The organism is Sphingomonas aerolata (assembly GCF_023935825.1).
GTDB lineage: Bacteria > Pseudomonadota > Alphaproteobacteria > Sphingomonadales > Sphingomonadaceae > Sphingomonas > Sphingomonas aerolata.
Window position 1 is genome coordinate 1592501 of sequence record NZ_CP098762.1, and the last position, 57671, is coordinate 1650171.

The window sequence follows — 57671 nt, forward strand, 5'->3', positions numbered from 1 at the left end:
AGGTTAAGTGGAGGGGTGCAAGCTCTGAAATGAAGCCCAGGTAAACGGCGGCCGTAACTATAACGGTCCTAAGGTAGCGAAATTCCTTGTCGGGTAAGTTCCGACCTGCACGAATGGCGTAACGACTTCCCCACTGTCTCCAGGACATGCTCAGCGAAATTGAATTCTCCGTGAAGATGCGGAGTACCCGCGGTTAGACGGAAAGACCCCGTGCACCTTTACTGCAGCTTCAGAGTGGCATTAGGAAGAAACTGTGTAGCATAGGTGGGAGGCTTTGAAGCATCGGCGCCAGCTGATGTGGAGCCATAGGTGAAATACCACCCTGTTTGTTTCTGATGTCTAACCTCGTTCCGTAAGCCGGAACAGGGACCCTCTGTGGCGGGTAGTTTGACTGGGGCGGTCGCCTCCTAAAGAGTAACGGAGGCGCGCAATGGTGGGCTCAGGACGGTCGGAAACCGTCTGTTAGAGTGCAATGGCATAAGCCCGCCTGACTGCGAGACTGACAAGTCGAGCAGAGACGAAAGTCGGTCATAGTGATCCGGTGGTCCCTCGTGGAAGGGCCATCGCTCAACGGATAAAAGGTACGCCGGGGATAACAGGCTGATAACCCCCAAGAGCTCATATCGACGGGGTTGTTTGGCACCTCGATGTCGGCTCATCACATCCTGGGGCTGGAGCAGGTCCCAAGGGTTTGGCTGTTCGCCAATTAAAGTGGTACGTGAGCTGGGTTCAGAACGTCGCGAGACAGTTTGGTCCCTATCTGCCGTGGGCGTCGAAATTTGAGAGGAGTTGACCCTAGTACGAGAGGACCGGGTTGAACATACCTCTGGTGTACCAGTCGTTCTGCCAAGAGCGCAGCTGGGTAGCTATGTATGGACGGGATAACCGCTGAAAGCATCTAAGCGGGAAGCCTCCCTCGAGATAAGATTTCATAGAGCCGTCGGAGACCACGACGTTGATAGATCGGATGTAGAAGTGCGGTAACGCATGGAGCTAACCGATACTAATTGCTCTATTCGCGCTTGAGAGTCTCACACCATCAATGACAACACTGGGTTCGCCCAGCGTCAAAGATGCGTGCGGATGATTAAGACGACGCCAGATTGCCAATCCCCTCGCCGTCGAGGGATTGGTCATAAATACCACTAACCTTGCACGGTATCGATTTTAAAACCCTCAAGACCCGTCGCAAGGCAGGCCTCGAGGGACCCAGATATCACAGTGACGCATGTCGCACCGGCTCCATTGCCTGGTGGCTATAGCGTCGGTGTCCCACCCGATCCCATTCCGAACTCGGCCGTGAAACCCGCCTGCGCCAATGGTACTATCGCTCAAGCGATGGAAGAGTAGGTCGTCGCCAGGCATTGAAGCCCGTGCGACATGCATCACACGATATCTAAACCCATTCACAATCTCATCTACCCTTACGTCCCTAACCGGACCGTCGCGGGGTGGAGCAGCCCGGTAGCTCGTCAGGCTCATAACCTGAAGGTCACAGGTTCAAATCCTGTCCCCGCAACCAAATCCTACGACAGCCCCGGAGCGAAAGCTTCGAGGCTGTCGTCGTTATTATGCCAGCGCGTAGTGCGAACAGTAAGACCAACTCGCCCCATAGATAGATGGTGAAATCAGCTCTGGTCAAAGCCGGAGCGCTGGAGCGTGCCTGCCCAAATTTGGCATTCGTTCACCGTGGTCGATGCGACGCCGTAGCGATGCTCGACAGATCGATTGTCGGATCGATCGGCACGCCGGAATCCCTCCGATCCGAATACCTGTCGACGAGCTGGGCCGCGTGAGGGCGTAGCATGACCGTGAAGCGGACCATCTTCTCCATCTTCGCAGTGCCGATCTGCCGGTCAAGATTCGTGAGTCCGACTTCACGATCCGGGCGGATGCTGACCGTCTCGGTCTCCAGGCGCTGCGTCTCCGCCTCATACCCTGCAAGGAATGCCGCGACGATATCGTCGCATATGGGTCGAGCCCACAGAAGAGCTACAGGGCGGTCGGTGACTCAAATACAGGTGTGTCGCTACCAATTGGCTGACGTTTGCAAAGCTTTACTCGGCACACATCTTGACGCCAAGGCGCGCTGCCATTGCGGAGCGGCCAACGAATAGATCGTCGGCTGAATTGGATGGAGCGCTGTGCAATGAACCGATATTTTCAACGACGCCGGACAGTTGCCGGGCTGCTGGCCGTCGTGGCCGGGATCGCAGCGATCGCCGGTGCTGGCCTAGCCTCGGCGGTACCGCCCCTACACGGGCCGCCTGGCCATTCGGCAACAGCGGATCCTGCGATCAACGACGCGCACTTCAACAAAATGCTAACGCAACTTCTGCCTGACGGCACACCCAAGCAAAGGGCGCAGCTGAAGCTAATCGCCAATTCGGTCCATACCGATCTGAATGCCTTTCACGCACAGTTCCGGACCGCACACCAACGTGCATACGTCCTGGTGTTGCAGCCGTCGATCGACCGCGCCGGGTTGGAGGCATTGCGAGTCGAGCAGGTGCAGCAGGCGGACCGTGCCTCGCGGCGGATCGTCCAAGGGCTGGCCGACGCCGCCGAGGTGCTGACACCATCACAGCGCGTCCGATTGGCTGCTTATCTAAAGGCGGTCCATCACAAGGGAGCAGGACTGTGAGCCCCTTTTTGGTTGGCATATGCATACTGGCCGTCTCAGGCGACGCCAGCGCCGCGCCGCTGACGTTGCCGTCAAGCCAGACCCCGATAGAACGCGTCAGCGTTTCTGATCTCGATCTACGCGGCGAAGCCGGCCGGGCGACCCTTCAGAGGCGCATCCATGGAGCAGCGCGTCGGGTATGCGACACCCATGGTGTTTTGCCATTGGCGATGAACCTGAGCGCGATGCGCTGTACTCGAACTGCCATAGCCCGTGCTTCGGCTCAACTCGACCAGATCGCTGCCGCCCACGCGGCAGAAGCGGTCGAGATCGCAGCACTCGCCGTCGACACAGGTCGCTGACGGCACGCGATCGTCGGACCTGGCCTACAGGCTTTGCGGAGTGCGCGAAGCCTGTATGGTCTGATGGACATCCCTGCATCATCATCTGAAGGCCAAGGCCATTATTCAGCACATCCTGATGATCGAAGACGATTGCCGCCTGGCGGCGATGGTGAAGACCTATCTAGCCCAGCATGGCTATGTCGTTGCACACGCCCCGACCGGCGAGGAGGGCCTAGCCGCGTTGCGCGACCACGAGCGTGCGGGGTTCGCGGCCGTGCTGCTCGACCTAATGCTCCCCGACAGCGACGGGCTCGACATCTGCCGGCATGTCCGTGCATTGCCGTCGCCCGCAGGCGCGATGCCGATCGTGATGCTCACGGCAAAGGGTGACCCGTTCGACCGCGTAATCGGCTTAGAGTTGGGCGCTGACGACTATCTTCCCAAACCGTTCGAGCCCCGCGAGCTGCTGGCCAGGTTGCGTGCCGTGCTGCGTCGACCGGCCTTGGCCGCAGCGGACAGCCTGCCGCGGTTGCGGTTCGGGCGGCTGGAGATCGACCGCGATGCGCGTGTGGTGCAGCTGGACGGGCAGGGTTGCCCGCTGACCGCCTATCAGTTCGATCTGCTCGTGGTGCTCGCCGAGCGCGCCGGTCGCGTGCTGTCGCGCGACCAGCTGATCGACGCGTTGAATGGCGGAAGCCACGAGCCATTCGACCGATCGATTGACGTTCATATCGGACGCCTGCGTGCCGCAATCGAAGACGATCCCAGGCAGCCTCGGCGCATCATCACGGTGCGCGGATCGGGCTACGTGTTCGCACGGGTGCAGGATGGCTGAGCCTGACGTGCTGGACGGTGACAGCGGACGACCCCGCCTGATGCAGCGCCTGTATTGGCGGATCTATCTCGCATTGCTGGCGAGCCTAACGGCGGCGGCAACTCTCTTTGGACTGGCGCATCTGCGCTACGGCGCGGCTCCAGCGGCCATGCAGGGCTTCCATGGCCATCTCGCCATGCTGGCGCTGCTGCTGGCGATTGCGGTGGTTGTGGCGGTCGCTGCATTCCCCGTCGTTCGTCGGCTTACCCGCCGGCTCGAGCGGCTCCAGGCCAGCGTCGATGCCTGGGGAACGGGTGATCTGTCGAGGAGGGTTGCCGTCGAGGGGCGCGACGAAATTGCGCGGCTGGCAATGAGCTTCAACCAATCGGCCGGGCGGATCGAAGCGTTGATGGGCGCGCAGCGGATCCTGCTAGCCAATGCCTCCCACGAACTGCGATCGCCGCTCGCGCGTATCCGCATGGCGATCGAGTTGCTGTCCGAGGCACCGTCCGTCGCAGTACGCGCGGAGCTAGCGCGCAATGTGATGGAGCTCGACCAGCTGGTCGAGGAGGTATTGCTCGCAAGCCGGCTCGACGGAATGTCAAAGCGTGAGCACCGGCCAATGGTTTTGGACCTGACCGCGCTCGTCGCCGAAGAATGTGCGCGGGCTACCGCGCAGTTCACTGGAGAGCGAGTAGAGATCTGCGGCGATGCGATCCTCCTCCGGCGGATGCTCCGCAATCTCCTCAACAACGCGCAACGTTACGGCGGAGGGACGGCGATCCTCGTCACGCTGACAGCCTCTGCAGCGGAGATCGCGCTTGAGGTCCACGATGGTGGCGCAGGTGTCGCGCCAAGCGAGTGTGAGGCCATCTTTGCGCCGTTCTACAGAGCACGCGGCGCGAACGAGGGTGATGGCGGACATGGCCTCGGTCTCAGCCTCGTCCGTCAGATTGCACGGCAACACGGAGGTGAGGTGCGCTGCATCGCAGCCGAGGCGGGCGGTGGTCGGTTCAGGGTGGCATTGCCGAGATCACAGCTCTGCCGCAATGCCGCCCGGAAAGCGGCCGGGAATCTAAACGAACGGACGACCGAAGTTTGGGGAGCACATAGGGCGCGAACGCCCGCTTGTGGGTTAAATTTGCGAAAACGACGCCGGACTTAGGATCTGGTTGTCTATTCCTGTGGTGATTTCGCGGTCGGTAAGCCCCGGCGTCGAGATGAGCCGGCGCCAAGCGGGATCCGACCCGAAGGCACGCCAGTTTCGCTCACGGGTCGCAAGGTCGGGAAAGGTCAGCAGGTAGGTCAGGCTCGGCAGGCGGGCTCCGGTAAGGTCCTGGGCGAAAAAGACCGGCGTTAGGCCAGTCCGACGGAATATCTCGATCTCACCGCGCGTGTCGAACATCCCGATCTTGGTCATTCCTGCCGCGTCGCTATGGCTGAAATACGTCCGGAGCTCGAATACGCGCGGCGTGTTGCTGCTCGAGGCGTCGGTCAATTCGAGCCGAGGAAAGTGAGGGAACGCGCGCATCAACTTCACTTCAAGGGACGTGTATGGCGGCGCGTCTGGCGTCGCCTTCAAAAACGACCCGGCAGCCGTGGTGTAGCTCGGATCGGCGGTAAGCCTGCCGGGCAAAGCCACGAAATCCTCGATCGAGGGATAGGGGACGAGAACATGGACGGTTGGACTTTCGGACCCGATCGCCACCGTAAATACACCCACCGGCCCGCAACCTGCGCGTCGTGCTGCAGGGATAAAGGCGTTGCTCAGATAAGCGTCCAGACGGTCCTTCATGGGGCCGTTTACCAGCCGATAGGTCCGCAGCTCGTAGATCTCCAGGGTTGCTGCCGCGTCGCGGGGCTGAGCCTGAGCCTCGACAGTTGCGAGCGCCACGCCGCTCATAGCGGCACCTGCGAGTAAGGAACGTCGATCAATTGGATGTGCCATCATGCCCTCGCAAAGCCGTCCGGGCCAGTCGAGCGCAAGCCGCAACCGTCGTCAATCGGCGATGTCTGCCCGCTGATGATTGACCTACGCCGACCTCGCGGCATTCCTGCGTCAAATGTGCCAGCTGGGTGGCGTCAAATGGTTCAGCGCTATGATATAGAGATAATATGTTGAGAGCGCTTAATCATCGAAAGCGGCTGTCCAGCTAGCATGTAAGTGCGACCAAAGCTGGGGATCTGGGACGGGCAACCGAATGGCCGACCTCGGTCATCCCATGGCAGCGATTGGCCAGAGCCGCTGTCGAGCGTGCGGCGCAGCGGTCCCCCCTGTCGGCATAGGCGGCCAGCCGCTTATGTAGCTGGCAGCCGATACGGTGCACGGTAGCGGGGCGTGATTAGTCTGTTCGCCTCTGCGTCATCCCTGAACTGACCTGTCGCAGTATCCCAATTCACCTTGCGGCCTGTGCGCAAGGCGATGTTTCCCATCTGGCACACGATGGCGGTGTTGGACGCCGCCTCGATCGTACAAGCTGGCGTGCGCGCGCGATTTTTGACGCAGGCAATGAAGTCGGCTGTATGCCGGTCGAGCCCCTCGTCCTTGGCTTTCGTGACCGGGATCTCCCGAGTCATGGCTTTGCCATCGCTTGTTTCTGGCGTGACACGCCACTGGCCACGATCGACGACAAGGGTGCCGGTCTCGCCGACGAAGGCGACGCCGTGGTCGCGGCCGCCATAGGGGCCCTGACTGATGCCGACCGCATGCTCCCATTCCACGGAATAGTCGCCAAAGTCGTAGATGGCGGTCTGCGTGTCCGGAGTTTCCATCGCAGAGCCCGGATAGCCATAGGCACCGCCAAGCGAACTGACCGAACGAGGTGCCTCTGCCTTCATGCCCAACAGCGCGATGTCCATCAGATGGACGCCCCAGTCGGTCATCAGGCCACCCGCATAGTCCCAGTACCAGCGCCAGCTGAAGTGGAAGCGATTGGGATTGAAGGGGCGCAGCGGTGCGGGGCCCAGCCAGCTATCATAATCGACGCCGGCGGGTGGGGCCTGATCCGGTTGGGGAACGACGCGCTTCATCCATCCCATGTACGCCCAAGCCTTGACCTTTCGGACCCGACCGATGCCGCCGGACTGAACATGCGCGATCGCGTCTGCCCAGTGCTGGTTGCTGCGTTGCCACTGACCAACCTGAACCACACGATTGTGACGCTGTTTGGCGGCGACCATGGCACGGCATTCGGCAATGGAGTTTCCGAGCGGCTTTTCACAATATGCGTCCTTGCCCGCGGACATGGCATCGACCAGCTGAAGCGCGTGCCAATGGTCGGGCGTGGCGATGATCACCGCGTCTATCGACTTGTCGTCCAGCATCCGACGATAGTCGTCGTAGAGCTTCGGCGTGAGGCCTGAGACCTTCTTCAATTCGGCACCGCGTGCCGCAAGGACCGTAGCGTCGACGTCGCAAAGGGCTACGGGCGCCACGTCGGCCCGCTTGCACATGGCCGATAGATCCGACCAGCCCATGCCCTTGCAACCTATCAGACCCACCTGGACCTTGTCGTTCGCCGACACCCGGCCGCGGCGCTGGGCAAAGGCCTGGCCAAGTGGCACCACGGTAGCAGCCGAGGCTGCGAGGCCGCCAACCAAGAGGGCGCGGCGGTCGAAGCTAGTGGTCATGTTGGTCCTCCCCTATCTGTCCTGACGGCATTGGTAGCGCCCAACCGCCCCTTCGCAAGACTACAGACGCAAAGGGAGTGCGCCGCAAAACGCAGTTTCAGCTCCTGGTCAGGGGCATCCAGACGAAAAGCAGCGTCCGGTCGGCCATGACCAAGAGCGTCACGCATCGTCGAAATAGTTGATCCGAACGATAGATGGGCGTCCGAAGTCGGGAAGGGGGCGATGTCTCTGAGTGTTCAGATGGTGGTCTTCAAAGGGAAAAGTCGTGGCGGGGGCCCGTCTACACTAACCTGCTAACGCAACGGCGTTCGTAGATACCGGACCCACGGGAACTAGTGCGTTAGGTATCGCCGCCCCAAATTGTAGCCTTTAATCGTCAGCGCCATGTTCCGATCCAACAGGAATGGATGATCGTCTGATGCACCTTGGGCTGGTCGATGAGAATGATACCCTTCCTGACGAAGCCGCGCCTGCATTGGCGCTCCTCGACCACGCCGGCACCGACCGTGCTGCCTGTGATGACGTGCTCGAAGCCATCTCCGTCCGGCTGGCGGCCGTTGCCGGCGGTTCGCAGGCAGCGCTGGGAGCAGGCCGCCGCGCCTGCGACGGCCCTTGCCGAGGAGTTCGGGTTCGTTGGTGACGCTCGCTTTCGCACCACGATTGCCCGTAAGGTGGTCAGTTCCGCGTCTTATCCTAAAACGCGACCTTGAACTGGCCGCCGATGATCCGCGGCTCGTTGATCATCCCCGTCAGGTTGTTGAAATCGATCGCGCTGATGCTGCGATACTGGTTGGTGATGTTGCGTACGAACGCGCCGACCTCATACCCCTGCGGCGATTTATAGCCGACCTTGAGCCCGCCTTCGAGCGAAGACTTGCCGGTGAACTCCACCGCTTCATACAGGAAGAAGTTTATGCGGCTGCGGTAGACCCAGTCGGTATAGGCATAGACCTCGCCACCATTGGCGAGCGGGATGCCGTAGCGCGCTGTCCAGTTGGCGATCCAGCGTGGCGCCTGGGGAAGATCGTTGCCGTCGATCATCGCAAACCCGTTCACGATCGGATCGAGCACGGTGCAGGTCGCGCAGACCCCCACGCCGATCGAGCGATCGCGGATCTCGGTGAAGTTGTAGCTGCCGCTTGCGGTCAGCGACAATTCGGGCACCGGCCGCGCCTCGAACTCACCCTCGACGCCATAGCCGATCGCCTTGTTCGCGCTGATCAGACGGGCCGAGTTGCTGCTGCCGCCGACCGCCGTGATCTGCAGGTCCCTGGTGCTGTACCAATAGGCGTCGAGCGAGAAGTTCACCTTCCGGTCGAGCAGCGTCCCCTTGAAGCCGCTCTCGCCAGAGAAGGTCGTCTGTTTCGGTGCGGTGCTCTGAACGCTGCCGAACGTCACGCGGTCCTGGATCGCCGGCCCCTGATAGCCGGTCGCAAGCCGCGAATACACGTTGATCGCGGGGGTCAGCTCATAGGTCGCGCTCGCGTCCCAGGTCACGTTCGAGCCACGGACGACCGCACGTGCGGGCAGTGTGTCGCTGATCCCGGTCCCGGGGATCGGTGCTGTCACGAGGTCGTTGCGATAGTCGTGCGAATAGCGGACGCCCGCGCGCAACGTCAGCAGGTCGGTCGGCTTCGCCTCGATCGATGCAAACGCACCGTAATTCTCGTTGCGATTGTCGTGGAAGATGTCCTGCGTCAGGTCGGTCGCACGCGATCCGGTACCGCCGAACGCATAGTCATATTGATGATAGCGCAGCGTCTGGTAGAAATAATACAGCCCGCCCTGCAAGCGGATGCCGTTCATGTCCTCGCTGGCGTAGCGCAGTTCCTGGCTGAACTCCTTGGGCTTGGTGAGGCCGCCGGTGTTCGACGGGAACAGCCCGACGCCGATCGCGCCGATCGTGCCGCCCGTGAACGGGTAGCTGTTGCCGCCATCGACGTCGCCAGTGCTCTCGACCTTGGCCTGTTCATAGCCGGTGACCGAATAGAAGGTGCCGATGCCGTCGAGGTGATAATCGAGCCGCAGGTTGGTGCCCCATTGCGTCAGGCTCTGGCTGGTATAGCCGTCGAGCGTGACGTGATTGGGGTCGAAGCCGGTGTTGAAGTCGTTGGTGCCGGGTTTGAACAGCCCGGCGCGGAAAATGCGCGGCGAGCCCGTGAGGTCACGGACGTGGACGTTCAGCAAGGCGTTGAAGTCGCCGTTGGTATAGCCGAGCTGGAAGCGGCCGGCGACATCGCGATACCCTTCGAGCTTGCGATCGGCATTGCCCGTCGCGGAATCGTTGGTGACCCAGTCGTCACGCGACTGAATGATACCTGAGGCGCGGAAGGCGAAGCCGTTGCCGATCGGCAGGTTCAGCGCCGCCTCGCCGTTGATCGTGTTGTAGGTCGCCCAGGATCCGGTCGCGTAGCCCGAGACCTTGTCCGGATCCGGCTTGGCGGAATTGATCTTCACGACGCCGGCTGGCGTGTTGCGCCCGAACAACGTGCCCTGCGGCCCGCGCAGCACTTCGACGCTTTGCAGGTCGAACACTGGGAAGGATTTCAGCATCGGATTTTCGAGCGCGACGTCGTCATACACCACCGACACCGGCTGTGCGGCGTTCGGATCGAAATCGGTATTGCCGAGCCCGCGGATGTAGAAGCGCGGGAAGGTGCGGCCGAACGAGGATTCCACCTGAAGGCTCGGCGTGCGACCAGCGAGGAACCGGATATCGAGCCCGCTTGAGTTAAGGACGTCGAGTTTCTCGCCGCTGATCGCGGTGACCGCGAGCGGCACGTCCTTCGCCGATTCGCGACGGCGGGTCGCCGTGACGACGATGTCGCCGACGCCCTGTTCGCCGGCCGGATCGCCGACGGCTTGCCCCGTCGGCGCCTGGTCCTGCGCGACGGCTGGTGTGGCACAGACGAATAACGGCGCGCTGGCGGCCAGCAGTCGGGCGATGGCAGACGTACGAACGGGCAAGCGAATCATGGATGGTCCCCCCTTGGGCTTCGAACATCCTCCTGCGTCGATCCGTGTGACCCGGATCCGTCCCCGATCGGTAACATCACTGCCACGTGCGGCAAGAGACACGATCGGCGGCGATGCATTTTTGCGTCGCACCGCGACATCTTTGCCCCAGTTGGCGCCGCAGTCATCCCCGCCGATTGGTTGCGGAGAGCGCAATGGTGAAGCTATTGCGGCCCGGCAGACGCGGCGATCGTGCCGGACCGGGGAATAGATATGCGCGTGCTTCTCATCGGGCTGGGTGACATCGCTCGCAAAGCATATCTTCCGGTTCTTTCCACGCGAGCTGATCTCGACATTCACCTGGCGACGCGCGATGCGGGCGTCCTTGACGAGGTCGGCCGCTCGTTTCGTATCGGGCATCGGCACACCAGCGCTGCAGATGCGCTTTCCACCACATTGTTCGACGCCGCCTTCGTCCACGCGTCGACGCAGGCACACGGCGAACTCGTCAGGCTGCTTATTGAGAGAGGCGTCCCGACCTTCGTCGACAAGCCGCTCGCCGATAATCTCGGCGACGTCGAAGCGCTTGTCGCCTTGGCCACGGACCGTGTCGCTCCGCTCATGGTCGGCTTCAACCGGCGGTTTGCGCCAGATTATGTCGCATTGCGAGGCATCGACGCGAACCTCATTATCCTCGAAAAGCACCGCTACCGGCAACCCGACGAGCCGCGGAAGGTCGTCTTCGATGACTTCATCCATGTCGTCGATACGCTGCTGTTCCTGGCCCCAGGACCGGTCTGCCGACGCAACATCGAAACCCATATCGTAGACGGCATGCTCCACACGATCACCCTCACGCTCGCAGGCGACGGGTTTACCGCCATCGGCACAATGCATCGTAACAGTGGGCTCGACGAGGAACGCCTGGACGTCATTGGCGGTGGGGCCCGTCATACCGTGCTGAACCTTGCTGATCGCGTCGAGACAAGCGGGACACAGCGCTTACATCGACGAGGCGACTGGATCTCGGTAGGAGAGCAGCGCGGCTTTGCGGCGATGTGCGACGACTTCCTGCTTGCGGCGCGTGAGCGAAGGCCGGTCGATTCAGCCGCTATTCTCGCAACGCATGAAGTTTGCGAGGCCATCGTCCGTCACACGGAGGCATGATCCCGGGACACGCCTCCCGTGATTTGATTGTGTAGGCGCGCAGCCCGCACCGCACCGACAAGGTCGCCCCCACTTCATGAACGCCAGTGCCGACAACCGCCTAAATGGCGGCATGCAGTGGCTTAGCCGGAAACCTCATTGAATGAGTGTCCGCAGCTCGGCGGGGGGAAGGCCCTGCAACGTTGGCTTGTGGGGCGTACGTGAAAGAAAGGTCGCGCGTGGCGGCAGCCCCTCGGACTGCCATGGGCCAGGTCTGTAGCGAATTGCGTTGCAGAACGACCCAAGGGTTATTGGCCGGCATTTGGACGACGCGAGTCAGCTGGTGGACCCGTCAGATGCTACGATCACCGTCACGCCGTCGCGTAAAACCTAGAGCGGGTTGCGTGCCTTCAGCGAAGCGTCGAACGTTTCGTTGGACGGCCCGGTCGACTGACCTGCACGGTAAAAGGGGGCGTGCAGGAACAATGGATCGCCCGCTCGAAACAGGCGGGCGGCCCCGGCGAGCGACCCGAGCATCGCCGACCACATGCTGAAATGGACCATGTTGATGCACGATATCGGCCCCGCGCTTGCGATCGGTCAGCCTATGACGGCAGTGTAGAGACCGAGTAGCGGTCGGACATTGTCTACCTCGGAGCATCACGCAACGATCGAGGTGCGGGCGCCGAGTTCTGGATCGATCGATTGCCATCGGCGTCACGATCCTGCAACAATACCATACTAATGTAATGGGATATGGAACCGAACAGCCCCGCGCATATGGCGCGAAGGATCCTCATTGGGAGGATCGAAACCCTGAGCATCGGCCAGCCCGGTGCAGCCCTCAGCTTCGAAGGGAGGCTGGCCGCAGAGAACGGATGGACCGGGTCGTTTGCAGACCGGGTCGCGACGGAATATCGTCGCTTCCTCGCGCTGGTCGCGATCAGCGATGAGCAGCTTACGCCGTCGGACGCGGTTGATCAGGCGTGGCATCTGCATCTGGCTTATACCCGCGATTATTGGCACGGCCTCTGCCGCGATATCGTCGCGCGCGATATTCATCACGAGCCGACATCGGGTGGCCCCGAGCAATGCGAGCACTATCGTGACCGGTATGTGCGTACGCTCAATTTATACCGGGACACCTTTGGTGCTGCGCCGCCCGCAGATGTTTGGCCCGATCCCTGCGAACGATTCTCGGGAAATTTCCAGCGGATCGACCGGACCAGAAAGATGCTTCTGGGCGCGGAAGAGGCGACGTTGGTCGGGTTCATTTGCGCCGGCCTGGTCGTCCTGATCGTTCAAGATATGGTGGCGCTGGTTGCCGTTTTCCTCCTTGCCGTCGCGATCGTCACATGGATCCAGGGTGCGCGACTAAAGGCCGGCAGAGCTGGTCGTCGTTTCGATCTGAACTTCGACGGTGGCGCTTGCGGGTTGGACGGATGCGGTAGCGGCGATGGCGGGTGCGGCGGGGGGTGCGGCGGGGGGTGCTCATGACCCACCCCGTCTTGCAACGGGCGACGAGGAGGGGCGCACCGCCGCCAAGCGAGACATGCGCGTCGACGGCGGTGCGCGCCAGCACCAACCCGAATACTGTAAAGCTGTTCGCACTACCTTTGCTCCGGAGTGGGGCCCACGGGATTTGCCGTCATGCGCACTGCGTCCTGATTCGCGCACGAGCGGCAGAGGTGAACGGACGTCCGCTTTCGGGCTGCTCAAAGACACTGCTCCAGGAGTGGCTCTGGGTCTTTGGGATGCCGTCTTTCGAGCGGGAGTGAGCTGCAAGTTTCCAGCTGTGCAAGCGCTGGGGGGCTCGAATGCGCGCAGGTGAGGCGACTGGCCTCCTTCCGAAATGTGATCTCTAGCTTTGGGTGTCGACGAAGCTACGCTGACCGTCATGGATCTGGTCTTTGGCTGGCGCACGGCTGTCCTCACGGTGGCAGCGGCAATTTTGCTGCCGCTGGCGGTCGGCTTGTCGACGTCGTTTCAGAACCGGCTGGCGGCGCGCGCGCTTGCTGCGCTGCTGATCGTCATGACCGGCGTCTTCGTGCCCTGGCTGATCGGGTTTGCCGGCTTTTATGATCGCTGGTGGTGGCTGACCTTCGCGCCCTTCTCGAACGCGCTGCTGGTCCCGCCGCTCCTCTATCTTCACGCTTATGCTCTAGTCACCGGTCGCTGGTCGCCCGCGGCATGGCGACACCTGCTACCTGGCGCCATCCAGTTCGCCTATCAGACTGCCGCGTTCCTCCTGCCGACGCCGCTGAAGCGTCACTGGGCGGATCTTGCTTTCACGACCGGCAATGCGATCGTCGCATCGCTGCTCGCGATCAGCTTCGTCGTCTATGGCGCGTGGACGATCCGGCTGTTGCACGACTACCGCGACGCTCTGTCGCAAAAGCGCAGCGACGACGCGCGGTTCGCGACTGCGTGGCTCAGCCGCACCGCCGTCGCCTATCCGTTGCTGGCGATCGTCTGGGCGGGCTGGCTGCTGGTCGATGCGGTGACGCCGCTCGGCTATAGGGGGCTGATGCCGCTCTACGCCGCGATCGCGGGGTTCGCATTGTATCTCGGGATCACAGGATGGCGGTATCTCGCGTTGCCGTTTCCGGCGCTCGACACACTGGAGCATCCGGAGGTGCGATCACCCGCCGTTCGAAACTGGCAGGCGCAAGGGGAGGAATGGGCGACGCGGATCCGCGATAACGGGTGGTATCGTGACGACTCGCTGACGCTGCGGCGGCTGGCGAGCCTGCTTGGGACCAACGAGACCTATGTGTCGCGCGCACTCAATGAGGGGCTGGGCGTCGGCTTTTCGGACTTCGTCAACGGTCTTCGCTGCGAGGATGTCGCGGCGGCCCTGGCGGCGGACGATTCCCGGCCAGTTCTGGCGATCGCACTCGACGCCGGGTTCGCGTCGAAGGCGAGCTTCAACCGCGCCTTCCAGCGGCGCTATGGTCGCTCACCGAGTGCGTATCGGGCGTCTCACAAACGAGAAACCGCATGGCACGGGCGATGATGAGGCGACGCGTACGCGCTCGGCCATGCTTGAAGAGGGTATCCATAACGTCGGAGCTGACATGATCACATCGCCACCGTCCCGCCGCGCCGTGCTCGGCGGCCTCGGCGCCACCTTTGCAGCCTCGCCGCTGCTCGCCCGGACCTCATCCAGTCCGACGCTGCTCCGCGCCGCGGCGATGCGCGAGGACGTCGCGTTACTGCGCAGGGCATATGCCGAGCTCCACCCCGGCATCCACCGTTACAATACGCCCCGGGAGATCGATGCCCGCTTCGCAGCGCTGGACCAGGCGGCGGCCATCCCCATGACGCTACGGGCGTTCTACCTCACGCTGTCGCGCTTTCTCGCGACCGTGCGCTGCGGCCATAGCTATGCGAATTTCTACAATCAGCGACGCGAGGTCGCCGCCGCGTTATTTGAAGCACCGGATCGGTTGCCGTTCGACTTCCTCTGGATCGGCGACGCGATGGTCGTCACGGCTGATCCATTCGCCACGGGGATCTCGCCGGGAAGCCGCATCCTGGCGGTCAACGGCCGATCCGCGAGCGCGATCCTCGCCGCGCTCATGCCGCTCGCGCGTGCGGATGGGCACAACGATGCCAAGCGTCGCCGGCTTCTCTCGGTCCAGGGCGACGACCGCTACGAGACCTTCGACATCTTCTTCTCAATGCTGTTCGGGCAGGACCGCTATCAGCTGACGGTGGAGGACCCCTCCGGACGGCGACGTGCCGCGACCGTTGCTGGCGTCTCGCTGGCGCAGCGCCGTACCACCGCGCACGCCGGCGTCGATGCGAGCGGCGACACGCCGATCTGGACGATCGAGCGGCGCGGTGACGCCGCGCTTCTGTCGATGCCGAGCTGGGGTCTCTACGATAGCAAGTGGGATTGGCGCGGCTGGCTCGATCAGGCGGTCGACCGGCTGGTCGCCGAGCGGGTGCCGCGATTGGTCGTCGATCTGCGCGCGAACGAGGGGGGGCTCGACTGCGGTAACGCGCTCGCCGAACGGCTGGTGAACCGCGAGACGCCGTTCGAGGAGGTCCAGAGGCTCGTCCGCTACCGCACCGTGCCCGGGGACCTGCGGCCTGTGCTCGACACGTGGGACCGCAGTTTCGACCATCTGGGAGAGAATGCGACCAGGATCAGCAACCGGTTCCTCCGGCTCGATGCGCAAGGCGACCGGGTGGACCCGATCAGACCGCGCGGTACACGCTATGAGGGCGACGTGCGCGTTCTGATCGGCCCGCAAAACAGTTCGGCGACGTTCCAGTTCGCCGATTTCGTCCGCCGTAATCGCCTGGCAACGCTGATCGGTGAGATGACCGGCGGCAACCGGCGCGGGATCAACGGTGGCTGCTTCTACTTCGTGCGACTGCCTGCGACCGGGCTGGAAGCCGACCTGCCGCTGATCGGCCGGTTTCCGACGACCCCGCAACCCGACCGGGGTGTGAAGCCGGACATAGCAATCCCGATCACGCGGGCGGACATCGCGAAGGGCACTGATGGCCAGTTGATCCGCGCACTTGCGTGACGAATGGCGACGGCTCCGAGCGCCTGCGTCCGAGATGAACGAACGACCGGTGTTGGTAAGCCGGAATCACTGCGAATGTCCGGGTCTGGGGCACCGCTGTCGTAGTCGTCGCGAGGTCGACCAAGATAGAGGTCTTAGCTACCTTCATCAGCATGATTGCGAGATCCGATCAGACCGCCGATCTCTGCCTCGATCAGGACAGGACCGAACTCATCGCCTAGGCGCTGGATGGCGCCGCGCAAGCTTACCTTGAGGGTGCCTTGCTGCGCTTCCGACGGACGGGCCGGGCGTTCCGATCGGGGAGAGACGCAAGCTTAAGCCGTTTCTAGAAATCGCTGGACCGATCGGTGGGAGAGCCGCCACCGCGTTCGGACCCGACGCGCGTCCTAACCATGACGCTGAGAACTCGCTCCCGGCTGAAATGATCAGCCGGGTCGAAGGCGCAGCGGAGCAAGCTCCAGCTTCAAATCCGGGCGGCTCTGGCAGGCAAGCACACGCTTTATTTGACGTAATAAACAGTTTTCAATTTATGCAGCCGGAACTGGTCCGGCTGCTCGCTACGAGGGTGAGCAGTCACCTACCAGCATGCGCCATGAAAACCGAGAAGCGGTCAAACTTAGAACATGAATTAGCAGCGATTTGTGGGAAGCGGGTAGGCCGATCTGAGTGTCATCTATTGGGTCTTACCACCTGCAAAGCGGACCGGTAGCTAGCGCCCAGTGCCGGACGTTCAGAGTGGCTATACGGGCAACCCATAACGGCCATTCGTTAAGCGCCATCTCTCCCGTTTCTTGTCGCCGACAGGCCATTCGCGAATGCGCAATTGAGACAGACATTGGAAGTACGGCTGCGTCTACGGACGACTTCGCTAGGCTGCCAGCCGCATCCTGTTGCGGCCCTCGTTCTTCGCGACATACAGCGCATCATCGGCTCGCCGCAGCAGCGCATCGCAACTCTCCCCAGGCGCCATTTCAGCCACGCCAATGCTTACCGTGACACCCGGCGTACCGCTGTCCGTTCCGATCGCATGACGCACCCGTTCGGCGACCTTGCTTGCCGCATCCGCTGCGGCATCCGGTAACACGATCACGAATTCCTCACCGCCGAAGCGGCCAATGGTATCGCCGCTGCGCAGTTCCGCGGCAGCGCCTGCTGCCACCCTCTTCAGCACCTCGTCGCCTGTGTGATGTCCATAGGTGTCATTGATGCGCTTGAAGTGATCAATATCGAACATCGCCACGGACATCGGGTGCCCGGTTTCGCGGGCGAGCAGCAACGTCTGCTCAAGCACGAAGCTGGTGCGGCGCCGGTTTGCAATTCCGGTAAGCTGGTCCGTCTCGGCCAGAATTATTGCGTTGCGGGCGGCGGTCTCAGCACGAGTGCGGGCCCGTTCGATCTCGGCTTCGTGCGCAACCTGCGTCGTTATGTCCTGGATAATGCCGAACAGGCCAACCGATTCATTGACGCCGTTTCGGTCAATCTCACCCTTCGAAAACACATGGCGTACCTCCCCGTCGGGGCGGACGATGCGAGCGGTGAATTCAAAACCTACGCAGTGTTCGAGGGAGCGCCCGATATGCGCCGAAACCGCATCCCTATCGTCAGGGTGATAGGCGTCTATCGCGGTGTCGAGTGACGGCGGAACGCGGTTCTCCACACCGTGAATGCGAAAGACTTCGTCCGACCACGTTATGAGCTGGGTCAACAAATCCAGATGCCAATGACCCACGTGCGCCGCACCTTCGGCAAGCTCGAGCAACCGCAGCTTGTTCGCATTGCTATCGATCAGCTGTTGTCTAGTCGCAAGCAAGGCGGCAATCGGCAGGGCGGCCGCGAACAGGGCCAGCAAATAGAATTGCAGAAAGATGCTACGTGCGTACGCCTGACCGTCGGCTATCGCCTGCGGATCAGAGCCGAAAATATGGGCGAGTGAGCTGGCCGTCGCAACGATCAGCACACTTCCGGCGGCGCCAAACGGACCCATTCGCAACGCTGCCAGAAGGACTGCAAGCATCGGCAGGAAAAGCAGCGAGTAGTTGACCTGCGAGAAGGCAATGATCGACACGCCAGCCACGAGCAGAAATACCGCGATGGCTTGAGGGGCTGCTGCCAGGCCATCGCGAAACCGTTTGCGATAGAAGGCTCGGCCTGCGATCAGGATGAGCGGGGCAACGATCAAGATCCCCAGCAGATCAGTCGTGAACCACGAAAGCCAGAAGCTGATCCCGACAGCCGTTGTCGCGCAGGCGGCGATCGTCGCGCTCAGCGCTGCCGCGGCCGCTGCGGCGATGCAGAACAAGACCAAGCCCTTTGGATCGGTGAATGAATCACGACGCCGCGTTCGGTTTCGTAAAAGCCATGCCGCAAATCCGGACTCGGACACGTTAGCGAGCGTGAAACCGATCGAAAGCAGGACGCCATTCCCGCCGCCGAGGTTGGCAGCGAGACTGGCCATTGCTGCGGCGCCTAAATGCCACACGATGCGATTCCGAGGTTCGACCAGTAAGGCTGCGAAAAGAATGCCGCTGGGCGGCCACAGCATCGCGATCCCGTCAGCACCGCGGGTGAGGTAGAGGGATGCGAAGGCCGCCAGATAGTAACCAACGCCTGTGGCGATCGGTAGCGCTGCAAAACGTGTGAGCTCGGTTACACGGTGGGCTATTCGGTTCATGCCCAAAATGTAGGAGGCGACGGTTAACGGATCATAAGGACTGGTGTATTTTCAATCGGTTGTGAAGCCTGCTCCAAATTTGGCTTCATCGCCGATAGCGAGGCTTGGCCGGCGCCATGCGAAACAGAGCAGGCCGTCTGATCTGCGTACCCGCCCTTGAGGATGCCAACGCGGCGTTATGTGAAGATTGCGGCGGAGAACCCTGCCGCCGCGGATCTTCAGCGCCTCAAGCTGATCCAGGGCAGCGTGGGTTTGGCAGAGCGTGGGGCCACGACGGACTCCAACTTGTTTCCCCGAAATCTGGCAGCACACTTGGGGCGGCGGTGCTGGGCACCGTGCTCGATGCCAGCCTCGCCCGCGGACACGCTGGGGCGCTGCAACAGATTTAGCAGATGCTCGTGGACCAGGGGTCGGCGGCAAGCGCAGTGATGAGCCGGGCAGGGCTAGCGCACGGCCGGCTCCTGACGTCCCGGAGCATCCTTATGATCGCAGGCGTCACGCTGGCGTTCTCGGTGTTCGTACCGCAAGCGACGGAGGAGCACGGCGCGCCAACCTAAACCGATGTCTGAGTGCTAGCAGCAGAAGCAGCGGCATCAAAGTCTGCCTGTGCGTCAACATCGCAAAGGCGCGCGGGCACATTCCTCCCAAGCCTATCCCTCTCGCTACCGCTCAAACAGACGCCTCAAGAATACGGTTTCCACCTCGCGCCGCAGATCGTTGTTCGGCTTTTTCAGAAAGCCGTGCCCTTCGTCGGCGAACACCACATACCAAGCGTCGTTGCCGTTGGCCCGCAGGCGCGCCACGATCTGGTCCGATTCCGATTGGGGTACACGCGGGTCGTTGGCGCCCTGCATCACCAACATCGGCTTGGTGATCCGCGCGACATTCGTGAACGGCGACACCCGCGTTAGTACCGCGCGCATCGCCGGATCGCGCTCGTCGCCATATTCTGCGCGGCGATTGTCGCGACGATAGGCCTCGGTGTTCTGGAGGAACGTGTTCCAGTTGCTGATCCCGTAGCGCTCGACCCCGCCGACCAGCCGGTCCGAATAATGCGTCATGACGGCAAGGCTCATATAGCCGCCATAGGACTGACCATAGACCGCGACACGACCTGCATCGAGGCCCGGCTGCGTGCCGATCCAGTCGAGCAGGGCGCCGATATCCTTTACCGAGTCCTCGCGCTTCACGCCATTGTCGAGGTTGAGGTAGCGCTTGCCATAGCCGTCGCTGCCGCGGACGTTGGGAAGGATCACCGTCGCCTTCAACACATCGGCAAAATATTGCGCGCCATAGTTCCAGATCGGACGCGTCTGCGCCTCCGGGCCCCCATGGATGTCGATAATCACCGGCGTCCGCGTGCCTGCCGGCAAGCCCTTGGGCCGATAGACGAACGCCGGGACGGACAGGCCGTCGAAGGACTTGAAGCGTACGAGCTCGGGCTCGGCGAGGATCGTGGGATCGAGTTCGCCCAGCTCCGATTCGGTCCAGCGTGTCAGGCCGCCTCCGGTCACGCCCCAGCTCCACACGTCGCCGGCGGAAGTGGCCGAGGTCAGGCCAACCGCCAAATTCCTGCCGTCGGGCGAAAATCTGAGCGCGGTCAGGACGCCGCGCGGCAGCACCGGTTGTGGTAGCGCGCGGCGGGTGACCCGATCCTGCACCACCACGCGCGAGAAGCCGTCCTCGTTCACGGAATAGGCGAGCACGCGCCCGTCATCCGTCAGATCGAAGCTCTCGACATCCCATTTAAGGTCCGGCGTCAGGACCGTCTGCGCGCCGGTGGCGATATCGATCTCGACCAGTCGGCGCGTGTCGCTGCCGGAATCGGAGATGGCGATCAGCTTTCGTCCGCCCGGCAGATAGCGTGGGTCGGCATAGACGGCAGCGTCAGCCTTCGGCGCGATGCGGTCCGCCTTGCCGGTCTTAAGATCCAGCTCGAACAGCTGGTCCTCACGGTTGGAAAGGCTGCGCACAAATATCAGCCGCGCAGCGTCGGGCGCGATATCGGCGGGCGCCACCGCGCCGTCGGACTGGTAAAGCGAGCGCGGGTTGCCGCCCGCCTTTGGGTCGACCCCCAGGATTGCATAAGCGGCGCTTCCCTTGGTCGCCCGCGCCCATGTCATCAGCGTGCCGTCCTTGCTGAAAACCGGCGACTGGTTGCGGGTGCCGGCTTCGGTCACCGGCGTGGCTACACCGGTGAGGCCGCGCGTATAGAGTTGAAACCACTCGTCCCCGCCCGTGTCGCGCGTCATCACGAAACGATCGCTGCGGGGGATCGTCGTCGCGGCGGCGATCGGCTCGGCACCGAACGTGATCTGTGTGCGTGCGCCACCGGGGGTTGCGACGTGATGCAATTGCTGCGTCGCGCCAAAGCGCGTGGCGATCAGCATCGAGCCGTCCGGCAGCCAATCCTCGAATTGTGCCGCCCGACTATTCTGATAGCGCTGCACCGCCTCGCGCACCTCAACGGGGATACTGGGCACGCCAGAGAGCGTGGCGCTGCCGACCTGCTGCGTCGACACGGTCTGCGCTGCGGTTCCAGTAGCTAGCGCGGATAGCGCGACGGTGGCGACGAAAGGCTTGATCATTCGGCGGTTGTCGGTCGCCGGGCACCGTTAGGTCAAGGGCGGGTACAGCGGGTCCTCCGAATTGCTAGCGGTCTCGCGTGATCGACATCGTAATTTATCGTCCCGATGTCATCCTCAGCCGATCGGCGAACATCTCGCGTCCATCGCAGGGAGTGTGATTTACGTATCAACAATAAATCGCTCGATGATCGCAAGCGTCGCCTATAACTTGATCCAAGAAATGCTTTTTATCGCAGTTCCAGCCGCTTCTTGACCCAAGCCGATACAGTTACCTGCTAACTTCAGCATCAATTGAATGCGTAGCCATGGCGGCGCTTCTCCTCAATATATTTAGGACGCCCATGCCGCTTGAAGCAATGTGACCCAATGCAAGCTTTGACGCTAGAACCACGCTTAAGACGAGGCACATTGACGTGCCGCCTTCGCTTACCGCTTAGGAGTGTCTAGGCAGGTCGTGACCGGACCGACGATGGCGCGAACAGCCGAACGCGATCCGTGTCCGGTAGTCCCGGAGGTAGGCATTGGCGTCGGTACCGGATGGGCGATCGGCGCCAACTTCTATTTCAGCACATAGCGCGGTATCAGACCGTATGGCTCGTGCGCAAAAGCTGAAGGTTTACAGGACGGTCGCTGGCTTCAATGATGCCTATGTCGCGGCAACGAGTCAGAAGGCTGCCCTCGAGGCCTGGGGCAGCGAGCGAGACCTGTTCGCGCGAGGCATAGCTGAGCTCGTCACAGACCCCGCGCTGACCGCAGAGCCTTTGGCGTCGCCAGGCGTGGTCGTGAAGCATTCTCGGGGCACGACCGGGGAGCAGATCAAGGCCATGCCGGCCCCCGAACTGCGGACAGCGCGGGGAGATGTTTCGGCGCGCCCCGAAACGTCCGAACAGCCGCAAAAACCGAAGTCTGCACCGAAACCGAAGCCCAGCAGCGCCAAGCTCGAGGCGGCGGAGGCTGCGCTGGAGACGGTGGCGGCCGATTACGGCGGCAGGATGAAGGGGTTGGCGGACCGGGAGGCCAAACTGGCCCGCGAGCGACGTGAACTCGAAGAGCAACACCGCGCCAATGTTGGCGCGGCAGAGGCTGCAGTCGAAGCAGAGCGTCAACGATATGACGCGGCGATGCGACAATGGCGAAAAGCAAAAAGCGACACGTGAGTCGCAGCTGCCCAAGGGCATGGTCTATCCCGCCCACGGCGTCCTGTGTCGCGACGCTGCTATTCATGGTTACCGCTTCGCTAACCCTTAATATCCGGAACGATCATCCTTCGACACCGCTTCTAGATCCGTGAGCAAACCGAACTGTCGACAGGAATCATCATGAGCACGACCCTCGTATCAGCCGTTTTCGACAATCACGCCGATGCAGAGCGCGCCGTTTCAGAGCTGCGCGCTGCGGGCGTAAACGACAGCGCGATTTCGATCGTGGCGCAGCATGATGGCAAGAACACGACCACAGACGGCAACGGCGACACGCAGGAGTTTGTCGGCAAGGTCGCAGCCGGCGCTGGCATCGGAACGCTGCTCGGTATCGCCGCACTCGCAATACCCGGCGTCGGCCCTCTGGTTGCAGCTGGCGCGATCGCGTCGGCCGCGATCCCCGGTGCGGCCGTCGTCGGTGCAGCGCTGGGTGGCGCCGTCGGGGGGCTGGAAAAAGTCATGACGGACCATGGCGTCAGCCGGGTCGATGCCAGCTATTATGAGGGGCGTATCAACGAAGGTGGTGTGTTCGTGTCGGTCGATACAGCCGGGGCAGGGGTCGCTCCCGAGGATGCAGCCGATGTGCTGTATCGCTCCGGCGGTCACACATCGACGCGTGCCAAGGTCGCGTCGGCGTAATCCTCTCTGATTTGCTGGCTCGAAGAGACGGGGCGTTCCTAAGGGGGCGCCCCGTCTCGGCATTGGACAGCATCGAAGGCAAGCATCGCGACGCCTGAGCCGAACCCGTGTGCGCATCATGCCATTTGCCAATGCGACGAGGCCCGGTACAGGGCGCCCCGCAATGGCGTATGTCAGGACCTCATGATGATCAGTACACCCCGCTCGATTGACGACCGCATCGCAGAGGTGGCCACGCACGGGGACGCGGCCTGGTTCGACAATAATCCCGATCGACGCATCCGGATACGCCAAGCCGTTGCAGGGGAGTTCGCCGAGAATATCGGACAGCCCCCCGTTGGCATGCAGTGGTTCGTACTCGTCCTCGAGGCGCAGCCCGGTGCTCGTCTTCGTCAGCCCATTGCCTTGTCGATCGGGTTTGACATCAGCGGTTTGGACGATGGCGCGCTGTTCAGCCTGTTCAAACAGGCGGCCCCCGTGGAAGCACGCGATCTGCTGAGCAAGCTCCGCGCGGCGAAGCTCCCGGGGATCACGAAGCCCGCGAGCTGAAGGTATCCCAAGGCTCGACGATCTTCTCGCAGACAGAGACCTTCCCAAAGGGCGCTTGGGGTAGAGCCAGTCCCCCGCGACGTTCACGAGGGCGTTGGTCGGGGAAGGGCATCGAGCGCTGCCGATACCTGCAGGCGCAGATCGTCGTCCCGGGAAATCTCGAGCATCGCGCTAAGGCTGTTGCGGGCGCCGGCAACATCTCCCGCGACTAGCTGAAGTCTGGCTCGCTCCCACCAACCATGGGCGTGCGTGGGCGCCACGATCGTCATGCGGTCGTACAGGACTAGCGCGCGCGCGGGATTGCCGGCCTGCTCGGCACGCGTCGCCTGGTTGAGCAGCAGTCGAACAAGCGCCGATCGGTTCGACAGGGGCAGCATCCCGTCGGAAAACCGTGTCTGGCCCGTCATCTGCTCCAACAAGGCTTCCACCTGTTCGGGGGCGACGATGCGACCGTCATTGAAGGGATCGATGATCAGCGCATCCGGTGCGTCGCCAAGGCGGACCAGGACGTGACCGGGGGTGTTGAGCGGCATCGCCGACCATCCAAGGCGTCGGGCCATTGCCACATAGAGGATCGACAGACTGATCGGCAGACCGAGCCGTCGATCGACGACAGCGATCAGGTCCGCGTTCTGGGGATCGTCGTAGTGCGTGCGGTCGCCGGAGAAGCCGAAATCCTCGACCATGACGCTGCTCAAGGTCTGGGCCTGCGCGCCGCTGCCTGCTGCGTCGTCGTCCGCAGCGCGCAGGGCCAATTCTATGCCAGTGAGCTCGTCGATATATTCATCGAGATCGATACCGGGATGATCGAGCGCTGCGAGTTCCAGGGCGGCCAGATCGAGCTCGATCTCGCCGTCTTCCATGAGCCCGAGATGAAGAATGCTATTGGTCATGCGACGCTAGATGGGGGCTTTTCCGATCGTTCCTATGCCCGACTTGACCGCCGGCATGATCAGTCGAGCGACAACCGGACCGGCGTCGAGGATCACAACGCCGCCACCGATCGGACTGCGTGAAGGCTGCGCCGACCCGAACGAAACTTACCCCGGAGCCGGCGCGTTGCGGCGGTGCCGGAGCAGTCTGCTTCGCAGCCATTTGCTTAGCGAGGATCCTATCATGGGCCTGTTTTCCAAAGACATCGTGACGTTCGACGACCTGTTCCTGCACCAGTTGCAGGATGTGTATTACGCGGAAAACCAGATCACCAAGGCGCTGCCGAAAATGGTCGCCAAGGCAACGGCGCCAGCCCTGAAGCAGGGTTTCGAAACCCATCTGCGTGAGACGGAAGGCCAGATCACGCGCCTCGAGCGGATTTTCGACCTGCTTGGCGAGAAGGCGAAGGCCGTGACCTGCCCGGCGATCGACGGCATCATCAAGGAAGCCAACGAAGTCGCCGGCGAGATCGAGGACAAAGCCGTTCTGGATGCCGCGCTGATCGCGTCGGCACAGGCCGTCGAGCATTACGAGATCACGCGCTATGGCACGCTGATCGCTTGGGCGAACCAGCTCGGCCGCGCCGATATCGCTGCGATCCTGAAAGAAACGCTCGATGAGGAATATGCGACCGACGACAAGTTGACCGCGATGGCAACGTCGAGCGTGAACGTCAAAGCGGAAGCGGTCACCGCATAAGCGTTTCGGTGTCGGGGGGCCAATGCCCCCCGACCATATCCAGTTCATGAAAGGCACGTTCGATGGCTGATGATATCGCGTTCACGCTTCCCGAAGCCTTGCGTGCGCAAAAACACATGCGTGATGCACTGGGCCTGGGTGAGGAACGGTTCCCGGTCCCCGCCTTCATCAACATGGTAAGCGACGAGATCGAGCAGCTGCGCAACGCCGGGAAGACCGATGGCGAAATTGCCGCGCTTATTGAGGAGTCGAGCGGTCATGTCCTCACCGAAGCGGATATCGCGCGCTATTACACGCCGGCCGAAGACCGGCATTTCAACGAGCACTAAAACCGCCCCGACCAGCGAGATGATTATGCCTTTTGTTTTAGGGCGGGGGACACAGATTTGCTGTCCTGAACGAGACCGCCACTTCCAGCGTCGAGCGTCCTACCGGTCGTGATACCGTGATGGACGCGTGGGTGGGCGAGCATGAGCAACGGCGACGCGACCCATCTCAGGGCGATACGCCATATGTTGCGAAGGACCAGTCCTTTGCTGTCGAGAATGGCGGCGGATTTGGGCGAGAGTGCAAGTGCCGGATCACAGTCCGCGAGCGTGGATTCCAACGCCAGCCCGGCTATTGCCTTGGCCCAGCACAGGTTGTTGAACTCGAGCGTCAAGCATCGCGGATTTCCGCACCGGAACATCGGGTGATTTAGGCTTGAGGTTCGACGCCGCCGTGAGATCGGCCATGCGGCCGATACGATCGCTCTTCGGTCTGCTATCCAGCCTGTTCAGATAGAAATACGACGCGGGCTTGATTGCGAGGGCCTTGTCGAACTCCATCATCGCGTCGTCGTGGCGTGCGATCGAATGATAGAGGCGCGCGGCAACGACGTGCACATAGTCATTGCCTGTACCGCCGTTACCGGTTCTGCGGCTTCTACTGCAACCGCTTGCGGTTTGCCGTTGGAAAGCTGGATCGTAGCATGCATCATACAGGCTTCGGCGTTCGTTGGATCGAGCGCGACAACCGCCGCCAAATCCGCCAGCGCCGCGTCCGGATCGCCAACAGCGCGGCCCGAGCGGGCACCGCTTTTGAGCGCAAAGACGTTTCCGGGGTCAAACTTCAGCGCTCGGGTAAAGGCCTAGCCGGTGGCCTTGAGATCTTTGATCGCGTCAACCTTCACGCCGCGGGCGCGCCAGACGATCGAGGCGGCGCGGCGATTATACAGCATCTGATCGGCCTGATCGCGTTACGTTGCTTGCGCCGCGGGCGCGTCCTTTGCAGGGAATTTGGACATGAGGCTTCGTTGGGTGCGCTCCGCGGTGAACATGCCGCCCTTTAACGTGACACGGCGGCGATATTCGGTGCCCGCGACTGTCCTGGCGATATCGTTCTTGCGGCAACAGGATCGTTTCCACCGTGCGCGTATGCTGTGGATAGGGGACGGCGTACGGCGCGGCACCGTCGGGCGCGGCGTCGCGGGTCAAATCAGCACAATAGCCGATCGTCATCCCGTCGGTTGGATCCAGCCTGAAGTTCAGTCCATGCGCGCCTTACCCGTCATCGAAAGACGTCGCTCGCCCGTCTTCGGATCGAAGCTGCTGGCGGTCGGATCGACATCGACGAAGTTGGATTCGCTCTTCCAATAGTCTCGCAACGCCCGGTCGCGCGCATCGCCGACCAGCCCGTGCTGGTGATCATGGCGAAGATGATCAGGTCGCACCCCTTGCCGGAACTGGTATCCGATGGGAGGCAGGCTCAAGACCTATCCGGGCTATCCACATGGTATGGCGACGACGCAGGCTGATGTCATCAACGCCGACATCCTCGCGTTCATCCGGAGATAACCGTCGGCGGTAGGCGGGATACGTATCGCGCCTGCCAACCCTCTATCGAAACAGGTCGATGCCGGCGATGGCCATATGCCTCCTGGGGGATGCAAGATCGATGAAGGTCATGCGGACGTAGACGGCGTCGACTTTCGTGTCGAAGACGATGCGTTGCGGCGAGAGCGCGTTGGCGATGTTCGAGAACTCGTCGGCAGCCGCCTTGACCCATGTCCTCCCGTCGAGGCTTGTCTCGACAAGGAATCGCTTCGGTGGCGCGGTATCCGTCATCACCGCGCGCGAGGGCGTCAGGATGAAGCCAGCCAAGTGCTGAGGCGTGGTCAATTTGAAAGTGACGGTCGGCCGATCCGCAGTCGACGCAACGGGAACCTGCCAGACTGTGTTCGAATCATTGTCGAGCACGGCGCCGGCAGTCTGTCCCGATGCCGAGACGATCGATATCTCGGGGGGCTGCAGCACATCGCGGCTACGCGCGGCGGGCAGCGCGACCGCGATCGGGGCGATCTGGCGGAACAGCGCGATCTCGCTGATCGCCGGACACGCCTGTGCGGCGACGATCCGCAGGCGCAGCCGTCGTGCGACGACGGGCGCGGGCAGGCGGACGACACGCTGTGCGGCGATGCACGTGCCCGATGCGATCTCCGACCAACCCTTGCCGCGATCGACGTCGATCGCAAACCGGTCGACGCGGACGCCAAGCGGCAGGAACTCCCGGATCCGGACGAGATCGAAGCTGCGGCCGGGCGGAAGGTCGAGGACAAGGCTTGGCGTATGCACGGCGTCGGGGGTCGACCAATAGCTATCAGGACTCCGATCGAGCACATTGGCCGCCGCAAAGCGCGGCCCGCGAATGTGATCGGCCGACGCGATCGCGCCGGTCGCACGATTGTCCGCGAGCGTTGCGCGCTGCGCGGTACCGAATGCTTGCAGAACGGCGACGTCGGGATCGGCGAGACGGCCGCGCCGGTCGGGTGGCAGGTTCAGGATCAGATTGGTGCCACGCGCGATCGATTCGTCGAACAATTGCAGCATCCGCTCAGGATCCTTGACCTTCGCATCCTCGTCGGCGTGGTAGAACCAGCCCGGGCGGATCGAGGTGTTGGTTTCGGCGGGCCACCATAAGGCGCCGTTGCGAAGACCGGCGTTGCCGTCCGCCTGGCTCGGTTTGCGGTTAGCCATGGTCGGCCAGCACGGATCGCCGGCGACACCATCCTCATTGCCGACCCACCGCACGTCGGACCCTAGCGGTTCGAAGGTGCAGGCCATGGGCTGATGCTGATGCACCAGGGCGAAGATCGACGGCCAGTTATAATAGGTCTCGGAGTCGATCTTCCGTGTTTCGCGGGCGCCGCCATAATAGCCGTCGCCGCCGTTGGCGCCGTCGAACCAGAACTCAAACAGCGGGCCGTAGCGCGTACAGAGTTCGACGATCTGTTTGCGGTAATAGTCGAGATAGCCGGGGCGGCCATATTCGGCGTGATTGCGGTCCCAGGGTGACAGATAAAGGCCGAAGTCTAGGCCGGCGCGCCTGGCCGCTTGCTCGAATTCGCGGACCACATCGCCTTTACCATCACGAAACGGGCTGTTCCTGACGCAATGCTCGGTCAGCATCGTCGGCCAGAGACAGAATCCGTCATGATGCTTGGCGGTAAGCACGATCCCGCGCAGGCCGCCGGCCTTGGCCGCTCCGACGATCTGATCCGCCGAGAAGTCGGTTGGTGCGAACAATTTGGGGTCTTCGTCGCCATAGCCCCATTCGCGATCGGTGAAGGTGTTGATCGAAAAATGGACGAAGGCGTATTGCTCGCGTGCGTGCCAGGCGAGCTGGCGCGGGGAGGGGGTTGCTCCCCAGGACGCGGGTGGAGTTCCAGGCGATGGCTTGCGCGCCCAGCCGCTAGACGACGCTGTCGATGCCAGGCCGGAGGCGAGCCCCGAGGCTAGCATAGCGCGGCGGGTGATGATCGGCATGGGGACTCCTGGAACGTTTCGGGTCATGTGGCATCGCTCTCGCGTGGCGTGCTGCTGGCGGCGCCCTGAGCGGTTCTGCGTAGCGCGACGTCGTAGCGTCGGCCCTTCACAGTCTCGAACGTGATAGACTGTGCATCCTTCTCGAACCGGACGATCGTCCCCCGCTGAACAATCTTGAGCGGTTCGAACCCTGACGGCAATCGGACCGAAAGGCGCGTGTCGCCGGCAATTACCGTCGCGTCGACATGGCCATCGCTCCACGCGATCGCAACCTCGTGACCGCCCCGCGCGCGGAGCCCGACGACGCGACCGCTGGTCCATTGCGGGGGGACCGCAGGCAGCAGCGCGATCTCGGTTTCGCGGCTCTGTAGCAGCATCTCCGCGATCGCCGCGGTGATGCCCAGATTGCCATCGATCTGGAATACGGGCCGTGGCTTTGCCGGATGCGTGTCGAGCAGGTTCGCTGCGACGCTGTTGGCGATGAACGCGGAAAGCGATCGCCCGGCCTGCGCGCCGTCACCCAGCCGGGCCCAGACCGCGGTCGCCCAGGCACGGCTCCAGCCCGTGCTGGCACCGCCATGCGCCTCGCGGCGCGTGATCGACGCGCGCGCAGCCCGGGCGAGCGCGGGCGTCCGGACGGGGTCGATCGCATCGCCGGGATAGAGCGGATAGAGATGCGAGATGTGTCGGTGGCCCGGGTCCTGCTCGGCGAAGTCGGTCGCCCATTCCTGAAGTTGGCCATATTGGCCGGTGCGATAGGGCTCGATTTGCTTCAGCAACCCGGCGAGGCGCACTTTGAGCCCGTCGACATCACCGATTACTGCCATGGCCGCGATGCAGTTCGTGAACAGTTCGCGGATCAGCGCGAGGTCCATCGTGCAGCCTGCCGATATTGCGGCGGACTTGCCGGTCGCGGTCAGAAACAGGTTCTCAGGCGAGATCGACGGGGCGGTCGTGAGATGGCCGCTTCGTGGATCGCGAACCAGCCAGGCTGCACAGAATTCGGCGCAGCCTCGCATCAATGCAAAGCCACGCGTCTTGAGGAAGTCGCGATCGCCGCTGAAGCGGTAATGATCCCAGACGTGCTGTACCAGCCATGGGCCCGCCATCGGCCAGTTCGCCCAATTCGGATCGCCGACGCCCGCGCCGACGGGGTTGCTCATCGCCCACAAATCGCTGTTATGATGCACACACCAGCCCGGCATTCCGTAGAATTGTCGCGCGGTGCGCGCGCCGGTGACCGCGAGCCGTTCGATATGATCGATCAGCGGAAGATGGCAGTCTGCGAGATTGCAGGTCTCGGCGGCCCAATAGTTCATCTGGAGATTGATGTTGGTGGTGTAGTTCGAACTCCAGGGCGGGCGCACCGCGGCATTCCACACGCCCTGAAGATTGGCGGGCATCGTATCGGCACGGGAACTGGCGATGAGGAGATAGCGGCCGAGCTGGAACAGGCGTTCGGCACGCGGTGTATCGCCGTCCCCGATCGTGCCGTTGAGTTCGAGCAAGGCGCGGCGGTAGAGCGCCTGATGATCGCTGACGTGGCGCTTTACTAGTGTCGTATAGTCATGACGTCTGGCAGCCGCGAGGTCGCGTTCGGCCGAAGCGCGGACCGCGGCGACGGGGGTGTCGGGCGCGAGGTCGAAGCGGCGAAACCCTGTGGCGGCGGCGATGCGGACGATCGCGGTTGTGGCGCCGCAGATGTGCAGCGCGCCCTCCGACGCGGTGATTGCGCCGCCATCGGTTTCGACCGACAGGATCGTCGCGAACGCCATGCCCCGACCAGGGCTATCCGAATATCGAATGGGGTCGGGGACATCGCGGTAATCGGGCTCGCTCTGCGTGGGTGCCTTGCCGAGCAGGGTGATCTGGTTGCTGCCTGATTGTGCGGTAGCCGTCGCCGTCGCGCGCAGCTTGCTCGTCAGCATGAGGCGGCAATTGATCATGCCGCGTCGATCCGCGGTAAGGCGCAGCACGATCACGCCATCGGGGTGCGAGGCGAACAGGTCGCGGCCGAAGCCTGTCCCGCCAGAGCGATACGTGACGGATGCAACCGCGCGATCGAGGTTGAGCGTCCGGCAATAGTCCTGCGGGGCTTCGCGATGGTCCATCTCGAGGTGGAGATCCGCCATCGGTGCATAGCTCGCACTGAACGGCCCCTGGAGAGCATGGCTCAGTTGATCGGCACTGACCGGATCATCGGCGAACACGGCGCGGCGAACTGCGGCGAGTGCGTCCCGGTTGCGAGGATCGGCATGGTCTCGATCGACGCCCGCCTGCCCGGGGCTGACGTCGGGCTGGCCGCTCCACAGTGTATCGTGATTGAGCGACAATATGTCGCGTACGACCCCGCCGCCCATCATCGCGGCGAGCCGGCCGTTACCGACGGGATGCCCGAGCAGCCACTCGCTCGCGGGCTCGGTCGCCGCAATCCGGTGGCGCTCGTCCGCGCCGGGGGCGCTGGCTTCGGCGGCGCCCAGCCCCGTGAAGAGCCCGGCGAACATGGAACCGGTCCCTGCTGCCATGACGCGGCGACGTGATACGCTGGCGAATGCGTCGGCGACGCCCGGTGGTTGACCCGTCATGCTTTCCCTTCCCGCATGGCGGCGCGTCCGGTGGCGCCGCCATGCCCGGCTACGGCCTAGAAATCCAGGGTCGCCCCGATGTTGATAGACCGGCCGAGCGCATCATAGACCGAAGGCGAGGTGTTGACGCGCTCCGCCGCCTCAAGCGGGGGGCTGGGACGAACCGGCGCCGCCCGGTTGAGCACGTTGTTGACGACCAGTCGCAGCGTCAACGCCCGCGATACGGTGACGCTCCCGCTCAGGTCGAACACGTCATAGGCCGGCAGATACTTATACGCATCCGGCACGTTCGGATCGTCCTCGCCGAAAATCGGATTTCCGTCGAGACGCGAGTTTTTCAGCCCCGAATTATGCCTCCAGTTGACCGAGACCAGCGCCTGGGTCTGCGCAGCTTCGGGGGAGCTGAGCGTAAACCGGAAATTGTGCTGATACCGGCGATAGCCCTGCCCGGCATAGGGCCCGAACAGCCCGACCACGTTGAAGTCGGTGTCGGGGAGGCCGAGATCACCGCCCTTGGCGGTCTGCAGCGTCGCAACATAGCTGGTGGAGAACCGCGCCCAGTTGCCCATCCGCGTGTCGTAATTGGCAGAGAAGTTGAACCCGCGGGCATTCGTTCGGCCAAGGTTGCTGTATCCCTGGTTGATATAGCCCGTTGCTGCTCCGGCGTTGCTGAACAGCGTCCCGTCGGCGTTGCGCTTGAGCTGTCCGCAGAAGAAATCATAGCCGGTGTTCGCGCAGGTCTGCAGGAAGTCGATCGCGCGGTAATAGCCGATGCCGTTCTGGATCTCGATGCTGTAATAATCGGCGGTCGCGGAAAAACCGCGCAACATGCGGGGCGTCAGGACGAGGCCGTAGGTGTAGGTGTGCGCGACTTCGGGCGTCACCAGACCTTCGGAACCGTTGCGGACAGTGCACAGGAAATCCGGACATTGCTGGATCGCTCCATATTGTGCGGCGGTCACGCCGGTGCTTGCACAAACCTCGCGGCTGGCAACGGGGCTCGTCCCTGCGCACGGATCGCCCAGCGTGTTCGTGTCTAGCACGCCGTAACTGGCGTTGGCGTTCGACGAGAGTTCGTAGATGCTCGGTGCGCGGGTTGCCTTGTTGTAGCTCGCCCGGAACAGCAGGTCCTCGATCGGCCGCCAGCTGCCGTCGATCTTGTACGTCGACCGCACCCGTTCGACCCCGGAATATTTCGATCCACGGATCGCGGCGCCGATACTCAGGTCGCGGATCAGGGGGCGGTCGCTGACCAGCGGCACGTTGACCTCACCGTAGAGGTCGACCGCGTTGTTGGACAATGTCGAGGGCGTCGACCCGAACGCGGCCTGATAGGCGGCGTCGGGGCGCGAACGATAGCCGCTCGACCGATATTCCCCGCCAACCGCGATGTTGATCCCCTTGGTCGAAAACGGGCTTCTGATGCCATATTCGCCGAGGTCGCCGGTGACGTTGGCATTGCCCACCCATTGTTCATACCGCTCGTGGAACACGCCGCCGCCCTGCGCGAACGACAGATAGTCGACGGCCGCGGCGCTGGGCCCGTTGGTGGAGAAGATGTCGAGCGGGACGCAGCTCGGGTCGGATCCGCTGACCACCGCGGCGCAGGTCGGCGTGCCGTTGACGTCGACCACCTGCAGTGCGGTGGCGACCTTGGCGGGGTCGATGCGGCCGAGCTGTTGCTGGCGGTAGAGCGTGGTCGAATAGACGCCGCCTACGTCGTAATGCCATGCGCTGCCAAGATCCCCGCGAAACCCCGCCACGGCACGATAGATCTCGTTGGACGACAGCGTCGACTGCGCGTCGGTGAAGCGGTAGCGGACATCGGTGCGGACGTTCGTTGCCGTCCCCGCGGCAGTACCGCACAAAGCCCCTGCCTGCTGCTGCGATAGAAGCGGGTTGTCGCAGTTGATGTCATAGGGGATCGAACCGGGCTGGATCGTGGCAGGATCCGACTGGCTCCGCGACTCGGATCTCAGATAAAGCCCGTTTGCGTAGAGCTGCAGCGCGGGGGAAACCTCGTAGTTGAGGAAGACGGCGCCGTTGTAGCGCTTGTTCTCGCGCTGGAAATAGAAGCTGTCATTGTAGTTGTAGCCGTTGGCCCCCGTGAACGGGACGAATTCGCGACCGCCACCCGCCGCGTTCGTGAGGACGGAGCCATTCTGCGCCGGCCCGGACAGCGCCTGGAAATAGCCAGCCGGCGTTGCCGAGGACGGTGAGGCGCAGACGACCGACTGCGCCGACAAGGTGATCGGGCAGACGGAAAACGATCGCGACGATGCGAGGACCGGCTCGACCTGGCTATAGGCCCCGAAGAGCGAGATGTTGCCGCGGCCGCCGGCGAAATTTCTGCCCATGCTGATATTGGCGTCGAACCGGCCGCCATCATTGGCCATGCCGCTGGGCACGGCGAAGCCTGCGTCACGCGCGGCCTGCGCGGCGATGTTGTCGCGATTGTCGGCGTTGTAGAAGCCGTAATTGACGTTCGCGTTGACGCCCTCGAAATCCTTGCGGAGGATGAAGTTCACCACGCCGCCGATAGCGTCCGAGCCATAGACGGCAGATGCGCCGCCGGTCAGCAGATCGACGCGCTCGATCAGTCCAACCGGCACGACGGACGCATCGATCCCTTCGGTGACACCGATCCGCTGACCATCAATCAGCGTGAGCGTCCGGTTCGTCCCGAGGCCGTGAAAATCAAACTGCTGGCGCCCGTTGCCGTTCGATAAGTTGGTGTCATTGTTCTTGATCGCCGGAACGCGGTTCAGCACCTCCTGGACGCTGAAGGCTGCCTGCAGCTTGATGTCCGCCTGGCTGACGCTGGTCACCGGTGCGGTTTCGACGAGATTTTTCGACCGGATGCGCGATCCCGTCACGACGATGTCGCCACCAGGCGGCGTCGGACCCGTCGTGTCGTCCTGTTCCGTGTCAGGCTGGTTCGCCGGGCGTTGCGGCAAAACCTGTGATTGAGATCCCGTCATCGATACGCGCATCGGCGCGGCGGGGCGCGCGATTACATAGACGCCCTGTCCCGTTCGCGACGTGACGAGACCACTGCCCTGCAGGAGCCGGTCGATCGCCACGTCCGGCGTCATCGATCCGGTGATCGACGGGGATACGCGGTCGGCGAGGAGGGTTTCGTCGAACACCATCTGCACGTGCATCTGGCGGCCGAGCAACCGCAGCGCCGGGCCGAGTGGCTGGGCCTTGATGTCGACGCGAACCACCCGCTGCGCCTGTGCCGGAGAGACCGCCATCACCGTAGCGATTGCCACGCAGCTTACGCCAAGAATTCGTCGGTCCCTTAACATCATCGATCGCCCCTCTTCCTCTGTTATACTTTTGTGACGTACGAGGGTGTCGAACACTCACTTCATTACGAAAATTATCTTATAATTTCGCTTTGTCTCGGTTTCAGCGACGGCGGCTCAAGCGGATCGCCTCGCCGTCAACGGCAGCATCGACCGGGAAGGTTGTGGCGATTGCGTCGGCAAAGGCATCGACATCGCCATTGTTGAAGACCCCGCTGACGCGAATGTCCGCGGCACCCGGATCGACGATGATCCGGCGGCGCTGGGCATAGCGGTTCATGCGTTCGGCGGCGGCGACGAGTGTCTCCGACGTGAAACTTACCTGCTCCGCACCCCAGCCGTCGTTTCCGATCGATGAGCTCACGGATCCGACGAACCCCGATACCGGCAGGCCGATCTCATGCCCCGGGGTCAGCGCGCGCTCTGCGGTCAGTTGGCGCCCACCCAGCCGAACGACCTCGTTCATCTGCCCCTGGGGGGTATCGCGTAATACCGCGACCCGACCCTCGAACAGCGCGACCCGCACTTCGCGGCTGAGCCTTTCAACCGAAAACTCGGTCCCGGTTGCGATCACCACGTTTCGCCCGCTGCGCACGGCGAACGGGCGCAGCGGATCCTTTGCGACCTTGAAGCGCGCGCGGCCCTTCTCAAGGACGATGTCGCGGCGTTGCGGGCTGAAGGCGACCGTGACCATGCTGTCGGCGTCGAGCGACAGACGCGAGCCATCGGCCAGCGCGATGACACGTCGCTCACCGATCGCGGTGCGATATTCGTCGCGGCCGCTATGGCGCCACGCCAGCGAGCCCAGCGACAGCGCAAGCAGGAGCACAGCCGCGATCGCCCAAGCCACAGGTCGGGACACCATCGGCGTCCGAATCCAGCGACGCTGCCCCGCGCGATGTACGGCACCGAGCGCTTCGCGGCGTAGTGCGAGCATCTCGGGAGCGTCGGCATTTTCCTCAACTGCGTCCCAGGCGGCAAGCGCTGCGCCCAGGCGCTCGCCCCGGCGCGGGTCGTCGGCCAACCACGCGTGCAGGTCGGTGCGCTCCTGCGGAGACAAGGGCCCGTCGGACAACCGCAGGCACCAGTCGATGACGATGTCCGCATCGGATTGCGGCGCGGTCATTGCGAGTCTCCCATGGCGGCAAGCAGCGCACGCATTGCGTTCGCGATATGCTTCTCGACCGCGCTCACGGAAATGCCGAACGCATCGGCGATCGCCTTACGCTGCATGCCCTCCAACCGGTAGAGAATGAAAATCTGGCGAGTCCGGTCAGGCAGTCCGCCCAGCGTGCGCGCGACGCACCCGACGCTCTGCCGCGCGGACAGCAACCGCTCGGCGTCGATCGGATCGACGCCGAGGTCGGCATCGGTCGCTCGTGATTGTTGATATCGGTACCGCGTCGCGTCACGTCGATATTGATCGCGCAACAGGTTGGCGGCTGCCTGGAAGATATAGCCTTCGGGGTTGTCGGTGGCCGGCCCCCTCATCGTCGCCATTCGGATGAAGAGATCCTGGATCAGATCTTCCGCCTGCACGGGATCGCTGAGACGACGGACGAAGAACGCCATGAGTGCCGGCCGCATGCGTTCCATGGCCGCCGACAGATCGCGTGCCGGCATCGCGCCGGCCGGAGGCCTATGCTTCATCATGCTAGATAGACGGGCAGGCGCGCGATGTGCACAGTTTAAACGAGCGCTTTGGTCGGTGGGGTTCGTCAGGCAACTCCACGATCAGCAGCGCGTACCGCGGGCGGGGTGGGTAGATACATATTGCCAGCTCGGCGAGAACGGCCGAACGCAGCGTCCTGGCGCAAGAGAGCGAACGCGGATTGCGAGCCCTGCGGCGCATGCGACGACGAGGATGGCGATGAAGCAGAGGATGATCCCGGTTCCCCGTCTGACGACTTTCGTTGCAGTGCCGCTTGCGCTGCTGCCGTGCGCCTGCGCGGGTGGGCCGAGCACCGCGTCGATCGCCGCGCAACCGGCCTTTGTCGCCGAACGGTTCTTCGCCGGGCGGCTGGACGGGACGGGCGTGCTCAAGATCGCATTTCGGGCGCCGGTCCGGACGCATGTCGCGAGCGTCGGTCGCGTCGCTGCCGACGGAACATTAATCCTGGACCAGCATATCGAGCAGCAGAGCAAGCCGCCGCGCGATCGGCAATGGCGGATCGTTCCGCTCGGGCACGGGCGTTACACGGGCACGCTGACTGACGCGTCCGGACCGGTGACGGGGGAGGCGGTCGGCAATCGCCTGCATCTGGCCTTTCGTATGCGCGGCGGCATGATGGTCGATCAGTGGCTGACGCTGTCTCCCAATGCCCGGGTCGCGCAGAACCGACTGATCGTCCGCAAGCTCGGCATGACGGTGGCGACACTCGGCGAAACCATCAGGATACTGCCATGAGCGCGCATCGCGAACGTCATCTTGTATCGCGGAGCGGCTGGCTTCGTGCCGCGGTGCTTGGCGCAAATGACGGGATGGTGTCGACCGCGAGCCTGATCGCGGGCGTCGCCGCGTCGGGCGCAACGACCGGCGCCGTGTTCGTGGCCGGCGCGGCGGCTATGGTCGCGGGGGCGATGTCGATGGCCGCGGGCGAATATGTGTCGGTCAGTTCGCAGGCCGACAGCGAGGCTGCCGATCTGGCGCGCGAGCACGGCGAACTCGCCAGCGACTGGGCGCATGAGCATGACGAGCTCGCGCAGATCTACGTGGCGCGCGGTCTCGATGCGACGATCGCGAGCGAGGTCGCGCGGCAATTGATGGCGCATGATGCGGTCGGCGCGCATGCCCGTGACGAACTTGGCATCTCCGAAATCGTCATGGCCCGCCCGCTCCAGGCGGCATTCGCGTCCGCTGTCAGCTTCGTCGTCGGCGCGATACCGCCGCTGCTGGTGGCCATCCTGACGCCTGCGCCACACCGGCTGCTAGCGGTGACGGCAGCGACTCTGGTCTTCCTCGCGCTGCTGGGGATTGTCGGGGCGCGGACGGGTGGCGCAAGCCCGTGGCGGCCGGCGCTTCGCGTCCTGTTCTGGGGTGCGGCGGCGATGGCCGCGACGGCCGCGATCGGGCATCTCGTGGGTCGCGCGGTTTGATACCTGGCCCCAATCCGGGTGCGGATTTCCGCGGCTCGCCTGAATGCGAGCGCGGCGGCTTAGACGAAAGGGCGCAAATAGCAGCGTTTTGATCGTGGGTGCGACTGGTAACCGCCTCCTATCGGCGTATACGACCGGATCGTAGACGGGAGGGCCGGGGATCGGCCCGCAAGGAAAGATGCTGCTGTACCCTTATGGATTCTGCTGATCAGACCCTGGAACAGCTTGGCTGGGACGCGCATTTCGAGAGCCAGGTCTCGGGGGTCGAAGCCGCCTATTGTCATCCCGCCAGGGTCATGGCCGTCCACCGCGGCCAGATTGCCGTGGCAGGGTCGGGCTGGGCCGGCGATCTGTCGCCCTATATCGCTGGTGCCACGCCGTCGGACGATCACCCGACCGTCGGCGACTGGCTGCTGACCAGCGCGGACAGGGCGCAGGCGCTGCGTGTGCTCGGTCGCAAGAACCTGTTCAAGCGCCGTGCGCCGGGTGATCCGCGCGGTGAGCAGATGATCGCCGCGAATGTCGACACGGTCTTCCTCGTCGCGTCGTGCAACCAGGATTTCAGCGTTGCGCGGCTGGAACGCTATCTCGTGCTGGCACGCGAGGTCGGGGTCGATGCGGTCGTGATCCTCACCAAGATCGACCTGACGGACACGCCGGAGACCTATGTGGACGCGGTTCGTGCGATCGAGCCCGGACTGATCGTCGAGACCGTCGACGGGCGCGAACCTGACGCTGTGGCGCGGCTCGCCGCCTGGTGCGGTATCGGCAAGACCGTCGCCTTTCTCGGGTCGTCGGGCGTCGGCAAGTCGACGCTCGTCAACACGTTGCGCGGATCCGCAAGCATCGCGACCCAGGCGATCCGCGAACATGACGGGACGGGGCGGCATACGACGACGGTGCGCCAGATGCATCGCCTCGACCAGGGCGGTTGGCTGCTCGACCTGCCGGGCATGCGCGAACTGCAATTGTCCGACGCGGCCGCGGGCATCGCGGAAGTGTTCGACGACTTTACCCTTGCCGCGCAGGACTGCCGGTTCTCGAACTGCGCGCACGGCGGAGAGCCGGGCTGTGCGGTGCGCGCGGGGATCGACGCCGGCATTTTGACGCCCGAACGCTTTGCGCGCTGGCGTGCGCTGGAAGCGGGCGAGACTGCCGCCACCGCACGCACTTCCCGACGGCGCCCCCGCTAGCGCCGCGTCGGGGGGCTTGAAACCGCGGTCGAGGTCGAGAACGGGCGCGACGATGCGCTCTTCCCCCATTGCCGGTTCGGCCGGGCGCTCATCACGAACCGCAAGTCGCCGCCCTGCCGGATCTCGTCGTCGCGGAGATAGGTGCGGGTGAGGGGCCGGCCGTTCAGGGTGACGGACTGGACGTAGCGATTGGCGGTCGAGAAATTGTCCGTGCTAATCACGAACCGCTTGCCGCCGGGCAACATCAGTGTCGCCTTGGGCAGGAAGGGGCGGCCGATGACATATTCGTTCGCGCCCGGTGCGACCGGGTAGAAGCCTAGCGCGGTGAACACGAGCCAGGCGGACATCTGTCCGAGATCGTCGTTGCCGCTCAATCCCGCCGGCGTGTCGGCATATTGGCTGGCGACGATCTGCCCCAGCCGCTCCTGTGTACGCCAGGGTGCTCCGGCATAGCTGTAGAGATAGGCGACGTGATGGCTCGGCTCGTTCCCGTGGATATACTGGCCGATAAGCCCGGCGATGTCCTCAGCATGGCTGTAGTCGATCTTCGACAGGTCGAAATCGAACATCGCGTCAAGCTTCCGGATTGTCCTCGCGTCGCCGCCCAGCAGGCGGAAGAGCCCCGCCTGATCCTGCGGCACGAACCAGCTATATTGCCACGCATTGCCCTCCGTATAGTCGGAGCCGTAGTTGATTGCGGTCGGGTCGAAGGGGGTGCGGAACTGTCCGTCCGTCTTGCGCGCGCGGAGCCAGCCTGACGACGCGTCGAAGCTGTTGCGCCAGTTGCCGGCCCGCTTTTCAAAGCGCGCGGCGATGTCGGACCGGCCGAGTTTCCGCGCCATCCGCGCGATGGTCCAGTCGTCATAGGCATATTCGACGGTCTTGGAGGCGGCTTCGGGTTCCTTGTCGATCGGCACATAGCCCCGCGCGATATACTCGCCGAGACCGCCATAGCTGGCATGGTCGGCACTCGCGACCATCGCGTCCAGCGCCGCATTGGCATCGAAGCCGCCAATGCCCTTCATATAGGCATCGGCGATGACGGGTACGGCGTGATAGCCGATCATCGTCCACGTCTCGCGGCCGGCGAACTGCCAGACCGGGAGGATGCCGTCGGGGCTGTGCGTCTGGCTGGCGAGCAGCGAGCGGACGATGTCGGTATTGGTCTTCTCCGGCTGGATCAGGGTCAGCAGCGGGTGTTCGGCGCGGAACGTGTCCCAGAGCGAGAAGGTCGACCGGACCGTGAAATCGGTCGCCTGGTGGATCTGGTCGTCGGGCCCGCGATAGCGGCCGTCGCGGTCGCTCCAGATGCTGGGCGCGAGCAGGCTGTGGTAGAGCGCGGTGGCGAAGATGCGGCGCATCGGCGCCTCGGCCTCGAACGTGACGGCGCCGAGCGCGGTATCCCAGGCAGCCTGCGTCTGCGCATGGATATCGTCGAAGCCGCCCGCTTCACCGTCGAGATTGGCGAGCGCGCCGGCTTCGTCGACGCCTGAGATGCCGACCTTCACCTCGAGCGGTCTTGTCAGGACGCCGAAATCGAGACGCGCCTCGAGCGCCTGGCCGAGCTTTTCGGCGAGCGCATCGCTGTCGCGGCCCGGCCCCTGGAACCCCTTATAGGGAATGGCGGTCTCGCGGTTGACGAGTGCGTGGCCGGTCAGGGGGGCGGAGAAGCGCATCGCGAAAAAGAGCTTGCGTCCGGGTGCCCATCCACGGGTTTCGCGAAAGCCGGTCAGGACACCGTCGTCGCGCAGGTGCAGCCCCGACCACAGGATCTTGCCGGGATAATTATAGAGCGACGAGCGGAGGTCGAGAACGAGATGCGCCGCCTTGCCTGCGGGAAAGCTGTAGCGGTGCACGCCGACCCGCGAGCCGGCCGTCATTTCGGCGCGGATGCCGCGATCGGCGAGCGTGACGGCGTAATAACCGGGCTTCGCGGTTTCAGTGGCGTGCGAGAAGCGCGAGCGATAGCCGGGGGCGGCGGGCGTGCCCGGGTCCATCGGCACGTCGTCGCCGGCGACCGGCATCACCAGCACGTCGCCGAGATCCGAATGGCCGGCGCCGGAGAAATGGGTGTGGCTGAAGCCGACGATCGTCGGGTCGTCGTAGCGATAGCCGGCGGCGTGCGGATAGCAGTCGCGGAGGACGCAGGAGGTGTCGGTGTCGGGCGAGAGCTGGACCATGCCGAACGGGGCGACGGCGCCGGGGAAGGTGTGCCCCTCACCACCGGTGCCGATCAGCGGATCGACCGAGTCGCTCGGTCGCGGCGCGGTCTGGGCGAGGGCGGGGGCGGGGCACACGGCGAGCAGGGCGAGCGCCGATCCGGCGAGGCAGAGACGCTTGAGCATTGGCATGGCGGTCACCCGGTCTGGGAGGGGAAGGGGCTCCGGAGTCTGGGGCCGGAGCGGCAAGGCCGGGTGCTGATACCGGCCGAGTTGAAGACGACAGCATTCAGTTTGCGGGGCGATTTGGCAAGACGGCGCGCCGCCGGCGAACCGCCCGGCAGGATTAGTGCCGGTTCGGCCAAGTTCCGAGCCGCGGCGAATGTTGCGAATGTTGAGACCGAAACGGCATAAATCTGCTCCGCATAATCCATTTGACAATTTACTTTTATAATTGGCAAATAGGCAAGCAAAGACGACGTACCGTGACGATCCGATGAACCGGACGTCCTACCCGAATACGGGAGCAGGCACGCGATCAGCAGGGAGACGTGAGGGGGCAAGGACGTCCCGCACGCCGAAAAGGGGAAGTCTGATGAGCGCAACCAAGACACTATATGCCGTTCCGTCGCATCGCCGCCGCGCGCTGCGCTTTCTGCTCGCGGGCGCAAGCCTGAGCGCGGCGCTGGCCGGGACGGCGGGCGCGCAGGAGGTCGCGCCGCCATTGCCCGCAGCCGCCAAGACACCGCAGACCGGCGACACGACCGGAGCGCCCGACGCGGTAACGCCCGCATCGACGGCGACTGCGCCCTCGGGCCAGACGGCGGACACCGCGTCGGCCGTTGCGGGTGAGCAGGATATCGTCGTCACCGGCTATCGCCGCTCGATCGAGAAGAGCCTGAACCAGAAGCGCGAAGCCAATGCGTTCGTCGACGTCATCACCGCCGAGGACATCGGCAAGTTCCCCGACAAGAACGTCGCCGACGCGCTGCAACGCGTGCCCGGCGTGGTCATCACGCGCGACGGCGGCGAAGGCGCGCGGGTCAGCATCCGCGGGCTCCAGTCCGACCTGACGCTGACGCTGCTCAACGGCAACTTCCTGGCCGGCGCGGACAGCGGCGATCCACAGCGGTCGTTCAACTATGTCCTGCTGCCATCCAGTTTCATCGCCAGCACCGAAGTCTACAAGTCGCCCGAGGCACGGCTGGAAGAAGGCGGTGTCGGCGGCACGATCATCCTCAACACGCGCAAGCCGTTCGACGTCCCCGCCTGGTCGGGCTTCGTGTCGACCGAGGGCACCTATTCGGACACCACCGAGAAGTTCGAGCCGCAGCTCGGCGGCCAGCTGTCGTGGAAGAACGAGGACGAGACGTTCGGCCTGCTGGTCGGCGGAGTGTGGCAGAAGCGGACCAACCGCGAATTGCGCAGCGAGGCGGAAAGCTGGCTGTGGTGGAGCGACCGCGACGCGCAGGGCAATGTCCTGACGCCCGCGACCGACGTCAACGGCAAGCCGTTCGCCAATAACGACGCGATCTCCTATTGGCCGGGGCAGGGCACGACCACGCGCGACGGCACGCATTATTCAGGCTATTGGGCACCGCAGACGGTCAATGCCGAAGTGTTCGACCAAGAACGCGAACGCTATGGCATCCAGGCGACGGCGCAGTTCCGCCCGTTCGACAATGTCACGGTGACGTCCAACTATTTCCGCTTCGGCTACAGCAGCGACTTCACCTCGAATACCGTCAAGATCCCCGAATGGGGCTATAACGACTTCTTCACCGGCGCGACGCTCGACAAGAGCGGGACGATCTTCCAGTCGGCGAATTTTGCGGTGCCGGCGGCGGGGACGGGCTGTCTGCTCCGTGCGACCCCGTGCACGATGGAAACGCCGCAGATCGCGGGCACCTACAGCCGCGAGAAGCAGGTCTCGAACACGTTCGAAACCGAGGTCAAGTACAGCCAGGACCGGTTCGACGCGGTGCTGAAGCTCGGCAAGACCAAGTCGAGCGGCGGCCCGTCCGCTCGGTTCAGCGCCGCCGCGAAGCCACGCGTGACGGTGCCGGGGCAGGAGCAGAACGGCAATCTGGTGAGCAACTGGGACGTTTCGAACGGCATCGGCGATTTCACCTTCTCGCCCGACCTGCAGCAGAACATCCGCAACGGCATCGCGCAGATCGACGTCGGTTCGACCAATTCGAGCTTCACGAACAGCGACCTGGCGCAGCGGTATCTCCAGCTCGACCTGACGCGCCGGTTCGACGGGTTCCTGAAGTCGGTGCAGATCGGCGGCAAATGGCGTGACCTGAGCATCCACCGCGAGACCGGACGCAACGAATGGTATGCGGATGCGGCCAGCCAGCTGCGCTATCAGGATACCGCGGCGGGCGCGGTCGCACTGCCCGAATTCTTCTATGAAAACCCGATCGGCAACGTCAACGGCGGATTCAACGCCAACGTCATGCCGGGGATCAATTTCGACAAGTATCTGAGCTATCTGAACGCGACCTATGGCGACGCGGTCCGCGTCAACGAGCGCGACTTCGTCTATGATCTGGGCGAGCGCGTCTTCGCCGGTTACGCCCAAGCGAACTTCGGCACCGGCGGTCTGCGCGGCAATATCGGTGTGCGGATGGCCAATACGCGTCAGTCGGGCAACACGTCGGACCGGCTCCAGTATCTGAAAGACTATTGCGTCAACGGGCCGAACGGTTCGTTCGATCCGAACCGGCCACTTGGCGCGGACGGCAATTGCCAGGTCCTGCCGCTGAGCGTCCGCGAGACGATCGTCAACACGCGCGCCGACCAGACCAAGACCTACACGGACTGGCTGCCGAGCTTTAACATCTCGTACGAGATCACCCCGGACCTGCTGGTCCGCGGTGCGGTCGCCAAGGTCATTTCACGGCCGTCCTTCGCCAATCTCGGGTCCGAACGGTCGCTGACCTATCGCTCGCCCGAATATGCGTTCGACCGCGGCCAGTTCGGCGAGTTCGAGGGCTGGTCGGGCAGAGGCGGCAATTCGGAACTCAACCCGTTTTCGGCATGGCAGTATGACGCCGGCATCGAATGGTATTTCCATCGCGGCTCGGTGCTTGGCGCGACGCTGTTCCGCAAGGACGTGTCCGATTTCGTCGTGCCGCTGGTGCTGAACGTCACGCGCGAGGTGGCGGGGGAGCAGGTGCTGATCCAGCCCTATTCGACGGTCGCGAACGGATCCAACGCGCGGTCGCAGGGTGTCGAGCTCTATGCGCAGCACACGCTGTCCTTCGGGCTGGGTGCGCAGGTCAACTTCACCTATAACGACACGTCGGTCGCCGACGTGACGCTCGACGGCCAGTCGGTCGGCTCGTCCGCGCTGGTCGGGAGCGCGAAGACGCAGATGAACGCCTCGGTCTTCTACGAGCATGGCAAGGTGCTGGTCCGCGCGTCGTACAACCGCCGCGGCGAGGTCGTCGGCGGGCTCCAGTCGGGGCTGAACGTCTATACCAGCCCGTATGAACAGGTCGATCTCAACGCCGCCTATGCGCTGACCGACCGGCTCAACATCACCGCCTCGATCATCAACCTGACCAAGTCGGAAGAGAGCCAGCATCTCGGCAACGATACCAAGGATCGCTTCGTCTATCGGAATTACTTCGGGCGCCGTGCCTATGTCGGCGTGTCGTTCAACTTCTGATGGCGGGGCCAAAACCTTCCTCTCCCCTGGTGGCTCCTTCGCGGAGCCACCGTTTTTTTGATAGATATCCCCGCGTCCTGCGCCGGGCCCTGACGCTGGCGGGGCTGCTCGCCTGCGGAGCGGCGACCGCGTCCAACCCGATCGTGCCGGGCTGGTATGCCGATCCCGAGATCCGCGTGTTCGCGGGGCAATACTGGATCTACCCGACCTATTCCGACCATGCCGGAAAGCCGGTCGCGCCGAGCCGCTTTACGCCCGCGCAAAAGGCCGCCCGACTGCGCAAGACGGTCCGCCCGTCCTATGGCATGCAGACCTTCTTCGACGCGTTTTCCTCGCCCGACCTGGTGCACTGGACAAAGCATCGCCGCGTGTTCGACGTGCAGGATGCGGGCTGGGCCGCTTATGCGATCTGGGCTCCGTCGGTGCTCCAGGCGAACGGGCGCTATTACATGTTCTTCAGCGCGAACGACATCCAGAGCGATGGTGCGCTCGGCGGGATCGGTCTCGCGGTCAGCACGACGCCGGGCGGTCCGTTCAGGGATGCACTCGGCAAGCCGCTGGTCGGCGCGTTCCATAACGGTGCGCAGCCGATCGACCCGTTCGCGTTCCGGGATCGCGACGGGCAGGTCTATCTCTTCTACGGCGGCTGGAAGCATTGCAACGTCGTCCGGCTGAGCCCCGACCTGAAGCGCGTCCTGCCGTTTCCCGACGGGACGATGTTCAAGGAGATCACGCCGCCCGGCTATGTCGAGGGGTCGTTCATGATCGAACGCCGCGGCGTCTATTATCTGATGTGGTCGGAGGGCGGGTGGACCGGCCCGGACTATAGCGTCGCCTATGCGACCGCGCCGAGCCCGACCGGGCCGTTCACGCCGAAGGGCAAGATCCTGTCGCAGGACCTGCGCATCGCGCGCGGCGCGGGGCATCATTCGGTCGTCAACGTGCCCGGCACCGACGACTGGTACATCGCCTATCACCGCCGGCCGCTCGACACCGATCGCGGCGAACACCGGCAGATCGCGGTCGACCGCATGGTCTTTGCCGCCGACGGGACAATCAAGCCCGTGGTCATGACCAATACCGGCGTCGCGCCGCGGCCGATCCGTGCCGGGTCAACCGCTTCAGGGCGCGACCAACATTCATCTGGGAGAGCGATGTGAGACACAGGGTAATCGCCGCATTGCGCGGCACGGTGGCGGCGGTCGCGTCGATCGCGCTCGTCGCACCGGTGCCGCTGTCGGCACAGGCTGCCGCCAGCGCCGAGGCGCAGCCGTCGGTCGACCTCGTCAACCCGCTGATGGGCACCGATTCCGACTATACGCTGTCCTACGGCAACACCTATCCCGCGGTCGCGGTGCCGTGGGGGATGAACTTCTGGACGCCGGTGACGGGCAAGCCCGGCAGCGGCTGGGGCTACACCTATGACGGCAACAAGATCAACGGCATCAAGCAGACGCACCAGCCAAGTCCGTGGATGAACGATTATGCCGCGTTCGCGCTGATGGCGACGACCGGCGCGCTGAAGGTCAAGGCGGACGAACGCGCCTCGTGGTACAGCCACAAGGCGGAGGAGAGCCGGCCCTATAGCTACAAGGTCTATCTCGCCGATTACGACGTGACCGCGGAGGTCGCGCCGACCAACCGCGCCGCGCAGTTCCGCTTCACCTTCCCCGAAAGCGACGACGCGCACATCATCCTCGACGGCTATGCGGGCGGATCGATGGTGTCGGTCGACACGGCCAGGCGCCGGATCACCGGCTATGTCCGCAACAACCATGGCGGCGTGCCGGGCAATTTCCACAATTACTTCGTCGCCGAGTTCGATCACGCCTTCACCGTCAGCCGGACCTGGGACGATAATGGCCAGATCGCCGCGACACCGGTGCGCGAGGGCGATCATGTCGGCGCGGTCGTCAGCTTCAAGACGCGCAAGGGCGAGCAGGTCGGCGTCAAGGTCGCATCGTCGTTCATCAGCCTCGACCAGGCCGAGCGCAATTTGCGCGGCGAGATCGGCGGCGACGGCTTCGAGCAGACCAAGGCCAAGGCGAAGGCGGTCTGGCAGCGCGAGTTCGACCGGATCGAGGTGAGCGATCCCGACATCGACAACCGGCGCACCTTCTACTCCGCGCTGTACCGGATGCTGCAGTTCCCACGCATGTTCCACGAGGTCGATGCCAAGGGCCAGACGGTCCATTACAGTCCGTATGACGGCAAGGCGCATCCGGGCTTTCTCTATACCGACAACGGCTTCTGGGACACGTGGCGCGCGGTCTTCCCGTTCTTCGCGCTCATGTATCCCGAGCGCGACAGCGAGATCATGCAGGGGCTGGTCAACACCTACAAGGAGTCCGGCTGGCTGCCCGAATGGGCGAGCCCCGGCCACCGTGACGTGATGATCGGGTCGAACTCGGCGAACCTGATCGCCGATGCGTATCTGAACGGCGTGCGCGGGTTCGACGTCGAGACGTTGTACGAGGCGATGGTCAAGAACGCGACCACGTCGCAGGGGCGTCCGGTCGACAAGAAGGGCAATGTGGTCGGCGCGGTCGGGCGCGAGGGCGTCGAATATTACAACCGGCTGGGCTATGTGCCCTATGACGTCGGCATCAACGAGAATGCCGCGCGCAGCCTCGAATATGCGACCGCCGACTTCTCGATCTCGCGGCTGGCGAGTGCGCTCGGCAAGACCGAGGATGCCAAGCTCTATGCCGCGCGGGCGCAGAATTACCGCAAGCTCTACGACACGCAGAGCGGGTGGATGCGCGGGCGCAACCAGGACGGCAGCTGGTCGACCCCCTTCAACCCGTATAAATGGGGCGACGCGTTCACCGAGGGCAATGCGCTGCATTACAGCTGGTCGGTGATGCAGGACGTGCAGGGGCTTGCCGACCTGATGGGGGGCAAGGACGCGTTCGTGAAGCGGCTCGATTCGGTCTTCACCACGCCGCCGATCTTCGACGACAGCTATTACGGGCAGACGATCCACGAGATCCGCGAGATGCAGATCGTCGACATGGGCCAATATGCGCATGGCAACCAGCCGATCCAGCACATGCCCTATCTCTATGACTGGGCGGGGGCGCCGTGGAAGACGCAATATCATGTCCGCGACGTGATGAAGAAGCTCTACGCGCCCACGCCCGACGGCTATCCGGGCGACGAGGATAATGGCCAGACCTCGGCCTGGTACGTGTTCTCCGCGCTCGGCTTTTATCCGGTCACGCCCGCGGTCGGCCAATATGCGATTGGCAGCCCGCTGTTCCGCACCGTCAAACTGACGATGCCGGGCGGCAAGACACTGACGATCGAGGCGGCGAACAACGGGCCGGGCAATGTCTATATCCAGTCGGCAAGCTTCAACGGGACGCCGCACGACAAGCCATGGCTGACGCGCGAGGCGCTGCAGAAGGGGGGTACGCTGCGTTTCGTGATGGGGGCGACGCCGAACCGAAAATGGGGGTCGGCGAGCAGTGCTGCGCCCTTCTCGATGAGCGCGCCGGTGGCCAAGCCATGAGCGGCGTGCGCTTCACCCCCCGCCGCCGCGACGTGATGACCGGTGCGGCGGCGCTCGCACTGACGGCCGCGCTGCCCGGCGGGGCGGTCGCCGCGCCGCTGGCGAGCAAGCGCCCGCCGCGTGGCGAGCGTCGCTTCGTCAGCGTCGCGGTCGAGGCCGAGATCGCGCGGGTGAAGGCGAAGATCGCCGACCCCGAGCTCGCCTGGCTGTTCGAGAATTGCTACCCCAACACGCTCGACACCACGGTCCGGCTGGGCATGGTCGACGGCAAGCCCGACGCGTTCGTCATCACGGGCGATATCGAGGCGCTGTGGCTGCGCGACAGCTCGGCGCAGATGCAGACCTATGTCCATCTCGCGCACAAGGATGCGGGGCTGCGCCGGGTCTTTGTCGGGCTGATCGCACGGCAGGCGCGCTGTATCCTGATCGACCCGTACGCCAACGCGTTCATGGACGACCCGACCGCGAAATCGAACCTGGGCGCGCGGACCGACCAGACCGAGATGAAGCCGGGCGTCGCCGAGCGGAAATGGGAGATCGACTCGCTCTGCTACCCGATGCGGCTCGCGCACGGCTACTGGACCGCGACGCGCGACAAGACGCCGTTCGACGACCTGTGGGCGCAGGCGATGGTCCGTGCGGTCGCGACCTTCCGCGAACAGCAGCGCAAGGACGGCAAGGGCTCGTATCATTTCCAGCGGCTGAACGTCTCGCCGACCGAGACGCTGATGTTCGAGGGATACGGCGCACCGACGCGCAAGGTCGGGCTGATCCATTCGATGTTCCGCCCGTCGGACGATGCGTGCCTCTACCCCTTCCTGATCCCGTCCAACCTGTTCGCGGTGTCGGCGCTGCGCATGCTGGCGACGGTCCAGCGCGAGGCGCGCGGCGATACCGCGGGCGCGGCGGACAGCGAGGCGCTCGCGACCGAGGTCGAGGCGGCGCTGCGCGCGCATGGCCGGATGCCCGACGGGCAGGGCGGCGAGGTCTGGGCCTATGAGGTCGACGGCTTCGGCAATGCGATCTTCATGGACGACGCCAACGTGCCGAGCCTGTCGGGCCTGCCGCTGCTCGGCGCGGCGGACCGCGCCGACCCGCTGTTCCGCCGCACCGCCGCGCTCGCCTGGAGCGATCGCAACCCCTATTTCTTTGCGGGCAAGGCCGCGCAGGGGATCGGCGGGCCGCATATCGGCCTCGACATGATCTGGCCGATGTCGATCGTCACGCATGCGATGAACAGCGATGACGACGCCGTGATCCGCCAGTGCCTGACCTGGCTGAAGACGACGCATGACGGCACGGGCTTCATGCACGAATCCTTTCACAAGGATGATCCGACGAAATTCACGCGCAGCTGGTTCGCCTGGGCCAACGGGCTGTTCGGCGAGCTGATCCTCGACCTCGAGCGCCGCAAGCCCGGCTTGCTCGCCGCGCGCTACTGACATGGACCCACGGGAGAGACACATGACCACCGCCAACCGCCGCCAGGTGCTTGCCACCACCGGGCTTGCCGGCCTTGCGGGCGTGCTGCCCGCCGCCGCTGCCACCGCGCAGGGCAAGCGCCCGACCGCGGGCAAGCCCGATCTGTTCATCGGCACGGGCGGGCACGGCCACACCTATCCCGGGCCGTCGCTGCCGTTCGGGATGGTCCAGCTCGGCCCCGATACCGACAACAGCCGCTGGGACGCGTGCTCGGGCTATCACCAGGATGACGGCTCGATCATGGGGTTCAGCCACACGCATCTGTCGGGGACGGGAATCGGCGACATGCTCGACGTCCTCGTCGTCCCGACGCGCGGGCCGCTGAAGCTGAAACCCGGTGCGCTCGACAAGCCGCAGGACGGCTATCGCCAGCGCTTCTCCGATGAGCTGGCCGAGCCCGGCTATTACCGCGTGAAGCTCGAATCGGGCGTGCTCGCCGAGCTGACCGTGACCGAGCGGACGGGGCATCACCGCTATACCTTCCCGCAGGGCGCGGGGCACATCCTGATCGACTTCGCGCACATGATCCTCGACGTCTGGGACAAGGGTGTGCTGATCGACGAGGCGTCGCTGGCGCTGTCGCCCGACGGCATGCTGACCGGCAGCCGCCGCGTCCACCGCTGGGCGAAGGGTCGGCGGATCCATTTCGCGATGCAGCTGTCGCGCCGCCCCGACCGTGTCGAGTTCTTCGGCGACGACGACAAACCGGCACCCGCGGGCGCGAAGGCGATCACCGGCAACCGGCTGAAGGTCGCGCTGTTCTTCGACCAGGCGGGCGGCGAACCGATCCTGATCAAGACGGGCATCTCCGCGGTCGACGTCGCGGGCGCCAAGGCCGCGCTGGCGGGCGAAGCCCCGGGCTGGCAGTTCGACAGCGTCCGGCGCGCGGCGGCGCGGACCTGGCAGACGCAGCTCGACTGTATCCGCGTCGAGGGCGGCACGCCCGATCAGCGCACGATCATGGCCAGCGCGCTGTACCACACGTTCCTGTCGCCCACGCTCTTCACCGACCGCGACGGCCGCTATGTCGGGCTCGACCGCAAGGTGCACACAGCGGCGCCGGGAGATCCTGCGTACAGCACCTATTCGCTGTGGGACACGTATCGCGCGCTGCACCCGCTGCTCAATCTGGTCCAGCCCGACAAGGCGGCGCAGTTCACGCGCGATCTGGTCCGCCAGACGATCCAGAGCCCGGCGGGCTCGCCGGTCTGGCCGCTCCAGGGTGTCGAGACCGCCTGCATGATCGGCTGGCATTCGGTGTCGGTGCTTGCCGAGGCGTGCGTGAAGGGCGTGAAGGCGGACTATGCCGCCGCCTGGCCGCAGATCCGCCGCCGTGCGTTCGACCGCAGCTTCCGCGATCTGGAAAGCACGCTCGGCCGCGGCTATTATTACGACCTCGGCTTCATCCCCGCCGACAAGGTCTGGGAATCGGTCAGCCGGACGCAGGAATATGCGTATGACGACTGGGCGATGGCGGTGCTCGCGGACGCGGCGGGCGCCTCCGCGGACGCGCAGGCGTTGCGCAAGCGCAGCCTCAACTATCGCAACGTCATCGATCCGAAGATCGGCTTCGCGCGGCCGCGCTTCGCCGACGGGACCTGGTGGGCGGACTATGATCCGATCCAGCTTGGCCACAACCCCGACAAGCACCGCGATTATACCGAGGCGAATGGCTGGCAGGCGACGTTCCTCAACCAGCACGATATCTACGGACTAATCGACCTGTTCGGCGGCGATGCCGGGTTCGTGAAGAAGCTCGACGCGCTGTTCGTCGCGCCGTCGACATTGCCCAAGAATGCGCCGCCCGACATTTCGGGGCTGGTCGGCCAATATGCGCATGGCAACGAACCTGACCAGCATGCCGCGTATATGTATGCCTATGCCGGTGCGCCGTGGAAGACGCAGGCGATGGTGCGGCGGCTGTGCACCGAGATGTACAAGGCGGATCCCGACGGCGTCATCGGCAATGACGATTGCGGGCAGACGAGCGCGTGGTTCATCTTCTCAGCGCTCGGCCTCTACCCGGTCGATCCGGTCAGCGCGGTCTATGTGTTCGGCTCGCCGTTGTTCGATGCCGCGGAGGTCGCGCTGGGCGGTGGCAAGACGCTCAGGATCACCGCGTCGGGCAATGGTCCGCAGGCGCCCTATGTCCAGTCGGTGCGGTGGAACGGCAAGCCCTGGACGAAGAACTGGATCGGGCATGCGGATCTCGCCCGGGGTGGCGAGCTCGCCTTCGTGATGGGGGACAAGCCGTCACGCTTCGGCACGGCGAAGGCGGATCGTCCGCCATCCTATCACCCCGGGCCGCGCCCGACGCGGGCTTGAGGGCGACCGCGCCGCGCCGGGTGCTGCTGCACCGGGCGCGGCGCGGGGGTGCGTCAGCGGACGACCAGACGCGTATAGAGGTGCCAGGTCGCATAGCCGAGCCAGGGCAGCACGACCGCCAGCCCGATCGCGAGCGGGATCAGCCCGAGGACCAGCAGTCCGGCGACACGCGCACCCCAGCCGAACACCGCGCGCGGGTTGCGCCGCGCCGCCGCGAGCGAGGTGCGCAGCGCGAGGCCTGCATCGACCGGCTGATCGACGACCATCGGGAACGCGACCAGCGCGAAGACCAGCGTGGTGATCGCGAAGGGTGCGCCTGCCAGATTGCCGAGCAGGATCAGCGTCCACCCCTCCTGCGTGGTGAACAGCCGGCCTGCGACGTCGCCGATCCGCAGCGGCGCGGTCGCACCGAAGGTCAGGTCATAGACCGCATAGGCCGTCGCCAGCCATCCGACCATCAGCGCCGCGAGCCCGGCGGTGAGGATCGCGAGCGGCAGGCGGCTGCGTCCGTTGAGCGGATCGAGGAAATGCCACCAGCTCGAGTCGCGCCCCTCTTCGCGGCGGCGCGCGAGTTCGTAGAAGCCCGAGGCGGCAGCGGGCCCGAGGATCGAGAGGCCGGCAACCAGCGGGAAGAACAGCGGGAGCAGCGGCGCGTTGTACGTCACCACCGCGGCGACCAGACAGACGATCGGATAGAGCAGGCCGATCACGATCAGGTCGCCGCGCTTGGCGAGAAAATCCTTCCACCCCTCGGCGAGGGCCCAGCGCAGGTCGGCGGTGCCGATCTCGCGGATCTCGGGGATGGCGGGTGCTGGCGCGATGAAGCTGTGCGGATGGGTGGCCATGATCTGCTCTCCGTTCAGGGGGTGGCGTATATCCTCGTCATGCGGGGTATCGTTGGGCGGCGTGACCGAACGGCCGGTTCAGCCGCACGATCGCCCAGTTGAGCCAGGCCGCAAAGCTGACCCACAAGAGATAGGGCGCGATCAACAGGCTCGCGAAGCGGTCGATGGGCCAGAGCCCGACGACCAGCGCGACCAGCGACGCCCAGAGAAACACGACCTCGATCAGCGCCCAGTCGGGGCGCCGGGCGCGGAAGAAGAGCGGGCTCCACAGCAGGTGGAAGACCGCGTTGACCACGAACAGCGTCACCACCTCCGCGCGGGTCGCGGCGTCGGGCGCGGCGGTCCAGGCGATCGACGCGGACCAGGCGGCCAGGCCGAGGATGATCGTCCAGGCGGGACCGAACAGCCAGTTCGGCGGCTGCAACCGCGGCTTGCGCAGCGTGCGGTACCAGGGGCCGATCGGCGTCATCAAACCGCCGACGACGCAGAGCGCGATGGCGGCACTGCCGCTCACGACAATCGGGTTAAGCATTACATTGTCCATCTTGCCGAGTGTCCAATGCGTGTTACACCTTTGGCATGCGCGTGTCTTTCCCCTTTTCGGCGATCGTGGGTCAGGACGAGATGAAACGCGCGCTGCTGATCGCGGCGGTCGATGCGCGGATCGGCGGGGTGATGGTGTTCGGCGATCGGGGCACGGGCAAGTCGACCGCGGTGCGCGCGCTCGCCGCGCTGCTGCCGCCGGTGCGCGCCGACCAGGCGGGGTATCAGGACGGAACGCCGCGCAGCGGACAGGTGCCGGTGCCGTTCGTCGACCTGCCGCTCGGCGCGACCGAGGACCGGGTGGTCGGCGCGCTCGATCTCGAACGCGCGCTGGGCGCCGGGATCAAGGCGTTCGAGCCGGGGCTGCTCGCGCGTGCCAATGGCGGCTTCCTGTATATCGACGAGGTCAATCTGCTCGAGGATCATATCGTCGACCTGCTGCTGGACGTCGCCGCGTCGGGCGAGAATGTTGTCGAGCGCGAGGGGCTGAGCGTCCGCCATCCGGCGCGGTTCGTGCTGGTCGGCAGCGGCAATCCGGAGGAGGGCGAATTGCGACCGCAGCTGCTCGACCGGTTCGGGCTGTCGGTCGAGGTCCGCACGCCGCAGGATCTGGACCAGCGCGTCGAGATCCTGAAGCGCTGCGACGCGTTCGAGCGGTCGCCGTCGGCGTTCGTCGAGCACTGGGCGGCGGACGAGCGTGCGACGCTGGCGGCGATCGCGCGGGGGCGGGCGGGGTTGCCGAAGGTCGCGCTGCCCGACGCGGTGCTCGCCTTCGCGTCGCGGCTGTGTATCGCGGTGGGGGCTGACGGGTTGCGCGGCGAACTGACGCTGATGCGGGCGGCGCGGGCGCTCGCGGCACTCGACGCGGTGTCGGAGGTGACGCAGGCGCATGTCGCGACGATCGCGCCGATGGCGCTGCGCCATCGGCTGCGGCGCAACGTGCTCGACGAGACCGGGTCGACCGCGCGGATCCTGCGCGCGCTGGAGGAGGTGGCGGGGTGACCGGGCCGGCAGCGGGGGCGCCGGATCCGCTGGCCGATGCGCTGATCGCGGCGCGGCTCTGTGCTGCCGATCCCGGGCTTGGCGGCATCGCGCTGCGCGGCGGCGGCGCGCTGCGCGATGCGGTGATCGCGGCGCTGCGGTCGCATCTGCCGGCCGGTGCGCCGCTGCGGCGGGTGCCGGTCCATGTCGATGACGACCGGCTGTTCGGCGGGCTGGATCTGGTCGCGACGCTGGCCCAGGGGCGCGCGGTGCAGCGTGCGGGGCTGCTCGTCGAGGCGGCGGGCGGGGTGCTGGTGCTGGCGATGGCGGACCGGCTGTCCGATGCGGTGGCGGGGCGGATCGTCGCGGCGATGGACGGCGGCGGCGTCGGACGATGCCTTGTCGTGGCGCTCGACGACGGGATCGGTCCCGACGAGCGCCCGCCCGCGGCGCTGCTCGAACGGCTGGCGTTTCGCATCGACCTGCACGACGCGAAGTCCGTGGCGGCGATGCAGGGCGGGGAAGATTTTGGGGACGCGGGGACGCCGCCGACGTCCGAGGCTGTCCTTGCGACGCTGGTCGCGACGGCGGCCGCGCTCGGGATCGAGACCGCGCGCGCGCCGCTGTTCGCGTTGCGCGCGGCGCGGGCTGCGGCGCGGTGTGCGGGGCGCGACGTGATCGGCGATGGGGATCTTATGCTCGCCGCGCGGCTGGTGATCGCGCCGCGTGCGACGCGTCTGCCGGCCGAGCAACCGGACGACGCGCCGCCGCCACCCGAGCCGCAGCCGCCTGACGCGCCGCCGCCGGACGCGGGGGATCGCGACCAGCCGGAAGGCGAAACCCGGCCACTCGACGACGTCGTGCTGGAGGCCGCGCTCGCGGCGCTGCCGAAGGATGTGCTGGCGCAGATCGCGGCGGGGGGCGTACGGCGCGGGCGGACGCGCGCGTCGCGCGGTGCGGGCGAGCGGCGTCGATCGCCGGCGCGCGGTCGGCCCGTCGGGGTGCGCCCGGGCGTGCCGGGCGGGGGGCAGCGCCTGAGCCTGATCGACACGCTGCGCGCGGCGGCGCCATGGCAGCGGCTGCGGCGCACGGCGGACAGCGCGTCGCGGGTGCTGGTCCGCCGCGACGACCTGCGGATCCGCCGGTTCGAGACGCGCGCGGTATCGGTCACGATCTTCGTCGTCGACGCGTCGGGATCGGCGGCGTTGTCGCGGCTCGCGGAGGCGAAGGGCGCAGTCGAGCTGCTGCTGGCCGATTCCTATGTTCAGCGCGCGCAGGTCGCGCTCATCGCGTTCCGGGGCAATGGTGCGACTGTGCTGCTCCCGCCCACCCGGTCGCTGGCGCGCGCGCGTCGGTCGCTCGCCGAGCTGCCGGGCGGGGGTGGCACGCCACTCGCGGCGGGGCTGCGCGCCGCGATCGACGTCGCCGATGCGGCACGCGCGCGAGGCCAGACGCCGTTCGTCGTCCTGCTGACCGACGGGCGCGCGAACATCGCCGCGGATGGCCGGGCGGTGCGCAGCGTCGCCGCCGCGGATGCGAGCGCTGCCGCCACCGCGCTCGGCCGTGCGGGAATCGCTGCGGCATTTCTCGACATCTCCGCGCGGCCGGGGCCGGAGGGCGCGGCGCTCGCCGCGGCGATGCAGGCGCGCTATCTGCCGCTGCCACGCGCGGATGCGGTGCGGATGCACGCGGCGGTCCGCGCGGTGCAGCCCGCATGAGCGCGCCGCGCTGGAGCGTCGAGGGTCGCGACTGGCCCAATCGCGCCGCCAGCCGCTTCGTCACGGCCGGTGGCCTGCGCTGGCATGTCCAGACCTTTGCGCCCGAGGCGCCAGTAGTCCAGGACCCGCCCGCGACGATCCTCCTGCTCCACGGTACCGGGGCGGCGACGCATAGCTGGCGGACGCTCGCGCCGTTGCTCGGCCGGGAGTACCACGTCGTCGCGGTCGACCTGCCGGGGCATGGTTTCACCACCGGCCGCCCGGTCGGCGGCCTGTCGATCGCGGGCATGGCGGGTGCGGTCGCGACGTTGCTCGGTGCGCTGCAGGTCACGCCGCAGGTGATCATCGGCCATTCGGCGGGCGCGGCGATCGCGGCACGGCTGGCGATCGACGGCACGGCGTCCCCCGCGGCGATCATCGGGTTGAGTGCGGCGCTGCTGCCCTTTCCGGGGCTGGCCGCGACATTGTTCCCGACGATGGCGCGCGCGCTGTTCGTCAATCCGATCGCGCCGCATCTCTTCGCGCGGATCGCCCGCACCCCGGGCGAGACGGGTCGGTTCCTGTACCGGTCGACCGGATCGCGGATCGATGACGCGGGCGTGGCCTGTTATGCGGCGTTGCTCGGCACGTCGGCGCAGTGCGCGGGCGCGATCGGCATGATGGCGGCCTGGGATCTGGTCGGATTGCCGAGCCGCGCTTCGCCACCGCGATCATCGAGGAGCGCGATCTCGCGGGGATGGCGGACTGCAACGACGAGCTCGACCGCATCGTCGACCAGATGCTGTTGCGCCGGCCCGACATAAAGCTGCTGTTCCTCGTCGGCTCCTGCCCGTCGGAGGTGATCAAGCTCGACCTCTCGCGCGCCGCGGCCCGGCTGTCGGTGAAGCATGGCGGGACGACCCGGATCCTCAACTATTCGGGCAGCGGGATCGAAACGACCTTCACCGAGGGGGAGGATGCCTGCCTCGCGGCGCTGGTGCCCGGCCTCGCCGCCGACGCATCGGCGAAACCGAGCCTGATGATCGTCGGCGCGCTGCCCGATGTCGTCGAGGACCAGTTCCTCCGGCTGTTCGACGCGCTCGGCATCGGCCCCGTCCATATCC

General features: G+C 64.7%; 43 protein-coding genes, 1 tRNA gene, 2 rRNA genes and 2 pseudogenes (2 of these 48 running past the window's edge). 30 read left to right on the forward strand and 18 right to left on the reverse strand.

Translation table 11 applies throughout. The annotated features are described in order from the left end of the window. The 3 genes from NEF64_RS07540 to NEF64_RS07550 form a co-directional block, all read left to right on the forward strand. Window positions 1-1027, forward strand: a 23S ribosomal RNA gene (locus tag NEF64_RS07540); it begins 1770 nt to the left of the window's first position. A gap of 221 nt (window positions 1028-1248) precedes the next feature. Continuing rightward, window positions 1249-1363 (forward strand): 5S ribosomal RNA (rrf, locus tag NEF64_RS07545). An 82-nt stretch (window positions 1364-1445) separates the two neighbouring features. Then, window positions 1446-1522, forward strand: a tRNA-Met gene (locus NEF64_RS07550). Window positions 1523-1684: 162 nt separating this feature from the next. On the opposite strand, the pseudogene NEF64_RS07555 reads toward NEF64_RS07550, so the two are convergent. Further along, window positions 1685-1834, reverse strand: a pseudogene (locus NEF64_RS07555) (arsenical resistance protein ArsH); the annotation flags it as partial. Between the two features lie 315 nt (window positions 1835-2149). Between NEF64_RS07555 and NEF64_RS07560 the strand changes: the two are divergent. The 4 genes from NEF64_RS07560 to NEF64_RS07575 all read left to right on the forward strand — a co-directional run bounded on the left by NEF64_RS07560 (window position 2150) and on the right by NEF64_RS07575 (window position 4946). Continuing rightward, window positions 2150-2644, forward strand: coding sequence for a periplasmic heavy metal sensor (locus NEF64_RS07560; RefSeq protein ID WP_051916480.1), 495 nt, complete (start codon window positions 2150-2152; stop codon window positions 2642-2644). Beyond that, window positions 2641-2985, forward strand: coding sequence for a UrcA family protein (locus tag NEF64_RS07565; protein ID WP_159043507.1), 345 nt, complete (start codon window positions 2641-2643; stop codon window positions 2983-2985). Before NEF64_RS07560 ends, NEF64_RS07565 begins: the two co-directional genes overlap by 4 nt. A 118-nt stretch (window positions 2986-3103) precedes the next feature. Then, complete coding sequence (locus tag NEF64_RS07570; RefSeq protein WP_252574739.1) at window positions 3104-3802, forward strand: winged helix-turn-helix domain-containing protein; 699 nt, start codon at window positions 3104-3106, stop codon at window positions 3800-3802. Between the two features lie 40 nt (window positions 3803-3842). Beyond that, window positions 3843-4946, forward strand: a complete 1104-nt coding sequence (locus NEF64_RS07575) for a sensor histidine kinase (protein ID WP_200912218.1) — start codon at window positions 3843-3845, stop codon at window positions 4944-4946. Here the strand turns inward: NEF64_RS07575 and NEF64_RS07580 are convergent. Both NEF64_RS07580 and NEF64_RS07585 read right to left on the reverse strand, forming a co-directional pair. Then, complete coding sequence (locus NEF64_RS07580) at window positions 4917-5684, reverse strand: NIPSNAP family protein (protein WP_051916330.1); 768 nt, start codon at window positions 5682-5684, stop codon at window positions 4917-4919. The genes NEF64_RS07575 and NEF64_RS07580 overlap by 30 nt on opposite strands. 395 nt (window positions 5685-6079) lie before the next feature. Further along, window positions 6080-7411 carry a Gfo/Idh/MocA family protein gene (locus NEF64_RS07585; protein ID WP_031393868.1) on the reverse strand — a complete coding sequence of 444 codons (1332 nt, stop codon included), beginning with the start codon at window positions 7409-7411 and terminating at the stop codon, window positions 6080-6082. 403 nt (window positions 7412-7814) lie between these two features. Here NEF64_RS07585 and NEF64_RS07590 point away from each other — a divergent pair, with 403 nt between their 5' ends. Further along, window positions 7815-8051, forward strand: a complete 237-nt coding sequence (locus NEF64_RS07590; protein WP_156360485.1) for a hypothetical protein — start codon at window positions 7815-7817, stop codon at window positions 8049-8051. A gap of 53 nt (window positions 8052-8104) precedes the next feature. Here the strand turns inward: NEF64_RS07590 and NEF64_RS07595 are convergent, their stop codons facing one another. Beyond that, window positions 8105-10387, reverse strand: a complete 2283-nt coding sequence (locus NEF64_RS07595) for a TonB-dependent receptor (protein ID WP_235516524.1) — start codon at window positions 10385-10387, stop codon at window positions 8105-8107. A gap of 252 nt (window positions 10388-10639) precedes the next feature. Here NEF64_RS07595 and NEF64_RS07600 point away from each other — a divergent pair, with 252 nt between their 5' ends. Then, complete coding sequence (locus NEF64_RS07600) at window positions 10640-11533, forward strand: Gfo/Idh/MocA family protein (protein WP_252574741.1); 894 nt, start codon at window positions 10640-10642, stop codon at window positions 11531-11533. A gap of 369 nt (window positions 11534-11902) precedes the next feature. Here NEF64_RS07600 and NEF64_RS07605 read toward each other — a convergent pair whose 3' ends face one another. Beyond that, entirely contained in the window at window positions 11903-12109 is a 207-nt protein-coding gene (locus tag NEF64_RS07605; protein ID WP_320466540.1) for a DUF938 domain-containing protein, read from the reverse strand. A 183-nt stretch (window positions 12110-12292) separates the two neighbouring features. On the opposite strand from NEF64_RS07605, the gene NEF64_RS07610 reads away from it, so the two are divergent. From NEF64_RS07610 to NEF64_RS07620, 3 genes are all read left to right on the forward strand, one after another. Next, window positions 12293-13009: a glycine-rich domain-containing protein gene (locus NEF64_RS07610; protein WP_252574743.1), complete on the forward strand. Its 717-nt coding sequence runs from the start codon at window positions 12293-12295 to the stop codon at window positions 13007-13009. Window positions 13010-13409: 400 nt separating this feature from the next. Next, a complete protein-coding gene (locus tag NEF64_RS07615) occupies window positions 13410-14528 on the forward strand; it encodes a helix-turn-helix domain-containing protein (RefSeq protein WP_200912219.1) in 1119 nt (372 codons plus the stop codon). A gap of 61 nt (window positions 14529-14589) precedes the next feature. After that, window positions 14590-16056 carry a S41 family peptidase gene (locus tag NEF64_RS07620; RefSeq protein ID WP_056409324.1) on the forward strand — a complete coding sequence of 489 codons (1467 nt, stop codon included), beginning with the start codon at window positions 14590-14592 and terminating at the stop codon, window positions 16054-16056. Between the two features lie 868 nt (window positions 16057-16924). Here the strand turns inward: NEF64_RS07620 and NEF64_RS07625 are convergent. Both NEF64_RS07625 and NEF64_RS07630 read right to left on the reverse strand, forming a co-directional pair. After that, window positions 16925-18727 (reverse strand): sensor domain-containing diguanylate cyclase, encoded by a 1803-nt coding sequence (locus NEF64_RS07625; protein ID WP_082447055.1) that lies wholly within the window; start codon window positions 18725-18727, stop codon window positions 16925-16927. 662 nt (window positions 18728-19389) lie between these two features. Next, window positions 19390-21315: a S9 family peptidase gene (locus tag NEF64_RS07630; RefSeq protein ID WP_056409328.1), complete on the reverse strand. Its 1926-nt coding sequence runs from the start codon at window positions 21313-21315 to the stop codon at window positions 19390-19392. A gap of 590 nt (window positions 21316-21905) precedes the next feature. On the opposite strand from NEF64_RS07630, the gene NEF64_RS07635 reads away from it, so the two are divergent. From NEF64_RS07635 to NEF64_RS07645, 3 genes are all read left to right on the forward strand, one after another. Beyond that, complete coding sequence (locus tag NEF64_RS07635; RefSeq protein WP_056409330.1) at window positions 21906-22472, forward strand: hypothetical protein; 567 nt, start codon at window positions 21906-21908, stop codon at window positions 22470-22472. Between the two features lie 162 nt (window positions 22473-22634). Further along, window positions 22635-23153, forward strand: coding sequence for a general stress protein (locus NEF64_RS07640; protein WP_051916334.1), 519 nt, complete (start codon window positions 22635-22637; stop codon window positions 23151-23153). Between the two features lie 186 nt (window positions 23154-23339). After that, window positions 23340-23702 carry a hypothetical protein gene (locus tag NEF64_RS07645; protein ID WP_128082318.1) on the forward strand — a complete coding sequence of 121 codons (363 nt, stop codon included), beginning with the start codon at window positions 23340-23342 and terminating at the stop codon, window positions 23700-23702. Window positions 23703-23785: 83 nt separating this feature from the next. On the opposite strand, the gene NEF64_RS07650 is transcribed toward NEF64_RS07645, so the two are convergent. After that, window positions 23786-24595 (reverse strand): SirB1 family protein, encoded by an 810-nt coding sequence (locus NEF64_RS07650; protein ID WP_031393878.1) that lies wholly within the window; start codon window positions 24593-24595, stop codon window positions 23786-23788. A 34-nt stretch (window positions 24596-24629) separates the two neighbouring features. Here NEF64_RS07650 and NEF64_RS07655 point away from each other — a divergent pair, with 34 nt between their 5' ends. Both NEF64_RS07655 and NEF64_RS07660 read left to right on the forward strand, forming a co-directional pair. Next, on the forward strand, window positions 24630-25334 hold the full coding sequence (locus NEF64_RS07655; protein ID WP_234387346.1) for a YciE/YciF ferroxidase family protein: 705 nt from the start codon (window positions 24630-24632) through the stop codon (window positions 25332-25334). Window positions 25335-25396: 62 nt separating this feature from the next. After that, window positions 25397-25663 (forward strand): hypothetical protein, encoded by a 267-nt coding sequence (locus NEF64_RS07660; RefSeq protein WP_031393880.1) that lies wholly within the window; start codon window positions 25397-25399, stop codon window positions 25661-25663. 252 nt (window positions 25664-25915) lie between these two features. Here the strand turns inward: NEF64_RS07660 and NEF64_RS07665 are convergent, their stop codons facing one another. Beyond that, the gene (locus NEF64_RS07665) at window positions 25916-26218 is read right to left on the reverse strand and encodes a hypothetical protein (protein WP_031393881.1); all 303 of its coding nucleotides are present in this window, start codon (window positions 26216-26218) and stop codon (window positions 25916-25918) included. A gap of 86 nt (window positions 26219-26304) precedes the next feature. Here NEF64_RS07665 and NEF64_RS07670 point away from each other — a divergent pair, with 86 nt between their 5' ends. Continuing rightward, the gene (locus NEF64_RS07670; protein ID WP_156360487.1) at window positions 26305-26664 is read left to right on the forward strand and encodes a hypothetical protein; all 360 of its coding nucleotides are present in this window, start codon (window positions 26305-26307) and stop codon (window positions 26662-26664) included. 195 nt (window positions 26665-26859) lie between these two features. On the opposite strand, the gene NEF64_RS07675 is transcribed toward NEF64_RS07670, so the two are convergent. The 6 genes from NEF64_RS07675 to NEF64_RS07705 form a co-directional block, all read right to left on the reverse strand. Continuing rightward, window positions 26860-27084, reverse strand: a complete 225-nt coding sequence (locus NEF64_RS07675) for a hypothetical protein (RefSeq protein WP_162235418.1) — start codon at window positions 27082-27084, stop codon at window positions 26860-26862. Between the two features lie 127 nt (window positions 27085-27211). Then, window positions 27212-29137 (reverse strand): alpha-L-fucosidase, encoded by a 1926-nt coding sequence (locus NEF64_RS07685; protein ID WP_252574745.1) that lies wholly within the window; start codon window positions 29135-29137, stop codon window positions 27212-27214. 23 nt (window positions 29138-29160) lie between these two features. After that, entirely contained in the window at window positions 29161-31641 is a 2481-nt protein-coding gene (locus tag NEF64_RS07690; protein ID WP_252574748.1) for a glycoside hydrolase family 95 protein, read from the reverse strand. A 137-nt stretch (window positions 31642-31778) separates the two neighbouring features. Further along, window positions 31779-34997 (reverse strand): TonB-dependent receptor, encoded by a 3219-nt coding sequence (locus tag NEF64_RS07695; protein ID WP_162235419.1) that lies wholly within the window; start codon window positions 34995-34997, stop codon window positions 31779-31781. A gap of 139 nt (window positions 34998-35136) precedes the next feature. Further along, a complete protein-coding gene (locus NEF64_RS07700; protein WP_043156749.1) occupies window positions 35137-36159 on the reverse strand; it encodes a FecR family protein in 1023 nt (340 codons plus the stop codon). Continuing rightward, window positions 36156-36683, reverse strand: coding sequence for an RNA polymerase sigma factor (locus NEF64_RS07705; RefSeq protein ID WP_235516525.1), 528 nt, complete (start codon window positions 36681-36683; stop codon window positions 36156-36158). Before NEF64_RS07705 ends, NEF64_RS07700 begins: the two co-directional genes overlap by 4 nt. A gap of 232 nt (window positions 36684-36915) precedes the next feature. On the opposite strand from NEF64_RS07705, the gene NEF64_RS07710 reads away from it, so the two are divergent. The 3 genes from NEF64_RS07710 (at window position 36916) to rsgA (ending at window position 39322) form a co-directional block, all read left to right on the forward strand. Continuing rightward, complete coding sequence (locus tag NEF64_RS07710) at window positions 36916-37440, forward strand: DUF3833 family protein (protein WP_252574756.1); 525 nt, start codon at window positions 36916-36918, stop codon at window positions 37438-37440. Beyond that, complete coding sequence (locus tag NEF64_RS07715) at window positions 37437-38129, forward strand: VIT1/CCC1 transporter family protein (RefSeq protein ID WP_252574758.1); 693 nt, start codon at window positions 37437-37439, stop codon at window positions 38127-38129. The genes NEF64_RS07710 and NEF64_RS07715 overlap by 4 nt, the downstream gene beginning before the upstream one ends. Window positions 38130-38323: 194 nt before the next feature. Then, window positions 38324-39322: a ribosome small subunit-dependent GTPase A gene (gene rsgA, locus NEF64_RS07720; RefSeq protein WP_056409342.1), complete on the forward strand. Its 999-nt coding sequence runs from the start codon at window positions 38324-38326 to the stop codon at window positions 39320-39322. Here the strand turns inward: rsgA and NEF64_RS07725 are convergent. Further along, the gene (locus NEF64_RS07725) at window positions 39319-41667 is read right to left on the reverse strand and encodes a GH92 family glycosyl hydrolase (RefSeq protein ID WP_420833716.1); all 2349 of its coding nucleotides are present in this window, start codon (window positions 41665-41667) and stop codon (window positions 39319-39321) included. The two genes, rsgA and NEF64_RS07725, sit on opposite strands and share 4 nt — an antisense overlap. A gap of 409 nt (window positions 41668-42076) precedes the next feature. On the opposite strand from NEF64_RS07725, the gene NEF64_RS07730 reads away from it, so the two are divergent. From NEF64_RS07730 to NEF64_RS07750, 5 genes are read left to right on the forward strand one after another with little or no spacing between them, the layout of a single operon-like run. Beyond that, complete coding sequence (locus NEF64_RS07730) at window positions 42077-45160, forward strand: TonB-dependent receptor (RefSeq protein WP_056409346.1); 3084 nt, start codon at window positions 42077-42079, stop codon at window positions 45158-45160. A gap of 29 nt (window positions 45161-45189) precedes the next feature. Then, on the forward strand, window positions 45190-46320 hold the full coding sequence (locus NEF64_RS07735) for a glycoside hydrolase family 43 protein (protein ID WP_235516527.1): 1131 nt from the start codon (window positions 45190-45192) through the stop codon (window positions 46318-46320). Next, a complete protein-coding gene (locus NEF64_RS07740; protein WP_056409347.1) occupies window positions 46317-48674 on the forward strand; it encodes a GH92 family glycosyl hydrolase in 2358 nt (785 codons plus the stop codon). The genes NEF64_RS07735 and NEF64_RS07740 overlap by 4 nt, the downstream gene beginning before the upstream one ends. Next, window positions 48671-50116, forward strand: a complete 1446-nt coding sequence (locus tag NEF64_RS07745; RefSeq protein ID WP_056409348.1) for a glycoside hydrolase family 125 protein — start codon at window positions 48671-48673, stop codon at window positions 50114-50116. The genes NEF64_RS07740 and NEF64_RS07745 overlap by 4 nt, the downstream gene beginning before the upstream one ends. A gap of 22 nt (window positions 50117-50138) precedes the next feature. Continuing rightward, a complete protein-coding gene (locus tag NEF64_RS07750) occupies window positions 50139-52481 on the forward strand; it encodes a GH92 family glycosyl hydrolase (protein WP_056409350.1) in 2343 nt (780 codons plus the stop codon). 53 nt (window positions 52482-52534) lie between these two features. Here the strand turns inward: NEF64_RS07750 and NEF64_RS07755 are convergent, their stop codons facing one another. Together NEF64_RS07755 and NEF64_RS07760 are read right to left on the reverse strand one after the other, a co-directional pair. Next, window positions 52535-53326 (reverse strand): DUF2189 domain-containing protein, encoded by a 792-nt coding sequence (locus NEF64_RS07755; RefSeq protein WP_031393235.1) that lies wholly within the window; start codon window positions 53324-53326, stop codon window positions 52535-52537. Window positions 53327-53363: 37 nt separating this feature from the next. Then, window positions 53364-53858, reverse strand: a complete 495-nt coding sequence (locus NEF64_RS07760) for a TspO/MBR family protein (protein WP_031393234.1) — start codon at window positions 53856-53858, stop codon at window positions 53364-53366. A 47-nt stretch (window positions 53859-53905) separates the two neighbouring features. Between NEF64_RS07760 and NEF64_RS07765 the strand changes: the two genes are divergently transcribed. The 4 genes and pseudogenes from NEF64_RS07765 to NEF64_RS07780 all read left to right on the forward strand — a co-directional run. Further along, window positions 53906-54871, forward strand: a complete 966-nt coding sequence (locus NEF64_RS07765) for a magnesium chelatase ATPase subunit I (protein WP_056409352.1) — start codon at window positions 53906-53908, stop codon at window positions 54869-54871. Next, window positions 54868-56568 carry a magnesium chelatase subunit D gene (locus tag NEF64_RS07770; RefSeq protein WP_056409355.1) on the forward strand — a complete coding sequence of 567 codons (1701 nt, stop codon included), beginning with the start codon at window positions 54868-54870 and terminating at the stop codon, window positions 56566-56568. Before NEF64_RS07765 ends, NEF64_RS07770 begins: the two co-directional genes overlap by 4 nt. Then, window positions 56565-57371, forward strand: coding sequence for an alpha/beta fold hydrolase BchO (gene bchO / locus NEF64_RS07775; protein WP_252574762.1), 807 nt, complete (start codon window positions 56565-56567; stop codon window positions 57369-57371). Before NEF64_RS07770 ends, bchO begins: the two co-directional genes overlap by 4 nt. Beyond that, window positions 57254-57671, forward strand: a pseudogene (locus NEF64_RS07780) (nitrogenase component 1) (its annotated part continues 41 nt past the right edge of the window); the annotation flags it as partial. The gene bchO and the pseudogene NEF64_RS07780, both read left to right, overlap by 118 nt.

Excerpts from the sequence above, each read along its gene's own strand:
- NEF64_RS07710 (WP_252574756.1), top strand. The coding sequence starts at position 36,916 with ATGATCCCGGTTCCCCGTCTGACGACTTTCGTTGCAGTGCCGCTTGCG.
- NEF64_RS07715 (WP_252574758.1), top strand. The coding sequence starts at position 37,437 with ATGAGCGCGCATCGCGAACGTCATCTTGTATCGCGGAGCGGCTGGCTT.
- NEF64_RS07755 (WP_031393235.1), bottom strand. The coding sequence starts at position 53,326 with ATGGCCACCCATCCGCACAGCTTCATCGCGCCAGCACCCGCCATCCCC.
- NEF64_RS07570 (WP_252574739.1), top strand. The coding sequence starts at position 3,104 with ATGATCGAAGACGATTGCCGCCTGGCGGCGATGGTGAAGACCTATCTA.
- NEF64_RS07595 (WP_235516524.1), bottom strand. The coding sequence starts at position 10,387 with ATGATTCGCTTGCCCGTTCGTACGTCTGCCATCGCCCGACTGCTGGCC.
- NEF64_RS07640 (WP_051916334.1), top strand. The coding sequence starts at position 22,635 with ATGAGCACGACCCTCGTATCAGCCGTTTTCGACAATCACGCCGATGCA.
- NEF64_RS07660 (WP_031393880.1), top strand. The coding sequence starts at position 25,397 with ATGGCTGATGATATCGCGTTCACGCTTCCCGAAGCCTTGCGTGCGCAA.
- NEF64_RS07620 (WP_056409324.1), top strand. The coding sequence starts at position 14,590 with ATGATCACATCGCCACCGTCCCGCCGCGCCGTGCTCGGCGGCCTCGGC.
- NEF64_RS07575 (WP_200912218.1), top strand. The coding sequence starts at position 3,843 with ATGCAGCGCCTGTATTGGCGGATCTATCTCGCATTGCTGGCGAGCCTA.
- NEF64_RS07705 (WP_235516525.1), bottom strand. The coding sequence starts at position 36,683 with ATGAAGCATAGGCCTCCGGCCGGCGCGATGCCGGCACGCGATCTGTCG.
- NEF64_RS07590 (WP_156360485.1), top strand. The coding sequence starts at position 7,815 with ATGGATGATCGTCTGATGCACCTTGGGCTGGTCGATGAGAATGATACC.
- NEF64_RS07650 (WP_031393878.1), bottom strand. The coding sequence starts at position 24,595 with ATGACCAATAGCATTCTTCATCTCGGGCTCATGGAAGACGGCGAGATC.
- NEF64_RS07610 (WP_252574743.1), top strand. The coding sequence starts at position 12,293 with ATGGCGCGAAGGATCCTCATTGGGAGGATCGAAACCCTGAGCATCGGC.
- NEF64_RS07615 (WP_200912219.1), top strand. The coding sequence starts at position 13,410 with ATGGATCTGGTCTTTGGCTGGCGCACGGCTGTCCTCACGGTGGCAGCG.
- NEF64_RS07645 (WP_128082318.1), top strand. The coding sequence starts at position 23,340 with ATGATCAGTACACCCCGCTCGATTGACGACCGCATCGCAGAGGTGGCC.
- NEF64_RS07625 (WP_082447055.1), bottom strand. The coding sequence starts at position 18,727 with ATGAACCGAATAGCCCACCGTGTAACCGAGCTCACACGTTTTGCAGCG.
- rsgA (WP_056409342.1), top strand. The coding sequence starts at position 38,324 with ATGGATTCTGCTGATCAGACCCTGGAACAGCTTGGCTGGGACGCGCAT.
- NEF64_RS07765 (WP_056409352.1), top strand. The coding sequence starts at position 53,906 with ATGCGCGTGTCTTTCCCCTTTTCGGCGATCGTGGGTCAGGACGAGATG.
- NEF64_RS07600 (WP_252574741.1), top strand. The coding sequence starts at position 10,640 with ATGCGCGTGCTTCTCATCGGGCTGGGTGACATCGCTCGCAAAGCATAT.
- NEF64_RS07730 (WP_056409346.1), top strand. The coding sequence starts at position 42,077 with ATGAGCGCAACCAAGACACTATATGCCGTTCCGTCGCATCGCCGCCGC.
- NEF64_RS07655 (WP_234387346.1), top strand. The coding sequence starts at position 24,630 with ATGCCCGACTTGACCGCCGGCATGATCAGTCGAGCGACAACCGGACCG.
- NEF64_RS07725 (WP_420833716.1), bottom strand. The coding sequence starts at position 41,667 with ATGCTCAAGCGTCTCTGCCTCGCCGGATCGGCGCTCGCCCTGCTCGCC.
- NEF64_RS07635 (WP_056409330.1), top strand. The coding sequence starts at position 21,906 with ATGGCTCGTGCGCAAAAGCTGAAGGTTTACAGGACGGTCGCTGGCTTC.
- NEF64_RS07670 (WP_156360487.1), top strand. The coding sequence starts at position 26,305 with ATGCATCATACAGGCTTCGGCGTTCGTTGGATCGAGCGCGACAACCGC.
- NEF64_RS07585 (WP_031393868.1), bottom strand. The coding sequence starts at position 7,411 with ATGACCACTAGCTTCGACCGCCGCGCCCTCTTGGTTGGCGGCCTCGCA.
- NEF64_RS07560 (WP_051916480.1), top strand. The coding sequence starts at position 2,150 with ATGAACCGATATTTTCAACGACGCCGGACAGTTGCCGGGCTGCTGGCC.
- NEF64_RS07690 (WP_252574748.1), bottom strand. The coding sequence starts at position 31,641 with ATGTTCGCCGGGCTCTTCACGGGGCTGGGCGCCGCCGAAGCCAGCGCC.
- NEF64_RS07630 (WP_056409328.1), bottom strand. The coding sequence starts at position 21,315 with ATGATCAAGCCTTTCGTCGCCACCGTCGCGCTATCCGCGCTAGCTACT.
- NEF64_RS07750 (WP_056409350.1), top strand. The coding sequence starts at position 50,139 with ATGACCACCGCCAACCGCCGCCAGGTGCTTGCCACCACCGGGCTTGCC.
- NEF64_RS07580 (WP_051916330.1), bottom strand. The coding sequence starts at position 5,684 with ATGAGCGGCGTGGCGCTCGCAACTGTCGAGGCTCAGGCTCAGCCCCGC.
- NEF64_RS07760 (WP_031393234.1), bottom strand. The coding sequence starts at position 53,858 with ATGCTTAACCCGATTGTCGTGAGCGGCAGTGCCGCCATCGCGCTCTGC.
- bchO (WP_252574762.1), top strand. The coding sequence starts at position 56,565 with ATGAGCGCGCCGCGCTGGAGCGTCGAGGGTCGCGACTGGCCCAATCGC.
- NEF64_RS07685 (WP_252574745.1), bottom strand. The coding sequence starts at position 29,137 with ATGCCGATCATCACCCGCCGCGCTATGCTAGCCTCGGGGCTCGCCTCC.
- NEF64_RS07745 (WP_056409348.1), top strand. The coding sequence starts at position 48,671 with ATGAGCGGCGTGCGCTTCACCCCCCGCCGCCGCGACGTGATGACCGGT.
- NEF64_RS07700 (WP_043156749.1), bottom strand. The coding sequence starts at position 36,159 with ATGACCGCGCCGCAATCCGATGCGGACATCGTCATCGACTGGTGCCTG.